The sequence below is a fragment of the Rhizobium herbae genome (genome assembly GCF_017873135.1).
Lineage (GTDB): Bacteria > Pseudomonadota > Alphaproteobacteria > Rhizobiales > Rhizobiaceae > Pararhizobium > Pararhizobium herbae.
This window is the reverse complement of the sequence record NZ_JAGGJV010000001.1, coordinates 1,012,720-1,069,016: the sequence shown is the minus strand read 5'-3', so window position 1 is coordinate 1,069,016 and position 56,297 is coordinate 1,012,720. Positions and strand designations below refer to the sequence as shown.

The 56,297-nt window shown below is 61.3% G+C and carries 50 protein-coding genes, 1 pseudogene and 1 riboswitch (2 of these 52 only partly in view); of the genes and pseudogenes, 19 read left to right on the top strand and 32 right to left on the bottom strand.

Translation table 11 applies throughout. The features are described from left to right. From J2Z75_RS05185 to J2Z75_RS05170, 4 genes are all read right to left on the bottom strand, one after another. Positions 1-186, bottom strand: partial view of an ABC transporter ATP-binding protein gene (locus J2Z75_RS05185; protein ID WP_209848571.1) — the beginning only. It extends 543 nt beyond the left edge of the window; 186 of the gene's 729 nt are visible here — the first part of the coding sequence; it begins with the start codon at positions 184-186; its stop codon lies beyond the left edge, outside the window. Continuing rightward, positions 183-935 (bottom strand): ABC transporter ATP-binding protein, encoded by a 753-nt coding sequence (locus J2Z75_RS05180; protein WP_268842041.1) that lies wholly within the window; start codon positions 933-935, stop codon positions 183-185. Before J2Z75_RS05180 ends, J2Z75_RS05185 begins: the two co-directional genes overlap by 4 nt. A 10-nt stretch (positions 936-945) precedes the next feature. Continuing rightward, positions 946-2,265 (bottom strand): ABC transporter substrate-binding protein, encoded by a 1,320-nt coding sequence (locus tag J2Z75_RS05175; RefSeq protein WP_209848565.1) that lies wholly within the window; start codon positions 2,263-2,265, stop codon positions 946-948. Between the two features lie 82 nt (positions 2,266-2,347). Further along, complete coding sequence (locus J2Z75_RS05170) at positions 2,348-3,811, bottom strand: aldehyde dehydrogenase (RefSeq protein WP_209848562.1); 1,464 nt, start codon at positions 3,809-3,811, stop codon at positions 2,348-2,350. Positions 3,812-4,034: 223 nt separating this feature from the next. Between J2Z75_RS05170 and J2Z75_RS05165 the strand changes: the two genes are divergently transcribed. Next, the gene (locus J2Z75_RS05165; protein WP_209848559.1) at positions 4,035-4,934 is read left to right on the top strand and encodes a helix-turn-helix transcriptional regulator; all 900 of its coding nucleotides are present in this window, start codon (positions 4,035-4,037) and stop codon (positions 4,932-4,934) included. Positions 4,935-4,993: 59 nt separating this feature from the next. On the opposite strand, the gene J2Z75_RS05160 is transcribed toward J2Z75_RS05165, so the two are convergent. Next, positions 4,994-6,781, bottom strand: a complete 1,788-nt coding sequence (locus J2Z75_RS05160; RefSeq protein ID WP_209848556.1) for an APC family permease — start codon at positions 6,779-6,781, stop codon at positions 4,994-4,996. Between the two features lie 293 nt (positions 6,782-7,074). On the opposite strand from J2Z75_RS05160, the gene J2Z75_RS05155 reads away from it, so the two are divergent. Next, the gene (locus J2Z75_RS05155; protein ID WP_209848552.1) at positions 7,075-9,444 is read left to right on the top strand and encodes a DUF1989 domain-containing protein; all 2,370 of its coding nucleotides are present in this window, start codon (positions 7,075-7,077) and stop codon (positions 9,442-9,444) included. A 27-nt stretch (positions 9,445-9,471) separates the two neighbouring features. Here the strand turns inward: J2Z75_RS05155 and J2Z75_RS29600 are convergent, their stop codons facing one another. The 7 genes from J2Z75_RS29600 to J2Z75_RS05120 form a co-directional block, all read right to left on the bottom strand. Then, the gene (locus tag J2Z75_RS29600) at positions 9,472-10,071 is read right to left on the bottom strand and encodes a methyl-accepting chemotaxis protein (RefSeq protein WP_209848549.1); all 600 of its coding nucleotides are present in this window, start codon (positions 10,069-10,071) and stop codon (positions 9,472-9,474) included. Between the two features lie 129 nt (positions 10,072-10,200). Next, positions 10,201-11,538: an NAD(P)-binding domain-containing protein gene (locus J2Z75_RS05145; protein WP_209848546.1), complete on the bottom strand. Its 1,338-nt coding sequence runs from the start codon at positions 11,536-11,538 to the stop codon at positions 10,201-10,203. Between the two features lie 219 nt (positions 11,539-11,757). After that, entirely contained in the window at positions 11,758-12,798 is a 1,041-nt protein-coding gene (locus tag J2Z75_RS05140) for a heme-dependent oxidative N-demethylase family protein (RefSeq protein ID WP_209848543.1), read from the bottom strand. A gap of 18 nt (positions 12,799-12,816) precedes the next feature. Then, positions 12,817-13,782, bottom strand: a complete 966-nt coding sequence (locus J2Z75_RS05135) for a PDR/VanB family oxidoreductase (protein ID WP_209848540.1) — start codon at positions 13,780-13,782, stop codon at positions 12,817-12,819. Continuing rightward, positions 13,779-14,384 carry a dimethylamine monooxygenase subunit DmmA family protein gene (locus J2Z75_RS05130; protein ID WP_209848537.1) on the bottom strand — a complete coding sequence of 202 codons (606 nt, stop codon included), beginning with the start codon at positions 14,382-14,384 and terminating at the stop codon, positions 13,779-13,781. The genes J2Z75_RS05135 and J2Z75_RS05130 overlap by 4 nt, the downstream gene beginning before the upstream one ends. Positions 14,385-14,388: 4 nt before the next feature. Next, positions 14,389-15,522 (bottom strand): aminomethyltransferase family protein, encoded by a 1,134-nt coding sequence (locus tag J2Z75_RS05125; RefSeq protein WP_209848534.1) that lies wholly within the window; start codon positions 15,520-15,522, stop codon positions 14,389-14,391. A 275-nt stretch (positions 15,523-15,797) separates the two neighbouring features. Then, entirely contained in the window at positions 15,798-16,046 is a 249-nt protein-coding gene (locus J2Z75_RS05120) for a DUF982 domain-containing protein (protein ID WP_209848530.1), read from the bottom strand. 198 nt (positions 16,047-16,244) lie between these two features. Between J2Z75_RS05120 and J2Z75_RS05115 the strand changes: the two genes are divergently transcribed. Next, positions 16,245-16,481, top strand: a complete 237-nt coding sequence (locus tag J2Z75_RS05115; RefSeq protein WP_209848527.1) for a hypothetical protein — start codon at positions 16,245-16,247, stop codon at positions 16,479-16,481. Positions 16,482-16,491: 10 nt separating this feature from the next. On the opposite strand, the gene J2Z75_RS05110 is transcribed toward J2Z75_RS05115, so the two are convergent. Next, entirely contained in the window at positions 16,492-17,196 is a 705-nt protein-coding gene (locus tag J2Z75_RS05110) for a GntR family transcriptional regulator (RefSeq protein WP_209848524.1), read from the bottom strand. A gap of 268 nt (positions 17,197-17,464) precedes the next feature. Between J2Z75_RS05110 and J2Z75_RS05105 the strand changes: the two genes are divergently transcribed. From J2Z75_RS05105 to J2Z75_RS05085, 5 genes and pseudogenes are all read left to right on the top strand, one after another. Beyond that, positions 17,465-18,553: an ABC transporter ATP-binding protein gene (locus tag J2Z75_RS05105; RefSeq protein WP_209848521.1), complete on the top strand. Its 1,089-nt coding sequence runs from the start codon at positions 17,465-17,467 to the stop codon at positions 18,551-18,553. A gap of 33 nt (positions 18,554-18,586) precedes the next feature. Next, positions 18,587-19,876, top strand: coding sequence for an ABC transporter substrate-binding protein (locus J2Z75_RS05100; RefSeq protein ID WP_209848517.1), 1,290 nt, complete (start codon positions 18,587-18,589; stop codon positions 19,874-19,876). 260 nt (positions 19,877-20,136) lie between these two features. Then, a pseudogene (locus tag J2Z75_RS05095) lies at positions 20,137-20,967 on the top strand (ABC transporter permease); the annotation flags it as partial. A 1-nt stretch (position 20,968) separates the two neighbouring features. Continuing rightward, positions 20,969-21,790 (top strand): ABC transporter permease, encoded by an 822-nt coding sequence (locus J2Z75_RS05090; protein WP_209848513.1) that lies wholly within the window; start codon positions 20,969-20,971, stop codon positions 21,788-21,790. A 6-nt stretch (positions 21,791-21,796) separates the two neighbouring features. Next, a complete protein-coding gene (locus tag J2Z75_RS05085) occupies positions 21,797-22,534 on the top strand; it encodes an aspartate/glutamate racemase family protein (RefSeq protein WP_209848510.1) in 738 nt (245 codons plus the stop codon). Positions 22,535-22,556: 22 nt separating this feature from the next. Here J2Z75_RS05085 and J2Z75_RS05080 read toward each other — a convergent pair whose 3' ends face one another. After that, positions 22,557-22,808 (bottom strand): hypothetical protein, encoded by a 252-nt coding sequence (locus J2Z75_RS05080; RefSeq protein WP_209848508.1) that lies wholly within the window; start codon positions 22,806-22,808, stop codon positions 22,557-22,559. Between the two features lie 121 nt (positions 22,809-22,929). Here J2Z75_RS05080 and J2Z75_RS05075 point away from each other — a divergent pair, with 121 nt between their 5' ends. Beyond that, positions 22,930-24,342 (top strand): flavin monoamine oxidase family protein, encoded by a 1,413-nt coding sequence (locus J2Z75_RS05075; protein ID WP_234937122.1) that lies wholly within the window; start codon positions 22,930-22,932, stop codon positions 24,340-24,342. 100 nt (positions 24,343-24,442) lie between these two features. On the opposite strand, the gene J2Z75_RS05070 is transcribed toward J2Z75_RS05075, so the two are convergent. Continuing rightward, on the bottom strand, positions 24,443-25,240 hold the full coding sequence (locus J2Z75_RS05070) for a DUF1194 domain-containing protein (RefSeq protein WP_209848506.1): 798 nt from the start codon (positions 25,238-25,240) through the stop codon (positions 24,443-24,445). A 160-nt stretch (positions 25,241-25,400) separates the two neighbouring features. Between J2Z75_RS05070 and J2Z75_RS05065 the strand changes: the two genes are divergently transcribed. Both J2Z75_RS05065 and J2Z75_RS05060 read left to right on the top strand, forming a co-directional pair. Beyond that, positions 25,401-26,690, top strand: coding sequence for a glucoamylase family protein (locus J2Z75_RS05065; protein WP_209848504.1), 1,290 nt, complete (start codon positions 25,401-25,403; stop codon positions 26,688-26,690). A 36-nt stretch (positions 26,691-26,726) separates the two neighbouring features. Continuing rightward, on the top strand, positions 26,727-27,584 hold the full coding sequence (locus tag J2Z75_RS05060; protein ID WP_234937121.1) for a (2Fe-2S)-binding protein: 858 nt from the start codon (positions 26,727-26,729) through the stop codon (positions 27,582-27,584). Between the two features lie 45 nt (positions 27,585-27,629). Here the strand turns inward: J2Z75_RS05060 and J2Z75_RS05055 are convergent, their stop codons facing one another. Both J2Z75_RS05055 and J2Z75_RS05050 read right to left on the bottom strand, forming a co-directional pair. Further along, entirely contained in the window at positions 27,630-28,403 is a 774-nt protein-coding gene (locus J2Z75_RS05055; RefSeq protein WP_209848502.1) for a CbtA family protein, read from the bottom strand. 194 nt (positions 28,404-28,597) lie between these two features. Further along, a complete protein-coding gene (locus tag J2Z75_RS05050; protein WP_209848500.1) occupies positions 28,598-28,774 on the bottom strand; it encodes a CbtB domain-containing protein in 177 nt (58 codons plus the stop codon). 47 nt (positions 28,775-28,821) lie between these two features. Further along, positions 28,822-29,091: riboswitch (cobalamin riboswitch) on the bottom strand. Positions 29,092-29,357: 266 nt separating this feature from the next. On the opposite strand from J2Z75_RS05050, the gene J2Z75_RS05045 reads away from it, so the two are divergent. Further along, positions 29,358-31,124 carry a putative bifunctional diguanylate cyclase/phosphodiesterase gene (locus J2Z75_RS05045; protein WP_209848498.1) on the top strand — a complete coding sequence of 589 codons (1,767 nt, stop codon included), beginning with the start codon at positions 29,358-29,360 and terminating at the stop codon, positions 31,122-31,124. Positions 31,125-31,155: 31 nt separating this feature from the next. Here the strand turns inward: J2Z75_RS05045 and J2Z75_RS05040 are convergent, their stop codons facing one another. Beyond that, positions 31,156-32,004, bottom strand: coding sequence for a LysR family transcriptional regulator (locus tag J2Z75_RS05040; RefSeq protein WP_209848495.1), 849 nt, complete (start codon positions 32,002-32,004; stop codon positions 31,156-31,158). A gap of 265 nt (positions 32,005-32,269) precedes the next feature. On the opposite strand from J2Z75_RS05040, the gene J2Z75_RS05035 reads away from it, so the two are divergent. From J2Z75_RS05035 to J2Z75_RS05025, 3 genes are all read left to right on the top strand, one after another. Then, on the top strand, positions 32,270-34,717 hold the full coding sequence (locus tag J2Z75_RS05035) for a GcvT family protein (protein WP_209848492.1): 2,448 nt from the start codon (positions 32,270-32,272) through the stop codon (positions 34,715-34,717). After that, the gene (locus tag J2Z75_RS05030; RefSeq protein WP_209848490.1) at positions 34,714-37,161 is read left to right on the top strand and encodes a GcvT family protein; all 2,448 of its coding nucleotides are present in this window, start codon (positions 34,714-34,716) and stop codon (positions 37,159-37,161) included. The genes J2Z75_RS05035 and J2Z75_RS05030 overlap by 4 nt, the downstream gene beginning before the upstream one ends. Positions 37,162-37,371: 210 nt before the next feature. After that, on the top strand, positions 37,372-38,604 hold the full coding sequence (locus J2Z75_RS05025; RefSeq protein WP_209848488.1) for an aromatic ring-hydroxylating oxygenase subunit alpha: 1,233 nt from the start codon (positions 37,372-37,374) through the stop codon (positions 38,602-38,604). A gap of 13 nt (positions 38,605-38,617) precedes the next feature. On the opposite strand, the gene J2Z75_RS05020 is transcribed toward J2Z75_RS05025, so the two are convergent. Beyond that, positions 38,618-39,145: a hypothetical protein gene (locus J2Z75_RS05020; protein ID WP_209848486.1), complete on the bottom strand. Its 528-nt coding sequence runs from the start codon at positions 39,143-39,145 to the stop codon at positions 38,618-38,620. 159 nt (positions 39,146-39,304) lie between these two features. On the opposite strand from J2Z75_RS05020, the gene J2Z75_RS05015 reads away from it, so the two are divergent. Beyond that, positions 39,305-39,805 (top strand): YciE/YciF ferroxidase family protein, encoded by a 501-nt coding sequence (locus J2Z75_RS05015; RefSeq protein WP_209848484.1) that lies wholly within the window; start codon positions 39,305-39,307, stop codon positions 39,803-39,805. 44 nt (positions 39,806-39,849) lie between these two features. On the opposite strand, the gene J2Z75_RS05010 is transcribed toward J2Z75_RS05015, so the two are convergent. From J2Z75_RS05010 to lepB, 10 genes are all read right to left on the bottom strand, one after another. After that, positions 39,850-40,956 (bottom strand): ABC transporter substrate-binding protein, encoded by a 1,107-nt coding sequence (locus J2Z75_RS05010; protein ID WP_209848482.1) that lies wholly within the window; start codon positions 40,954-40,956, stop codon positions 39,850-39,852. A gap of 1 nt (position 40,957) precedes the next feature. Beyond that, a complete protein-coding gene (fhuF, locus tag J2Z75_RS05005; protein ID WP_407692733.1) occupies positions 40,958-41,722 on the bottom strand; it encodes a siderophore-iron reductase FhuF in 765 nt (254 codons plus the stop codon). A gap of 4 nt (positions 41,723-41,726) precedes the next feature. Continuing rightward, the gene (locus J2Z75_RS05000; protein ID WP_209848480.1) at positions 41,727-43,910 is read right to left on the bottom strand and encodes a TonB-dependent siderophore receptor; all 2,184 of its coding nucleotides are present in this window, start codon (positions 43,908-43,910) and stop codon (positions 41,727-41,729) included. 257 nt (positions 43,911-44,167) lie between these two features. Then, on the bottom strand, positions 44,168-45,595 hold the full coding sequence (locus J2Z75_RS04995; RefSeq protein ID WP_209848476.1) for a gamma-aminobutyraldehyde dehydrogenase: 1,428 nt from the start codon (positions 45,593-45,595) through the stop codon (positions 44,168-44,170). 25 nt (positions 45,596-45,620) lie between these two features. Beyond that, positions 45,621-46,436: an ABC transporter permease gene (locus J2Z75_RS04990; protein WP_209848473.1), complete on the bottom strand. Its 816-nt coding sequence runs from the start codon at positions 46,434-46,436 to the stop codon at positions 45,621-45,623. Continuing rightward, a complete protein-coding gene (locus J2Z75_RS04985; RefSeq protein ID WP_209848470.1) occupies positions 46,426-47,379 on the bottom strand; it encodes an ABC transporter permease in 954 nt (317 codons plus the stop codon). Before J2Z75_RS04985 ends, J2Z75_RS04990 begins: the two co-directional genes overlap by 11 nt. Next, on the bottom strand, positions 47,376-48,374 hold the full coding sequence (locus J2Z75_RS04980; protein ID WP_209848467.1) for an ABC transporter ATP-binding protein: 999 nt from the start codon (positions 48,372-48,374) through the stop codon (positions 47,376-47,378). Before J2Z75_RS04980 ends, J2Z75_RS04985 begins: the two co-directional genes overlap by 4 nt. Positions 48,375-48,562: 188 nt before the next feature. Continuing rightward, on the bottom strand, positions 48,563-49,723 hold the full coding sequence (locus J2Z75_RS04975) for an ABC transporter substrate-binding protein (protein ID WP_209848464.1): 1,161 nt from the start codon (positions 49,721-49,723) through the stop codon (positions 48,563-48,565). 129 nt (positions 49,724-49,852) lie between these two features. Then, positions 49,853-50,764, bottom strand: coding sequence for a LysR family transcriptional regulator (locus J2Z75_RS04970; RefSeq protein ID WP_209848461.1), 912 nt, complete (start codon positions 50,762-50,764; stop codon positions 49,853-49,855). Between the two features lie 32 nt (positions 50,765-50,796). After that, on the bottom strand, positions 50,797-51,612 hold the full coding sequence (gene lepB / locus J2Z75_RS04965; RefSeq protein WP_234937120.1) for a signal peptidase I: 816 nt from the start codon (positions 51,610-51,612) through the stop codon (positions 50,797-50,799). Here lepB and J2Z75_RS04960 point away from each other — a divergent pair. Then, complete coding sequence (locus J2Z75_RS04960; protein WP_209848848.1) at positions 51,569-52,492, top strand: alpha/beta hydrolase; 924 nt, start codon at positions 51,569-51,571, stop codon at positions 52,490-52,492. The two genes, lepB and J2Z75_RS04960, sit on opposite strands and share 44 nt — an antisense overlap. Here J2Z75_RS04960 and msrA read toward each other — a convergent pair whose 3' ends face one another. Next, entirely contained in the window at positions 52,493-53,137 is a 645-nt protein-coding gene (gene msrA / locus J2Z75_RS04955) for a peptide-methionine (S)-S-oxide reductase MsrA (RefSeq protein WP_234937184.1), read from the bottom strand. It lies immediately after the preceding gene. Positions 53,138-53,437: 300 nt separating this feature from the next. Here msrA and J2Z75_RS04950 point away from each other — a divergent pair, with 300 nt between their 5' ends. Continuing rightward, on the top strand, positions 53,438-53,836 hold the full coding sequence (locus tag J2Z75_RS04950; protein ID WP_209848453.1) for an ACT domain-containing protein: 399 nt from the start codon (positions 53,438-53,440) through the stop codon (positions 53,834-53,836). 4 nt (positions 53,837-53,840) lie between these two features. On the opposite strand, the gene J2Z75_RS04945 is transcribed toward J2Z75_RS04950, so the two are convergent. Then, on the bottom strand, positions 53,841-55,841 hold the full coding sequence (locus J2Z75_RS04945) for a CocE/NonD family hydrolase (RefSeq protein ID WP_209848450.1): 2,001 nt from the start codon (positions 55,839-55,841) through the stop codon (positions 53,841-53,843). Positions 55,842-55,901: 60 nt separating this feature from the next. Here J2Z75_RS04945 and J2Z75_RS04940 point away from each other — a divergent pair, with 60 nt between their 5' ends. After that, a complete protein-coding gene (locus tag J2Z75_RS04940; RefSeq protein WP_209848447.1) occupies positions 55,902-56,237 on the top strand; it encodes a PAAR domain-containing protein in 336 nt (111 codons plus the stop codon). Positions 56,238-56,284: 47 nt separating this feature from the next. Here J2Z75_RS04940 and J2Z75_RS04935 read toward each other — a convergent pair whose 3' ends face one another. Next, positions 56,285-56,297 carry the 3' end of an ABC transporter ATP-binding protein gene (locus J2Z75_RS04935; RefSeq protein WP_209848444.1) on the bottom strand. The gene runs 1,619 nt beyond the window's last position, so 13 of the gene's 1,632 nt are visible here — the last part of the coding sequence; its start codon lies off the right edge, out of view — the gene reads right to left on this strand; its stop codon occupies positions 56,285-56,287.

Below are 56,297 nucleotides of genomic sequence, written 5' to 3'. Positions count from 1 at the left end.
GAGAAGAATGCGGCCGGCGGCGGGAAGGTGAGCGCCGGCAAGCGAACGCAGCAGGGTGGTCTTGCCGGCGCCGTTGGCACCGACCAGCGCCAGCACGTCGCCCTTGGCAAGGTCGAAGCTGACATCGCGTACCGCCTGCAGAAGGCCGTGGCGGACATCGAGATTCTGAACGGAGAGAATGGTCATGCGGGCGTTCCTCCGAGATAGGCCTTGACGACGCCGGCATCGCCCATGACTGCGCGCGGCTCGCCATCGGCGATGATCCGGCCGGCATCCATGCAGATCAGCCGTTCCGCTACCTGCAACAGGATATGGACGATATGCTCGATCCAGACGATGCCGATGCCGCGGCGGCGCAGTTCGAGAATGGTGGTGACCAGTTCGCTCGCCTCTCCATCTGTCAGCCCGCCGCCGATCTCATCGAGCAGCATCAGCTTCGGTTTGGTCGCCAGCGCCCGGGCGAGCTCAAGCCGCTTGCGGTCGAGAAGGCCGAGCGTATCGGCCTGCCGGTTGGCGACGCCGAGCATGCCGCAGAGCGTCAGGCTGTCGATGACGCGCTCATAGGCTTCGTCGCGACTGATGGCATCGCCATGGGACGCGGCGACGAAGACGTTTTCGAAGGTGGTCATGCCGCTGAAGGGTTTTGGTACCTGATGGGTACGCACCAAGCCAGAGCGGCAGCGCTCTGCGGCTGACAGCGCGGTGACGTTGCGCCCGTCGAAGGTGATGGTGCCGGCGTTCGGCGGAAAAGCGCCGGCGAGAACGCTGAGCAGCGTCGTCTTGCCAGCACCATTCGGTCCGACGATGCCGATCGCGTCGCTTTGGCCCATGGCAAAATCGACATTGTCGAGAACCACAAGCGCTCCGAAGCGCTTGTGGATCCCTTCCGCCGAGAGAAAGGGTTCTCCCGGCTTCTTCTTTTCGGTGATGCTCAACACTGTGCTGTTATCCGTTATAGGCAACGAGCTTGCCGCCGACCGGGACGTTCGGATCGGTGGCATTCTCGGTGACGACGTAGTCGAGCGGGAATTTCGAGCCTTCTGGCGCCTTCACCCATTGTGTCCCGATGATTGGGCCCGGCGAGACGTTGGCGACCGGACCACTGGTAAAGTCCACCTTGCCTGATATCGTCGTTGTCTTCAGCGTCGAGAGCGCCTTGGCGACCGCTTCCTTGCTCTTGGTGTCGGTCGCTGCCTTCAGGGCCTCAAAGCCGGCGTCGAGCAGCGACAGGCTGGCGCCGAGCTGCTGGGTCCACTGCTTGCCACTCTCGGCCTCGTAACCATCGGCGAGTTCAGTGCCGGAAACACCGGTGAGCGACGACTTGTAGGGGAAGGCCTTGTGCCAGTAGGCGGCGCTGGAGATGTTGACGCCGAGATCGCCGAGCGCCTCGATGTCGGAGGGGAACAGGCCGGTCTTCGCTACCTGGGCAATCTTGATCTGGCGGGTCAACCCCTGCTGCGCTGCCTGGCGCCAGAAGGCGGCGAAATCCGGGGGGATCGGGAATGAGGAGAAGATTTCGACGCCTTCGCTCTTGAACAGGGCGATCTGGGCGGAGAAGTCGGTCGTGCCGGTTTCATAGGCGCCGGGATCCACGATGGTGAAGCCTTCCTTGGCAAGCAGCGGCGCCAGATTGGCACGGATGGCGTTGCCGTCGGCATCGTTCGGATACATCACGCCGACCTTCTTGTTGGTCTCGATCAGGTTCCACTGCGACACATAGGTCTTGAAGAATTCGCCGACGCCGAAGCCGAAATGATAGGTCCATTTGAATGGCGATGGCGCGCCGGGCTTGGCGCCGCGGCCGAAATACCAGGCTTCCCAGGGCATGACGGTGGAAAGGCAGGGTACGCCCGCCGCCTCGCAGGCGTCCGCCACCGGGTTGATGGTTTCCGGCGTCGAGACCGCCAGCATCAGGTCAATGCCCTGGTTGTTGATCAGGTCCTTGGCCAATTGTCCGGCGCGGGACGGATCGGACTGGGTGTCCCGATCGAGGATTTCGACCTGGAATGTCTTGCCACCGGCCTGGAAGCCCGATGCCAGGGCCTTGCGGGCGAGGTCCAGCACGTAACCGTCGGTCTGGCCGAAGCCGGCCAGCGGGCCGGTCCGCGGGCTGATGAAGCCGACCTTCAGCGTGTCGCCGCTCTGGGCGAAGGCTCCGCGGCCGGAGACCGCGAGAGCTGCCCCGCCTGCCGCCGTCGCGGCTATGAAGGTGCGGCGGGTCAGCGCCGAGGGGTCGAATTTTCCATTGCGGAAACTGCCGTTCATGAAGTTTTTCCTCCCTGTGTGCGGGCCTCCCAGCCCGGCTTTGATGTTCATTTCCGCCCGTCCGGCACCGTCCTCCGGGTACTCAGATCGGGTAATCGCGTTTGCCGGACGCCAAGGTGATCCAGCGCAGTTCGGTGAATTCGTCGATCGCCGCCTTGCCGCCGAACCGCCCGTAGCCGCTCGACTTGACGCCGCCGAAGGGCATTTGCGGTTCGTCAGAGACCGTTGCCTCGTTGATGTGGCAGATGCCGGATTCGAGCCGCTTGGCGACGGCAAGGGCCGCATTGATGTCGCGGCTGAAAACCGCCGATGACAGGCCGTATTCGTTGTCGTTGGCGACTGTTATGGCTTCCTCGGTGCTGCCGACGCGGATGATTGCTGCGACCGGCCCGAAACTTTCCTCGCGGTAGATGCGCATGGCGGGTGTCACGTGATCGACGACGGTCGCATCCATCAGCGTGCCGTGGGCATGGCCGCCGCAGAGGACGACCGCGCCCTTTTGCTGGGCGTCGTCGATCAGCGATCTTACCCGCCGGATTGCCTCGGCGTTGATCAGCGTGCCGAGCGGCGTGTTGCCGTCCTGCGGGTTGCCGGCAACAAGCGTTGTTGCCTTCGCCCGGAACTTGCCGACAAATTCGTCGGCGACCGCGTCAAGCAGGATGATGCGCTCCGTCGACATGCAGATCTGGCCCTGGTTCATGAAGGCGCCGAAGGCTGCGGCCCGCACGGCCTCGTCGATATCGGCATCGGCGAGTACGATGAACGGCGCCTTGCCGCCCAGTTCCAGCAGACAGCGTTTCAGGTGCCGGGCCGAGGATTCGGCGATGATGCGGCCCACACGGGTGGAGCCGGTGAAATTGATGCGGCGCACGGCCGGATGGGCAATCAGCGCCTCGACGACCGCTGCCGCATCCTTCGGCGCATTGGTGACGACATTGACGACGCCACGCGGAAAGCCTGCCTCGCGCATGACGTCACCGATCAGGCTATGGGTCTTGGGGCAGAGTTCGGAGGCTTTCAGGATGACGGTGTTGCCGCAGGCAAGCGGCATTGCGATGGCACGGGTGCCGAGAATGATCGGCGCATTCCAGGGGGCGATGCCGACGCAGACGCCGGCCGGCTGGCGGATGGCCATAGCAAGATTGCCGGGAATGCCGGACGGGACGATTTCGCCGGTGACTTGCGTGGTCATCGCAGCGGCTTCCCGCAGGATGTCAGTGCCGAGGCCACAATTGATCGCCGCCCACTGCGCCGTGGCACCCGTTTCGCTTGTCATTGCAGCGACGAAATCGGCCGTGCGGGCGGTGAGAATGTCTGCTGCTGCATTCAGCAATCTGCGACGTTCGCCGGGACCTGTTTCGGACCAGGCCGGGAAGGCGGCGGCGGCAGCGTTGGCCGCCTTGGACATATCGGCAATGGAACCGGCAGGCGCGACCGTCGCGACATCGCCGGTCAGCGGATCGACGCGCTCGAAGGTGGATGCATCGGATGCGTCCATCGCCTCGTCGTTGATCATCAGCTTGGCTACAAACACCGTCTCACCCATTTTTCGGCAGGCCGCGCCTGCGATTTCCCGATGGGAGACAGGCGCACGCAAGGGCCGGGCGACAAGGCCGCGTGTCCTGCTTGGGTCTGTTGAGATGCCTCCTCCCAAAGGCTGATGATCGAAGACTACGCCGATCTTTGATGGATGGAATGCGATTTATTGGGTTAATATTGTCATTATCCGGCGATCAGGGCATGTTGGGTGCTGATTGAGGGAGAAAACGATGGCGACAGACGGAGGCATCCATCATCATGCGCGCGGCGAGTGGCGGGAGCCGTCGCTGTCGCATCGCCGCATCCGCTTCCAGAAGGGGCTCTATGCCGATTTCCATCATTTCTTTCTTCTGACGGACGGAGAAGGTGAACTGCATTTCGATGATGGCGAGCATCGGGCCCTGCATGGTCCGGCGCTTGCCTTCCTGCCGCCGCAGGCGCGCTGCGAGGTGTCGATCGCGGCGGGAGCGCAAGCGTATCTCATCGGGGTATCGCCGCAGATCATGGTCGATGCGATCGGCGACAAGGTGGAATCCTATTCGCTGCGCATCTTCATCGAGCAGATGAAGCTGATCGAGGAGCCGGATACGGCGGCGGTCGGCGAGATCAATCCGCTGATTTCAGGTTTCGTTCGCGAGCTCGGCGACCCCGCCCGAGCATCGTGGATGGTGGTGTCGGCCTATATGCGGCTGATCCTGATGGCGGTCTGGCGGTCATCCGGAGGCGAAAAGGCCGAGCAGCGCGGACGGGGGGAAAGCGGATCGATCCTGCAGAGATACCGGCAGCTGGTTGAGGTGTGGCTTCGCCAGCATCGCCCGATCAGCGATTATGCCAAGGAGTTGGGCGTGACGGCCGATCGTCTGCATTCGATCTGCCAAAGAGCCCTTGGCCGGTCACCGATCCAGCTGCTGCACGAGCGGGTCGTGCAGGAGGCGAAGCTGCGGCTGGAACGCTCGACCCGCAATATCCAGGAAATTTCCGACAGTCTCGGCTTTCGCGATCCGACCTATTTCAGTCATTTCTTCAAACGCAAGACCGGGCTTTCGCCGGCGGGGTACCGCGCGGTCGCCCGTGCCTCGGCGGGCTCGGAAAACAGCGTGCTGTCCTCGGGCTATGCCGACTGGCCATGAAACGGACAAAGCCGCGCACCAGTCGATGCGCGGCCTTGCGGTGTATCGCTCAGGTCCAATCAGGCAGGCAACTGGAAATACCAGTTTGCCGCCAGCACCACGGCAAGGCCGCCGGCCAGCGCCACATAGGGCAGGATGCCGGCCTTCTTGATGCCGAGATCCTGTCCGACCAAGCCCAAGTCTTCCATGGCGCCTGCCGGGAACTTGCCGCCGTCACGCACATAATGGCGATAGGCAAAGACCGGCAGGATGAGGGCGGCGAAGATGAAGCCGACCCAGAGTGCGTTGGAATAACCCCAGACCTTGGCGCCGGCACCGAGGAACAGCGCGTTGACGAAGGCGAGAACGGTGTTGAGGCCGATCAGCCAGGTCGGTGCCTTCCAGGGGCGCTGGATGTGGCTGGAATCCATGCGGTGGATCCAGCCGGCATTGAGGTTGAGGAAATTGAAGATGATGTAGCCGACATTGGAGACGGCCAGCACGAAGAAGTAGCCGGCCACGTCGGATGCGATGGCAAGCAGGATGAGGTTGAAGGCGAAGTCGGTCCACATGGCGCGGGTCGGAGCGCCGTGTTCGTTGACGTGGTCGAGATATTTCGGCAGCCAGCCGTCCTTGGCACCCTGGTAGAGCGTGCGCGAGGAGCCGGCCATCGCCGTCATGATGGCGAGGAACAACGCCATGATCATCAGGATCACAAGAATCTGGGTGACGATGCGGCCGCCGTGGACGAGGCTTGCGAGCGCTTCTGCAACGCCTGTGCCATCGACGACACCGGGTGCCAGCATGCCCGCCTGGCCGAGAACGCCCTGGAAGGTGAACGGAATGAGGAAGAAGAACAGGCAGCACAGCAGGCCGGAATAGAAGATCGCCTTGAAGGTATCCGTCTTCGGGTTCTTCAGTTCGCGGGTATAGCAGACGGCCGTCTCAAACCCGTAGGTCGACCAGGCGGCGATATAGAGGCCGCCGAGGAACAACGTCCAGCCGCCATTGCTCCACAGGCCGTCGATACCGGAATAGGCAGCTGTCGGCGGCACGAGGTTGGTGATGTTGACGCTGTCGATCTGGCCGGAGAAGATCGGGTAGAGGCCGATGATCAAAAGCGGCAGGAGAACGATGATGGCGAGCCATTTCTGGACGCTCGCCGTTCCCTGAATGCCGCGATGCTGGATCGCGAAGATCACCAGCATCAGGAGGGCGCCGATGAAGAAGGTGGCGTTGAGGTTGGCATTTGCGAGGTACGGAATGTCGAAGCTGGTGAGCGACCAGCTGCGGATGGCCGGGGTGAGGGCCGCGATGCCGTCGGTGGACAGCAGCGCCGAAATGGCGTCCTGCGGCGTCTTGCCGGCATTGGCCGTCAGCCATTCGGCCACGCGCGGGCTATCGGCCGTCAGCGTTGCCATGTTGGCGTTGATCCATTCCATTACCGCCGGAGAATCGGCGCCGGGGATCGGGAACAGGGCGTTGAGGATATAGCCCGCCGCAATGGCGCAGCCGAGCGACAGCACCGGCGACCAGGCGAACCAGTTGCACCACACCGACAGCGGCGCGATGAATTTCGAATAACGCAGCCAAGCGGTAGCGCCGTAGATAGAGGCGCCGCCGGACTTGTTGCCGAACATGCCGGCGATTTCGGCGTAGGTGAAGGATTGCAAGAATCCCATCACCATCGAAATGATCCAGACGACGAAGGCGAGCTTGCCCGTCGTGCCTGCAATGCCGCCGATGGAGAAGAGTACCAGCGGCGGTACGCCGGCGGCGACCCAGAATGCCCCTTTCCAGTCCAGCGCGCGAATCAGCCCGGTGCCCGCGGCAGCGGCCGATCCCTCGGTCTCAACGATAGATGCCATGAACAGTCTCCTCGACCAGTTTTGTCTTAGCGCGTATGTCGCGCGTCCCCTTGAATTGATGGTTTTCGCTTCGGTCTTTGCTGTAGGGCGGAGCCTGCATTCTGCAGTGTCGCCACCCGGTTCCCGTCTTGTTTTCTCGACCAAGCTTATCCTCATAGTGAATTTTTTTTCCTCTGGGTCAAGTCTCTCTTTACTTTCCGAGGCCTCCCGTAGGATAGTTTGGCCATATTGCCGGTGCATAAAGCGGCGCTTTAAGGCCGCCGAGACGAGTGTGCCATCGGGTGGGAGCTGAGATGACCAATTCCGGACGATTTGCAGGCGTGCTGATGCCGCCCCGGCCGAGTACGATTCTGAGGCCCGGCATGCCGGTGCTGCCTGCCGGTGTCGAACGCTATCGCGTCAGGGGGCGCGGAACGACTGTGGTCAAGGTGGCCGCTGGCGATCGGATTACCCTCAAGGATGTCGAAGGCGGGCAGCTCTGCGAGGTCAGCTTCGTCGATATCGCGGGCCGGTTCAACGCGGCCGGGCTTGGCATCGGGTTTTCGCGGTCTGCAACAGGCCTTCAGGATATCCTTGCCGGGGACGATGACAGTGCCAGGCGAACCTTGGGCGCGTTGAAACGGCGGAATGTCGATCTTGCTTCAGCGCAAGCGCTTGTGCTGTTCGGCGAAAGCTCGTCGCCGGGTGCCTCGGCGGAATTGACCATCGCGCTCGACGGGGTGCTGATCGTCGCGGCACCGGCACCGCCCATGGACGCGGAACTGCAGAACACCGCGACGGCGCTCGAACTGCGCGTCGTCCGTGCGAATGTCGAGCGGAGCTATGAGGAACTGTTGCCCGAGCCGATGGCCGATCCGGTGCAGGATTTGCGTATCCAGGCGGCGAGGGCCTCGGCCTATTTTGTCCGGGCCGGCGAGTTCATCCAGGTCATCGACGTGAGCGGCCGTCAATGCACCGATTTCCAGGCCTTTTCCGCCCGCAAGGTCGACAAGGGGCTGGATCTGGCGTTGGACGCGACCGTGACGCGCACGCTGCTCGGGCGCAGCTACCCGACGCCGGGACTGCCGTCCAAAGCGTTCGACCGGGATTTCGAGCCGCTGGTCGAGATCGTTCAAGATACCGTCGGGCGGCACGATGCCTTCGCCACCGCCTGCAATTCGCGTTATTACGATGACATGGGCTATCCCGGCCATGTCAATTGCACCGACAATTTCAACCACGCCTTGGCGCCTTACGGCATTGCGCCGCGCAAAGGCTGGGAAGCGCTCAACTATTTCTACAACACCAATGTCGATCACCAGAACCAGCTCTATCTCGACGAGCCCTGGTCGCGGCCGGGCGATTATGTGCTGATGCGGGCGCTGACCGATCTGGTCTGCGTGTCCTCTTCCTGTCCCGACGATATCGATGCCGCCAACGCATGGAACCCGACCGACATCCACGTCCGCACCTATTCGGACAAAGAGAAATTCTCGCGCGCTGTCGCCATCCGAATGACCCCCGATGCAGAGCCAGAAATGACCCAGGAAACAGCCTTCCATCCGCGCCTCTCGGCGCTCACCCGCAATCACACGGAGTATCGCGGCTACTGGCTGCCGAACCGCTTCAACAATGAGGGGCCGATCGAGGAATACTGGGCCTGCCGCGAGAAGGCGGTGGTCATGGACCTGTCGCCGCTGCGGAAGTTCGAGGTGACCGGGCCGGATGCCGAGGCGTTGCTGCAATATTGCGTCACCCGCGATATCCGCAAACTGTCGCCGGGTCAGGTGGTCTATACCGCCATGTGCTACGAAAATGGCGGCATGATTGACGACGGCACGGTGTTCCGGCTTGCCGAAAACAATTTCCGCTGGATTGGCGGCGACGATGTCAGCGGCATCTGGCTGCGCGAGCAGGCCGAGAAGATGGGCTACAAGGCCTGGGTGCGCTCCTCCACCGACCAGATGCACAATCTGGCGGTCCAGGGGCCGGCGAGCCGCGACATCATCAAGGAGATCATCTGGACCGCGCCGTCGCAGCCGTCGATCGGCGAACTCGAATGGTTCCGCTTCGCCGTCGGCCGCATCGGCCATTTCGAAGGCGCACCTGTCGTCGTCTCAAGGACGGGCTATACCGGCGAACTCGGCTACGAAATCTTCTGTCATCCGAAGGATGCGCTGGCGGTATTCGATGCCGTCTGGGAGGCAGGCCAGAAACACGGGTTGAAACCGATGGGACTGGAAGCGCTCGACATGGTGCGTATCGAGGCGGGCCTCGTCTTTGCCCACTATGATTTTTCCGACCAGACCGACCCCTTCGAAGCAGGCATCGGCTTCACCGTGCCGCTGAAATCGAAGACCGAGGATTTCATTGGCCGCGAGGCGCTGATCAAGCGCAAGGAGAACCCGCGCTACAAGCTGGTCGGGCTCGATATCGACGCCAATGACGCTGTCGGTCATGGTGACACCGTGCATATCGGCCGGGCGCAGGTTGGCGTCGTCACCAGTGCCACCCGCTCGCCCCTGCTGAAGAAGACGATCGCGCTCGCCCGTATGGACGTGCTGCATTCGGAGATTGGTACCGACGTCGAGATCGGCAAGCTCGATGGCCAGCAGAAGCGCCTGCCGGCGAAGATCGTGCCGTTCGCGCATTATGATCCGCAGAAGCTGAAGCCGCGGTCTTGAGGCGCGACGTGGATATTCGCAAATAATTCAGCCCGACTTGCGCTGTGCGTTGGCGATCTGCCGGGCGACGGCTTCGGAATCGTTGGCAAGCGTTCGCATTTCCGAGGCGAGGACAGCGAAGCCGGCACCGGCGGTTCCTGCGCGCGCCGCTTCGATACCGGCGTTGACGGCAAGCAGTTTCAGGTAGCGCAGCGAATGCAGGATTTCGGCGGTGCGCGAGGCTGTGGCGCGCATGTCGGCGGTTTGCTCGTCGATACGCTGGTAGAGCGATTCGATGTTGACGATGCTGCCCTCGAGATAAAGCAGTTCGCCTTTCTCATCCCAGACGCCGCCGCCGGTTTCCGTGACCCAGAGATAGTGGCCCTTGTTGTGGCGGATGCGGTATTCGAGCGTCCAGTCGGTCCGGCCTTCCAGCGCCTTGCCGACCACTTCGTCCATCATCGGCACGTCGTCCTCGCACATGATCGAGGTGAAGGTGCGGACGCGATTGCCGACGATCTCGTCGGTGGGATAGCCGAAGATTCGCTGGATGCCATCGGTCATGTCGAGCATCGTGTAATGCTCGTCCGCCCGGCAGCGATAAAGAAAACCATTCATGCGACCGAGAACGCTGCTCAGAAAATCCATGGCAAATCCGGGAATGGCTGGAGGGCGGATGGGAAGAGTATTGATTGTCTTGGATAATATTCCGTTATTTTAGATCGTTGCGCCGAAGGCCGTTGATTGGCCTTCGGCTTTGTCATGCCGAAAACGCGATCAGTTCTTCAGGTAGACTTCCAGCGTGTCATCCATCGCCTCCAGCCACGGCGTATGGTGCTTGGGCGCCATGTTGCCGGTCATCAGCGATTTGTAGGCGTTGTCGCGGAAGCCCATGATGTTTTCGGCCTTATGGTGTTCCCATTCCATGAAGGTCTGGTTGGTGCCTTCGACATCAAACTTCGGATAGTCGGTGTCCTCAAGCAGTTCGATGACGTAGTCGCCCTGGAACCAGATCATCTGCTCGGCATCCTCGAGCGTTTCCTCACGGGCGCGCCACTTGTCGAAATGGGCTTTCATCCCATCCTTCGAGGGCAGCTTGATCCGGTCCATGATCACGTCGCGGGCAAACCAGGCCTGGGCGTCGAACATGTTGAAGGTGTAGAACTGGTCCTGCATGCCGATATACATCAGTTGCGGATTGTCCTCGTAGACGACACCCTTGTAGAGGCTGTCGGACCAGAGACGGTTGGCGGTCTTCAGACGGAGATCGTCAGGCAGGAACGGGAAGTGGTGGAGGTAACCGGTGCACAGGATTAGCGCATCGACTTCCTTGGTGGTTCCGTCGGCGAAATGGGCGGTCTTGTTGACGAGTTTCTGCAGCAGCGGCCGCTCCTCGAAGCGTTCCGGCCATTTGAAGCCCATCGGCTTGGAACGGTAGCTGGTCGTCACGGATTTCGCGCCGTATTTCCAGCATTGCGAGCCGATGTCCTCGGCCGAATAGCTGCGGCCGACGATCAGCACATCCTTGTCCTTGAACTCCAGCGCATCGCGGAAATCATGGGCGTGCAGCACGCGGCCGCCAAAAGTCTTGACGCCTTCGAAATAGGGGACGTTGGGGGTGGAGAAGTGGCCGGAGGCGACGACGACATAGTCGAAGATCTCGTCATACATGACGTCGTTGACCCGGTCGTGCGCCGTCACGGTGAAGGTTTTCGATTCCTCATCGAAGCGGACCATGCGCACCGGCGTCGAGAAGCGCACCCATTTGCGGACGTCTGCCTTTTCGACGCGGCCCTTGATGTAGTCCCAGAGCACGGCGCGGGGCGGATAGGAGCCGATCGGCTTGCCGAAATGTTCCTCGAAGGAATAGTCGGCAAATTCCAGGCATTCCTTGGGGCCGTTCGACCAGAGATAACGGTACATGCTGCCGTGCACGGGTTCACCGTATTCGTCGAGGCCTGTGCGCCAGGTATAGTTCCACAGGCCACCCCAGTCGGCCTGCTTTTCGAAGCAGACCACTTCGGGGATGTCGGCGCCCTTCTGGGCAGCGGACTGGAAGGCTCTCAGTTGGGCCAGGCCCGAGGGCCCCGCGCCGATCACGGCTACTCTGGTCATGTCTGTCAGTTCCCTTTGTTTCCAGGCGTGTTTTTGTCGCCCTTGTCTTGATGTTCATATGGCCGTTTTTCTCTCCGTCATCCTCGCCCTGGTGGTGGGGATCCAGCAGCGGCGCGTCTGCGCCGCTAGAGAATTCTTTTCACGCGACGGACGTCGCGTGGCTGGATTCCTGTGACAAGCACAGGAATGACGGAGTGGGAGGATTGCCCTCGCCATGTCTCAGTCCGGAAAAATGCCAGCACTCGTCGGCGCCCCATCATCGTACTTCGCCAGCCAGTCGATCATGATCGGCCGGTTGCGGGTCAGGCCCTTGTAGTCGATGATCTCCGGCGGCAGGCTTTGCAGCACGCGTGGCAGGCGGCGGCCCCATTTGGGGACGGTCACCAGTTCCTCAAGGCTGATCAGGTAGCAGCGGATGACGAAAAGGATGGCGTTGGAGCGCGGCAGGCGCCAGAGGCTCTGCAATTCGACGCGCAGATGCATCTTTTCACCGACATTCTCCGGCGTCACGGTCAGGCGATCCGGCCCCCATTTGTGGTAGTTTTCCGGCGAGGTATCGAGGCGCGGGTTGACGGTCATCGTCCAGTTCAGCCGGCGGGTCGGCTTGCCCTGCTGCAGGTTGAGCAGGAATTTCAGCGCGCGGTCGAACACTCCGATCTGATGGGCGAGCGGTACGGGGCCGTGCCATTCCATGAAGTTCATGCCGATGTCGAAATCGAGCGACCAGTCGGCCTGGGTGGTGACCATGCCGGCATCCATCCAGAGATTGTTGTCGCGCTGGTCGACGATGCAGAAATCGCCCTGGGCCTGGCGGGTGATGTATTCCATCGGCTGGTAGGGCAGGGTGGCGGGGTCGCCGAAGGTGAAGGTGTCGTCGATGCCCATCGGCCGGTTGATCCAGCGCCAGCGGTCGCCGTTCTTTGTGACCGTGAAATGCTCGGGATAATCCTGCGCCTGATGTTCCATCAGCAGTTCCAGCGTGTCCCATTGCGCCGCCATCATGTGCGGCAGGGCCTGGCAGCGCAGCGGATCTTCCTTCAGCACCAGCGCCCGGTCCTGCATCTCGGCGACATAGTGTTCGTCGACGTCAATCAGGTTTTCGAAAACGCTGTCCTTTTTCCCCCGGACATGTGGCTCCATGTTGACCGAATACATGTACTCGTCGCGATCAAATGGGAAGGGAAAGCGCCTGATGTTGTAGAGGCTGTTGCGGAAGGTGAAGTCGTCGCGGAACGTTTCGCTCCTGAACGTGATGGTCATCTGTCCGGTCCCCTTAAGCTAGAGTTGAAGAACGAGTTGCTGGCCTTTGAAACGCGAGACGCAGATCATGACCTTCCTGCCGGACGTCTTTTCCTCGTCCGACAGGTAGATGTCGTTGTGCTCCAGCGTCCCGTCGCAGGAGGAGACCTCGGTCTCGCACTGGCCGCAGGCGCCGCCGCGGCACATGTAGGGGGCGTCGCAACCATGGGCTTCGGCGGCTTCCAGAATGCTCTGGTGTTCGCCGACGGTCATGTGGATGTTGGATTTTTTGAGGAAGACCTGGAACGGCAGCCCGGCGGGCGGCGCAAGGAAGCGTTCCGAGTGCAGGTTTTCCTTCGGCCATCCGGCTTTGAGCGCCGTCATCAGCACGCCGTCGATCATGCCGGCCGGGCCGCAAACATACAGATGCGTGCCGAGCGGCTGGTTGTCAGTGATCTCGGCGACGGGGATGGTGGTTTTTTCCTCATCGACATAGACCTTTATCCGGCGCGGGCCGTAGCGGTCGAGCAGTTGCTGCCAGTAGGCGCCGTGCGAACGGGAGCGGATGGCGTAGTGCAGTTCGAAGGCGACGTTGTCGCGGCTGAACTGTTCCATCATGGCGATGAACGGGGTGATGCCGATACCGCCGGCAATCAGGATATGCTTGCGGCCGCGATGATCCGGCGCAAACAGATTGACCGGCTGGCTGACGGTCAGCTGGTCGCCGGGGCGGACCTGCTCATGCATGAACACGGAGCCGCCGCGTGAATTGGGAACCCTGAGTACGCTGATTTCGTAACCGCTGTTGTCATCGGGATTGGACATCAGCGAATATGGATTGCGGCGCAAGAGGCCATTGTCGTTCATCGAGACGACGACATGGGCGCCGCCGGAGAAGAACGGCATCGGATGGCCGTCGATCCGCTCGAAGCGGAAGCGCTTGACGAGGTCGGTCACCTCAGTCACATCAGCGACCCGCACGGGCATGTCGGTATTGAGGCTCACGGGAACATTTCCTCCGGTTGAGGGGCGGTGCCCGGTTCCTCGGCATCGATATTGACGCCCTGGAAGGCGCCGAGCCTACGTGAATAGTGATCGCGCACCAAGAGCGACAGGCCGCAGTGGGAACAGGCAAACGGGCTCGTCGTCACGTTGTCGGTAATGCCCTTGCAGTGCACGCATTGTACGCGCCGCGCGGTCGAGCCACGATGCTCGGTGTGGATCGAGTTGAAATCGATGCCGAATTCGAGCGCCACCTGCATGATCTGACCGATGAAGCCTTCGGTGCCGGCGATATAGAGCCGCGTTCCCATGCGGGCCTGATCGAGACAGGCGCGCAGGCGAAACAGCATGGGCTGAAGTGTCGGCGCCTGCCAGAAGACGTCCGGCGAAAGCGCCGCAAGCGCTACGTCGTAGGCCTTGGGCGCGGCACCTGCTGCCAGATAAAGGATTTCCGATTTCGCGAGGAAATCCTTTCCCCTGGCCTCGACCTGATCGGTCAAGGCTGCGGCCCCTTCGCCCTCGAGGACGAAGAGATGTCTTTTGGCGTGGGGATCGATGTCGAGCCCCTTATATTCCGGCCTGCTTTTGATCCCTTGAACGAGCATGCCGTCAGCCCTGCGCCGTCCGCTTCGTCTTCTTCGGATCGTCGAAGGTGATCGTGTGGGCGATCGCCGGCGCGTTGACGGTCTTGCCCTTCACTTCGAGCTTCGCGCCCTGAACCGCGTAGGGCACCTCGACGCGCATGATCGCCATGGAGCGGTTGGTGAGCTTGGAATAGGACGGGCAGGTGATGACGCCCACCTTCTTGTCGCCGGCCCAGACCTCGTCGCCGAGATCGGTCGGACCATCGGCCTCGACCAGCAGGCCGAAGATCTTGAAGCGCTCCTTGCCCTTGAGGCGGGCATGTTCCTCGGCACCGCGGAAGCCTGTCTTGCCGGGGCTGACGGTGAAATCGAGGCCGAGTTCCCACAGGCTGTCGCCGGGCTGCTCGTTGGCGAAGGGATACATCTGCGAATTGTCGTAGGGGTAGAACAGCAAGTAGCTTTCGACGCGCAACATGTCGAGAACGCTGAAGCAGACAGGGATGATGCCCATGTCCTTGCCTTCGTCGACGATCCGATCCCAGACCATGCCGGCATCCTGGCCGCGCACGAAGATTTCGTAGCCGCGTTCGCCGGTATAGCCGGTGCGCGAGATCATCACCGGTGCGCCGAACAAAGTCGTCTGCATGTGGTGGAAATATTTGAGATCGCGGATGCCCGGCACGTATTTTTCGAGATAGTCGACGGCAAGCGGACCCTGCAGCGAGAGATCGTGCAAGTCGTCGTCGAACAGCACGGCGCAATTGCGGCCCTGTGCCTGCTTGACGATTTCCTCGAAACCGGAACCAGAGCCGTGCACCAGCATCCAGGAATTCGGACCGGTGCGGTAGACGATGCAGTCGTCGGTGAAATGGCCGCGGTCGTTGAGCATGCAGGCATAGACCGACTTGCCGGGATAGACCTTCGTCATGTCGCGGGTGGTGATGTATTCGAGGACGGCGATCGCATGCGGGCCGACGAGATGGACCTTCTTCAGGCCGGACACATCCATGATGCCGGCCTTGGTGCGCACGGCGATGTGTTCCTCGTAGATGTCCTTGTCATAGGTCCAGGCGGTTCCCATGCCGCTCCAGTCTTCGAGGTTGGAGCCGAGTGCCCGGTGACGGTCCGCGAGGGCCGAAAAACGCCAGCTGAGTGCCATGATTTGTTCCCTTGATATTTCACTCTGTGGAAATAATTATTCCTGAGTATATTCGCGTTTTTTCGAACGGCAAGCCCGGCGATTGGATTTCTCATGGGAAATTACGGTGCAGCGAGCAGCGGACCCGGTGGCATTTTTCCGGGGGAACACGCTACGTTCAGGCAATTCAACGCCGTGCGGGCGGTCTTTTCAAGCAACAAACCGTTTGACGTGCCCGGAAAATAAAAATGCCCGGAGCGAGTGTCCGGGCATCGGGTCGAAAGAATGGGCGGGAATCAGGCGAGGAAGCCTTCCTCTTTCGCGGCTGCGGTGAACGAAGCCCAGGCCCTCTTCGGGCTAAGGATACCGTCGAGCGCATCAAGGCAGTGCTGCAGGGCGCGGCGATAGGCGATACCGCGCTTGCCGGGCCAGCGACGAAGAAATTCGACAGCGTCCCATGCGGTGGCGATGATGTTTTCCCGGCCCTGCTTGATGATCACTCTGATGGGGGTTGGAAAGCGTTTGTAACTCAACGTCGTCCTCATGCTGCTTCAAGAAATCGCAGCACCGCAACGCGCGGTTCGTCGGATGGTTCCAGCACCGAATTCATTTCGGAATCTGCTTGTAAAACGATATTCTGAATAATGGGCGCCAACGCCGCGTCATTATGGAAGGGATGCGGTTTCCGAACGAATGCAATCGAAAGAACCTGCATTTTGCCGGAGAGGCACAAGGAGGGGGAAATGAAGCAAAACAAGCTGTTCGGCTGGTTTATTGTCATCGTTGGCGGGTTTTACCTGCTGTCGGGCATTGTCGCCAACGACATGGGCGGGCTGACTTCGCTCGGCTATAATACCGACGTGCCGATGAGCATTCAGGCTGCGCCCATACGGTTCCTGCTCGGTGTCGGGCTCTATATCTGCGCGGTTTATGCCGGCGTCCAGATGTTGCGCGCCGCGCCGCCTGATAGCCGGGGTTGAGCGGGCGTCTCTAAAGCTTGAAGGCTTCCCTGAGGTCGCTGCCCTTGTTTTCGCGCATGTCGAGGTCGGCCTCGATATGATCGATGTGGTGCACCATCAGATGGCAGGCATGATCGAGATCCTTGCGCTCGATCGCGGTGACGATGTCCTGATGCTCCTGATGCCCGCAGCTGGATATTGCCGACTGGCCATAGAGCGCGATGACCAGCGACGAGCGCGCGACAAGTTCGTCCATGAACCGCTGCATGACGGCGTTGCCGGTCATCGAGGCGAGCATCAGATGAAAATCGCCCGATGCCTTGATCTCCGCGCGCCGGGCCGTCTGGCCGCGTTCGCCCATCAACCGGCCTTCTTCCATCAGCAGTTGCCGCAAATGCTGGAAATGCGACGGGCCCATGTGTTTTGCCGCCTCCCGCAGGATGCCCGGCTCGATCATCCGCCGCGTGGCGAAGATCTGGCGCGCTTCTTCCGGTGAGGGATAGGCGACGAAGGCGCCACGGTTCTTCTCGACATTGACAAGACCTTCATAGGAGAGCGCCTGCAGGGCGCCACGCACCAGCGTGCGGCTGACGTTGAACAGTGCGCCCACATCCGTCTCCGAGAGCTTCGTGCCGGGCGCAAGCCTTCGGTCGACGATCGCATCGCGGATGGAATCGCGTATGGATTGCGTGCTGACATCAATCGGGTCTTCGTCGGGAAGTGCTGCGGTTTTCATCAAGGCTCATTCCGGGTTCCTGGCGTTTATCCTAGCGTTCTTTTCAGGTTAAGTTAACCGGAATTTGTCGCCATCTGCGTGGTTAAATTGTATACGATCTGTTGGCTGCATTGCAGACAAACGCTTATATTTTAAGCAGCCCTTAAATTGTCCAAAATTGGAGCAGGGCTGGCGCGCGGAATTTTACTGATGAATTTCAGCTATTTATTGCGGCGCACACGGTTTGGCACGCTTGATGCATCGTAGTTCCCGTCACAGGGGAGACATGATGTCCAAAGCGGCTGAAATCGATATCGTATCCGTTTCCAAGGTTTATGGCAGCACCACCGCCGTCCATTCCATCAGCCTGAAAATACCCTCCGGCAGCTATTGCTGCTTCCTCGGCCCGTCCGGCTGCGGCAAGACCTCGACGCTCCGGATGATCGCCGGTCACGAAAGCATTTCGTCGGGCGACGTCCGGCTCGGCAATATCGTCGTCACCGATCTGCCGCCGGCCAAGCGCGGCACGGCGATGATGTTTCAGTCCTATGCGCTGTTTCCGCATCTCGATCTCATCGACAATGTCGCCTTCAGTCTGAAGATGAAGGGCGTGGAGAAGGAAGAGCGTCGGGCCAAGGCGCTCGAGATGCTCAAGCTGATGCAGATGGAGCCCTATGCCACCCGCCGTCCGGCCCAGCTTTCCGGTGGCCAGCAGCAGCGCGTGGCTCTGGCCCGCGCGCTGATCACCGATCCGGAAGCGCTGCTTCTCGACGAGCCGCTGTCGGCGCTCGATCCGTTCCTGAAGATCCGCATGCGGGCGGAACTGAAGAAGCTGCAGAAGAGCCTCGGCATCACTTTCGTCCACGTGACCCACAGCCAGGAAGAGGCGATGGCGCTGGCCGACATCATCGTCATCATGAATGACGGGCGGATCGAGCAGGCGGCGCATCCGCGCGAAGTGTTCGAGCGTCCGGCCACCGCCTTCGTCGCCCGCTTCATGGGCGATCACAACGTGCTGACTGGCCGCGTTGTCGAAAGCGGCGACGGCAAGGTGACGCTGGAAGTGCCCGAAGGGCAGACGTTTACCGTTGCAGGCCCCGATCAGGAGCCCGGTGCCCCGATCGATATCGGCGTGCGCACGGACCGCGTTCGCCTTGCCGCCGCATCCGACAAGACGCTGGGTTTCAACGGTGTCGTCTCCAACGTCGAGTATCGCGGCGCCTCCGTGAAGATCACCGTCATCGGTGCCGGCAGCGACGATTTCACCGTCATCGCCACCGACGCCGATTATTTTGAGAAACCCGTATCGGTTGGCGACGCGGTGTCGCTCAGTTGGGGCCTTGAGGACGCCGTCCTGCTTGGCCGCATTGCCGCCTAATCCTTAATCACCATCAAAAAAGAGGGAACTGACATGACCAATGAAACCAAAACGCCAAAGGGAATTTCCCGGCGCGGCCTGCTGAAGACCGGCGCGGCTGCGACCGGCGCCATCGTCGGCTCCGGCCTGATCACCGGCTTTCCGACGATCTGGGCGCAGAACCCGATCACGCTGCGCCAGTTCGGTACCGGCGTTTCGAACATCAACGCCATTGCCGAGAAGTGCAAGGCCGACCTCGGCATCACGCTCGAGATGACGGCGACCGATTCCGACGCCGCCGCCCAGCGCGCCGTCACCCAGCCGGATAGCTACGACATCGCGGATATCGAATACTGGATCCTGAAGAAGGTCTTCCCGGCCGGCGTCATCCAGCCGATGGATATCAAGAAGCTGAAATATTACGACAAGATCGTTCCGCTGTTCAAGACCGGCAAGCTGACGCCGGACAGCGTCATTGCGCAGGGTACCGCGCCGCATACGGTCGGCTATGTCGAAAAGGTTGGCGACAAGACGTTTGCCAAGGGTGAGACCCAGTTCTTCACCATGGTTCCGACCATCTACAACGCCGACACGCTCGGCATCCGTCCCGATCTCGTCGGCCGCGAAATCACCACCTGGGCCGACATCATGGACCCGGCGTTCAAGGGCAAGACCTCGATCCTCAACATCCCGTCAATCGGCATCATGGATGCCGCGATGATCATGGAAGCCATGGGCAACATAAAGTATGCCGACAAGGGCAACATGACCAAGGAGGAGATCGACGCAACGATCGACTTCCTGATCAAGGCGAAGCAGGCTGGCCAGTTCCGCGCCTTCTGGAAATCCTTCGACGAGTCCGTCAACCTGATGGCTTCGGGCGAAGTCGTCATCCAGTCGATGTGGTCGCCGGCCGTCGCCGCCGTCCGCTCGAAGGGCATCGCCTGCAAGTATCAGCCGCTCAAGGAAGGCTATCGCTCGTGGGGCGGTGGTCTGGGTCTGGCTGCCCATCTCGAGGGCGCGCAGCTCGATGCGGCCTATGAATACATCAACTGGTACACGTCCGGCTGGGTCGGCGGCTACCTCAACCGCCAAGGCTACTACTCCGCTGCCATGGATACCGCCAAGGAATTCATGTCGGCCGACGAGTGGGGCTACTGGATCGAAGGCAAGGCCGCGACGGGCGACATCATGTCCCCCGAAGGCAAGGTCATGGAGAAGGCCGGTGCTGTGCGCGACGGCGGTTCCTTCGAGGAACGCATGGGCAAGGTCGCCTGCTGGAACTCGGTCATGGACGAGGACCGCTACATGGTCAAGCGCTGGAACGAGTTCATCGCTGCTTGAGGAAACAGCCCCTCACCCTAGCCCTCTCCCCGCCCGCGGGGAGAGGGGACGAAGGAGGTTGCCGCTTTGGTCCTTCTCCCCGTCAGAACGGGAAGAAGGTGCCCGAAGGGCGGATGAGGGGCTCTCTGACAATGAAACTTATTCGACCGATCTGGAGACCAGACGTGACACCAGCGATGACCGACGACGAGACGCAAGGCATGGCTTATCCCAAGCCGCCCATCACCGCGCGCATCGGCAAGGTTGCGTCCCGCATCGCCTCCTATCTGCAGGCGGTGCCGCTGGCGCTGATTCTCGGCTTCTTCTTCCTGCTGCCGATCCTGATGATCGCGGTCGTCAGTTTCTGGGACTACGACTTCGCCGGTCTCTATCCCGATTTCCTCACCATGAACTATACCGATACACTCGGTTCCTGGGTCACCTGGAAGACCTATCTCAACACGCTGAAATACACGGCGCTGGTCTGGGGGCTGACGCTGCTGATCGGCTTCTGGGTCGCCTATTTCCTGGCGTTCCACATCCGCACCACGACCATGCAGATGGTTCTGTTTCTCGTCTGCACCGTGCCGTTTCTGACATCCAACATCATCCGGATGATCTCCTGGATACCGGTTCTCGGCCGCAACGGCCTCGTCAACACGACGTTGATCGAGATGGGCATCATTCCGAGCCCGATCGAATGGCTGCTCTATTCCGATTTCGCCGTCGTGCTGGCCATGGTGCACCTGAATACGCTGTTCATGGTGACGCCGATCTTCAACACGCTGATGCGCATCGACCGCTCGCTGATCGAGGCGGCGCGTGATGCCGGTGCCAATGGCTGGCAGATCCTCTGGAATGTCATCATCCCGCTTGCCAAGCCCGGCATTGCCATCGGTTCGATCTTCGTGGTGACGCTGGTCATGGCGGATTTCTCGACGGTTCAGGTGATGTCCGGCGGACAGAGCGCATCGGTGGCGCTGATGATGAAGAACCAGATGTCGCTGCTGCAATATCCGGCCGCCGCCGCCAATGCGGTGGTTCTGCTGATCGTCGTGCTTTTGATGGTCGCTGCCATCCTGCGCGTCGTCGATATCCGCAAGGAACTTTGAGATGAGCCACGAGAAACGCACCCTCGAATTCTACGTTCTGGCCGCCTTCTTCACGCTCTTCGTGCTGTTCCTCTACGGGCCGCTGTCGGCCGTCTTCATCCTCTCCTTCCAGGGGCCGGATGGCGGTTTGACCTTCCCGCTCAACGGCGTTTCGGTGCATTGGTTCTTCAACCTGTTCGAACAGCAGGCTGTCGGCGACTTCGGGGCGTCCTTCAAGCGGTCCTTCTCGCTTGGCCTGATGGTGATGATCGTCAATGTTGTCGTGTCGCTGCTGGCCGGTCTCGCCTTCCGCCGCAAGTTCAAGGGATCGACGGTGCTGTTCTACCTGACGGTCGCCAGCCTTGTCGTGCCATCGATCATCATCTCGCTCGGCATCGGCGTCGTCTTCCAGCAATTCGGCCTGAAGCCCGCCTGGTATTCCTCGGCTTTCGGAGCGCATCTGACCTGGACGCTGCCGTTCGGGGTGCTGATCATGTTCGCCGTCTTCAACCGGTTTTCGCCCGCCTATGAGGAAGCGGCGCGCGACCTTGGTGCCACCTCATGGCAGACGTTCGCCCACGTCGTCCTGCCGATGATCGCCCCCAGCCTGATCGGCGTCGGCCTGTTCGGCTTCACGCTCTCCTATGACGAATTCGCCCGCACGCTGATGACATCGGGCACCTACAACACCCTGCCGCTCGAAATCTACGGCATGACGACGAACGTGACGACGCCGGTGCTTTATGCGCTCGGCACCGTTACCACCCTGTTCTCCTTTTCCATCATCCTGCTTGCGCTGGCCATCATCCTGGTGATGCGCCGCCGGCAGGCGAAAGTGGTCTGATCCCGCATGCGCATCCTCGTCGTCAATCCGAACACCACCCAATCCATGACGGAAAAGGCGGCAGAGGCCGCGCGCGCCGTTGCCGCCGCAGGAACCGAAATCATAGCGGCCACGTCGCTGATGGGGCCTGCCTCGATCGAGGGGTATTATGACGGGGCGCTCGCCTTGCCCGGCCTGCTTGCCGAGATCAGGAAAGCGGAAGCCGCGGGTACTCAGGCTGCGGTGATCGCCTGTTTCGACGACACGGGGCTTGATGCAGCCCGTGCGCTCGCTGGCTTTCCCGTACTCGGGCTCTGCGAATCTGCTCTGGTGACAGCCGGCTTTCTCGCCCAGCGCTTTACCGTGGTGACCACGCTGGAGCGCTCGCGTGTCCTGCTTGAAAACCTGTCGCGCCATTATGGCTTTGGTGGGCGAGCAAAAGTTCGTGCAGCCGATATCCCCGTACTGGAACTGGAAGATCCGGCGTCCGGCGCACTCGGCAAGCTTCGTCGCCAGATCGAACTGGCGCTTGACGAGGATGGTGCCGAGGCGATCGTGCTCGGCTGCGCCGGCATGGCCGATCTCGCCTACGCACTACAAGAGGAATATGGAATTCCTGTCGTTGACGGCGTGTCGGCGGCGGTTAAACAGGCCGAAGCGTTGATCGCACAGCGGCTGACAACCAGCAAACGGGGGTCTTATGCGACACCACTGGCGAAGGTCTATACGGGGGGCATGGCGGCGTTTGCTCCAGACGCGGTTTGATCTCCTCACAAGGGGGTAGCGGTCAAAGGTTTGGCTGGGCTATTCGCCCGGGCGACTCCCGGAGCCTCACTACGTCCCGCGGATCGTCGGCATCCTGCGGCGACTGAGGAGGCGGACATCCAGCCGTCGTTGGCGGCAATATCGCTTTAATTTCAAGGCCGACGCCGACGTGTTTCAGAATTTGATTCCGCCGTGCTTCAACGATCACTTTACAATCGTTGACGTTGTCATTCTCGATACCAACGGCTTGGCCGATCCTGATTTCCTTTGGCATGCAACGGCCGCCGGCCGCCTGTGTCGCGGGATCTTCGCGCCTGGAAAGCCATGTGGAAGGTCTTGACAGTCGCTGGCATTTTCCACTCATCTGCGCCGTACAAAGCGGGCGAAAGCCCTCAATGACCGTGGTTCGCGGCCTGAAGGGCAGGAAGGTAATGGCGAACATGAAGTCAGTCGAGGACGCTGAAGCAAACCGTGCTGCGGCAGAAATGCCGTCGAGCCAATATCATGCGGATGTGATCGTCGTCGGAGCCGGTTTTACCGGACTTTCGGCGGCGGATGTGCTGGTTTCCGCGGGACTAGAGGTCATCGTGCTGGAAGCGCGGGATCGCGTCGGTGGACGGGTGGAGCCGGCGGCTTTTCCGGATGATGTGCGGGTCGACATGGGCGGCCAGTTCATCTGCGAGGAGATGCCGGAGGTCATGGCGCTGACGCGGCGGTTTGGCTTTCCTTTGATGGAAACGCCGATGGAGGGCGCCTTCCTCGTTCAGCCGGATACCGCCTTGTCGGAGGCCGGTTACCGTTTTGCGGAATCCGGCCGTATCCGGGCGCGCGCAAACAGGATCGACCCGCGCAATCCGGATATCGCCGGCCTGACGGCGGAAGCCTGGCTTGCCCGGCAGAGCGATGCTCCGGCTGCCAAGGCCGGCTATCAGGCGATGGTCGAGGGGCTTTGGTGCCGCCCGATCAACGAAATGCCGCTCTGGTACCTGATCGATACCGACCGGCGCACCACCAGCAATGGCAATGAACTGCAGTATTCTGTCGAAGGCACGATGCATGCCGTTGCAGACGTCCTGGCGGTGACGCTTGGCCCCCGCTTGCGGCTCGATACCCCTGTCACGCATATTGCGCGAACGAACGGGGTCGTAGTGGTGACCACCGGCAACGACGGCGTGTTCACGGCACGGCAGGTCATCGTTGCCGTGCCGCCGGTGATGGCGTCGCGGATAACCCATGAACCTGATCTGCCGGCTCCGCTGATCGATGCATTTGGTGTCTGGAAGAGCGGTGCTGTCATCAAGGTGCTGGTGCGGTACGAGCGGCCTTTCTGGCGTGATCATGGATTGAGCGGCATGGTCATGTGGCGCGATGTTCTCGGGCTTTTCGCCTGCGACGTCAGCAGCGAGCGGGCGGCGGCGCTGGTGGTGTTTGCGGGAGGTTCGCTGGCTGCTGAGTGGAGCGGCAAAGGTGCCGAATTCATTCAGTCTGAAATCGTCCGCCGGCTTGCTGCGGCGTTTGGCAAAGAGGCTCACGCTTACACGGATTTCTTGATGCGCGACTGGGTCGATGATGCCTGGAGTGGCGGAGGCTATAGCGACGTCATCATCGGCATCTCGGCCTATGACGCGGAAACAATCATCCGTGCCGGTGCGCCGCCCGTGCATTTTGCCGCATCGGAACTGGCTTCGTCATTCCCGGCCTATATCGAAGGCGCGATCGTTGCCGGTCGCGAAGCCGCCGCGCGGGTGATGGCATCGCTACCCGCGTCGCACCAGCCGGCAGACGCCGCCAGCGCGCCCGGATCGTAGGCCAGCCGGATCGGCACGCGGTGTCCGCGACGCCGAAATTGTTCGTCTTCAAGACCGGGAAAGGTTTGTCGGCGCGGGCGCGTCGCTCATCGCCGCAGGCCTATTTTTCCAGCTCCGGATAGACCCGGTCGAGAAAGCCGGGGCGCAGCTTCTCGCCGATCATGCAGTCGGTGGGCGGGGCGGTCTGAACCGGAACGATCCGCTCGGCCGGGCCACCGCGGCTGACTTCCATGACCAGCTTCTGGCGGATGGCGACGGCAAAATCTTCCGGCTGATGGACCGGTAGGACGAACGAACCGGGGCCGCCGATGACGCAGTCGGCATAGTAGCGGTCAAGCGAGCCGGCACTGCCGGAGGGACGGATGAGAATGGCAAGGCCATTGATGACGATGCCGCTGGTAACTGCCGCGTCGCGGGCAGGGTCGACCGGGGGACCGAGATTGTTGGGGCCGTCGCCGGATACGTCGATCACCCGGCGCATCGCATCGAAAGGGCTGGTGGCGATGAGTTTCGAGGCAAAGGAGATTGCGTTGGAAATGGATGTGCCCCGGCGGGTATAGACCGGCCTGGAGGCGAGCTGGTCGGCCAGCGCGGCGGCATCCTGTGCGTCGTCAATCAGCAGCCAGCCGACCACCGAGGTTTCGTTGACGCTGCCCGCCCATTCGAAATAAGCGATGGCGATACGGCCGTTGAGGCCTGCCGTCACCGCGTTGATGAAATCCGGATGGCGCAGGGCCTCGACATAGCCCATGCGCTGTACCCGCGCTTCATCGAGGTCCATCGAGCCCGACATGTCGACGGCAAGCACCAGCGCGACATCGACCTGCGCCGCGCCAGGCGCCGGAGTCACAGCGGCGGCGCTCGAGAGACTTAAAAGCATCGCAAGTGTTGTGAACATCATGTCATCCAATCACTGCTGCCGGTCGTAAGAAGCAAAAAGTGTAGCACAGGTCTTTCGTCAGGCGATGGTTTCGGGTGCCGGCGAGTTCAACAATCGGTGATTTGCCGATGTGCTGGCCATGTGGTGAAACTTGCGGTTGACCGGAGTACTCGATGCAATGCTTCTGAAAAATGACACCGACACGGTCCTGCTTGACCGGATCCAGCGAGCGGCATTCAGCTATTTCCTTGAGTTCGCCAATCCGGACAACGGATTGATTGCCGATACCTCGCTTGCGGGTGCGCCTTCGAGCATCGCGGCGACGGGATTCGGGCTTTCCGTCTATCCCGTGGGTGTCGAGAGAGGCTGGATGAGCAGGCAGGACGCGGCAGCAAGGACGCGGGCAACGCTGCGCTTTTTTGCCGAAAGCCCGCAGAACCGCGACAAGGACGCGACCGGATATAAAGGGCTCTACTACCACTTCCTCGACATGAAGACGGGAAAGCGTACATGGCGCAGCGAACTGTCGCTGATCGACAGTGCGCTTCTGATCGCCGGCATGCTGACGGCGGCCGCCTACTTCAATCAGGAAAACGAAGTGGAGGCGGAGATACGTTGCTTCGTCGCCATGCTTTATGCGCGGGCCAATTGGGCCTGGGCGCTTGACGGCAAGGAGGCCCTGTGGCTCGGCTGGAAACCGCGGACGGGGTTTCTGCCCTATCGCTGGGAATCCTATAGCGAAGCGATCATCCTCTACGTGCTTGCGCTGGCCTCGCCATCCTATCCGATCGGCAAGGAGAGCTATGACGCCTTTGCCGCCAAGTTCGACTGGATGATGGTGAAGGACAAGCCGTTCCTCTATGCAGGCCCGCTGTTCATCCACCTGTTTTCGCACGCCTGGATCGATTTTCGCGACATCCGCGATACGGCCGTTGCCGAGTACGATACCGATTATTTTGAAAACACCTGCCGCGCCATCGCCGTGCAGCGCGACTATGCCGTCAGCAATCCCGGGGGGTTTGCCGGCTATGCCGCCGATATGTGGGGGCTGACATCCTGTGACGGTCCGCAGCGGCCCCGCCGTTTGCACGATGGGCGGCGGCAGCTGTTTTCCGGCTATGCCGCGCGTGGCGCCCCGTTGGGGCCGGACGACGGCACGATTGCACCATGGGCGCCGCTCGCCTGCCTGCCGTTCGAGCCGAACGCCGCCATGTCGGCGACGCGGCACATTCTTTCGAGTTACCCAGGCGTGATCGACGAGGGACGCTTTGTCGGCAGCTTCAACCCGAGTGTTCCCGGCAAGACGCCGGAGGGCTGGCTCAACAATCGCAGCGTCGGCCTTGACCAGGGACTTCTGGTGATGATGATCGAGAACCATCGCAGTGGCCTGTTCTGGGACGTGCTGCGCGAATCGCCGGTCATTCGGCGTGGCCTGATGCGAGCAGGCTTTTCCGGCGGTTGGCTATGAGATAGGCGAGCTGCCAAAAGACGATGGGCGGAGCCTTTGGACGACAACCTAGACATCGGCAGTTCGCCAGTTTCCGACCACAAGCAAGCCGAAGATGCCATCGCCTGGCAGGCGGAGCGTTTTCCGCAGGTCGCTGTGTCGCTGGACCCTGGAGCGGCTGATTTTCTGTCCGTCACTGACGCATGGTCTCGGGGCGGCAGCGTGATCGACGGTTTGTTGGACTACCAGACCCGCTTTGCCACCGGAATGGACGACCGCACGAAGGGCGCACACCTCATTTCCTTCTATAGCCACCATCTCGGCATTGCCGCCGGGGCTATCTATCTGAGGACGGGCCTCGTTGCCGATCTCGGTCCGGACAGTCTGGCAATGCGGTTCGAGCCTTGCGAAGGGAATGAAGCACACCGATCCGGCAAAGCTCCTCCAGCAGATGCCCGCCGCTTTCATTTCCGCCTCAGTCGATGTTTTCACAGCAACAACGGCGCATTGCTCTTTCACGATCTCCTCGTTGAAAGTTTCACACCCGTGATCGAAACGCTGCAAGCCCGCACGGGCCTTTCGCCCGTCGCGCAATGGCGGCTGGCCGCCGACGGCCTTGCCGGGGCCTTTCTGGAGATCGGCATGGCCTTGGGCGAGGAGGAGCGGGCGATGGCCGCCGCACTCGCGATCGTCAAGAAGGACGGCTCGCCGCTGTCGTCCAGCGCATTGCGCTATGAGCGGGTTGATGCCGTTTGCAAGGGCGCTCCGGTCGAGCGCATCTTTCGCCTCAGAAGCGGCTGCTGTCTTTACTACCGGACGGAGGGCGGAGACTTCTGCGATGTCTGCGTTCTGCTGGATCCGGATACGCAAAAAGGCCGCCTGCGCGCCCATATCGAGCGCACCGGCGGCCTCTGATATCGGTTGCGGCCCGGGATATGCCCGTGCCGCAAAAATGCCGGTTCAGGCCGGTTTCAGAAACCGGTCGTTCAGGTAGCCAGAGATCACGCCGAGCACGATCCAGAACGCCAGCGTCGTTGCCAGCGCCGCGACCGCGAATTCCGCGCCGAGAACGGCGGGAACCGGGCTTGAAATGTCGGACGGCTGCGGCGCGCCATAGACATGCGGCGCGGCGATCAGCACGAGGCCGATGATCTTGGCGGCGATTTCACCGCGCAGGACGATCAGATAGAGGCCTGCGACGGAGAGAACAATCGTTGCGATCCACCAGATCTGCCGGTCGTGAAGATCGGCGGCAGGGAAGCCGGGCAGTTCCGGCGGCAGGCCGATGGCGGGCAGAAGGTGAACGGCAAGCCAGCCGCAGGCCCCCCAGAGCGCACCGTTGCGCAGGGTGATCGGGTGGTTGAAGACAAGGCTCGCTCCGGCGAGAAGCAGGCCGAAACCGGCGCCTGCCACGAGATTGGCAAGCAGCGTGCCGGAAAACCGGCTCATTCCGAACATGATGCCGCCTTCTTCGTGCTCGCCTTCGTGGGCGTAGGCTGGCGTAATCGGTGAGATTGCCGACAGAATCTCGCCGATCAACGAGGATCCTTGGAGCGATGAGTGCTGTTGTTGGCCTTCTGTGGCGCCAGCCGGCGGCTCGGCCCCGGGTTCCTTGCCTTCATATTCCTCGGCATGCAGGATCAGCGGAACCACGCGCAGTTCCTGCGCGGCGGTCATGAAGACGCCGGCGATCAATCCAGCCACCAGCGCGGCCAGAAGTGTTTTGACAATCATTTTGATACCCCCAGTTCAAGCGGAGCCGGTCTGTTGTCAGGGCTCGCACGCTTGTCGTGTTTCAATTCCCCACGGTAAACGCCGCCCGATGCCGAGGCATGGGCGCAACTTACCTCCGCGCGGCTTCCCATGGAAACGCGCGATCCTGTTTGCTGATAGGCCGTGAAAAGCGCGAGGCTTTCCACATTGCCGCATCAATGGCAGGGGAAGCCGTAGGAATGGCGAACGTCGTGCGCGGTGTCGTGCAGCACTGCTGAATTGGCAAGACCGGCGCCGAAAACCAGGAAACCGCCGATCAGAAGGGCGAGAATACCGGCGGTGATGCGGTCGTTGATGGAAAGCGGGACGCTCGAAACTGTAGTCGTAGCCATGACAACCTCCGTGATGGCGCGTGGGATTTCTCCCACCAATTGGGCACCATGCCCTTCATCAACCGGCAGGTTTCCTGGCTCGCGGCGTCAGGTGCTTTCGCACCAAGGAGCTTGTCTCACCTTCCCAAGGCACAAGCCGAAGCCCGCCGCCGCAGTGGCTTTTACCGGCTGAACATACCGGTATAACAAAACTCTGACCGCTCTACAGTCGCGGGGTCGGCCGTGATTGAGATGCCCAGAATGGGTCCATCCGTCACGTTCCCATTTACTCCCCGAAAGCGCCTCGCTCCCAGGGAACCAATTGATCCAACGATGATTATGCCGTCGCTCCGGTCATGTCAATTCGGGGCTGCGACGTGCCATGCCGCATTGCCGCCGCTGTTTTCCGACGTTTGCTGGCAACCCCGCTTCCGGAATGCGCGTATAAATCGCGCCGGGTGCAACTATTTGTCTTGAAATAACACTGAATGGTTGCTTGTATTGCCGAATACATTTCGCGCTCGACGAAACAATAGTTCTTTAGGAACCTTTGTGCAGAATAACGCACACGCTGACGCGCTAAGAATCATTCGCAGAGAAAACAATGAAGGCGGCGAGGTCCGAACAGGAATTCCAGAATATTCTTCGTCGTCTGGGTCTTGCGCTTGACGCGTCCCGGATTGGCGTGTGGGAACACGACACACAAAGCGAAGAGGTCATCTGGGATTTGCAGATGCACCGTCTCTACGGCACCGGCAGAAAGCAAAAGCGCGTCGCGGCGAAAGTCTGGATGAACGCGATCCATCCCGATGATCTCGATCAGGCCCTGGCTGATTTCGATGAGGCCATTGCGCGCAAGGGTGCCTATTCCTCCGAATACCGGATCGTTTTGCCGGGGGGCGAAATCCGCTATTTGCGCTCGCGCGCCGATTGTTTCGAGGAAGACGGCAATCTGACGTTCATCGGTGCTGAATGGGACGTGACGGCAGATGTGTTGCTCAATCGCGAACTGCAGCGACAGAAAGCGATCGCGGAGGCACGGGCGGTTGCCCTTGAAGCGAGTACGCGGCGGATCGAGTATGCCGCCGAACACGACTATCTGACCGGACTCCCCAATCGCCGCTTCTTCGACCGGCATTTGGCGGAGCTTGCCGAACATGCCGGCCTCGAAAAACTGGCGATCCTTCATATCGGCCTCGATCGGTTCAAGCAGGTCAACGACGCGGCCGGCCATGCGGTTGGCGATGACGTGTTGAAGTCGTCCGCCAAGCGGATTGCAGCGGCTGTGCCGAGGAACTCCTTCATTGCCCGCGTCAGCGGCGATGAGTTCGCCGTGCTGATCGCAGACTTTTCCTCGCTGGAGGATATGAAAACGCGCGCCGAACGGCTGGCGCAGCAATTGAAACAATCCGTCTGGCACAATGACGAAGTCCTGCGCATCGGTGCGTCGATCGGACTTGCCGCCGCCAGCGGCCGAAATGTCGCAAACCTTCTGGCGGAGTCCGATATTGCCCTGCACCGCGCCAAAAAACTCGGCCGCGGCAGGGTGGAGGTGTTTTCGGCGCAGATGAAAGCGCAGCTCAACAATGAGAGGCGCGTTGGAAAGCAGCTTGCGCGCGGCCTGGAGAAGGGCGAATTCATTCCCTACTATCAGGCACAGGTCGACGCGCGGACCCGCCGGATCGTCGGCATGGAAGTTCTGGCGCGCTGGCGCCATCCGAAACGGGGATTGCTGCTGCCGGCTGAATTCATCGAGATCGCCGGAAATCTCGGCATGCTGGATGACCTCGATGCTGCAATCCTGAAGGCCGCGCTGAAAGATCGGCGAGGCTGGATGCAGCGGGGTGCGCATGTTCCGCGGATCGCGGTGAACGTATCGGCGGCCCGGCTGTCCGATCCGCTCCTGATCGATGAACTCCAGCAGTTGGATATCGAGCCGGATACGCTCTCATTCGAATTGCTGGAAACCATCTTTCTCGATGACAGCGAGGATGGCGTGCTGTCCAATGTTGCCGGGCTGAAAGCGATGGGGATCGACATCGAGATCGACGATTTCGGCTCCGGTCACGCTTCGATCATCGGGCTGATGAAGCTGAAGCCGCGGCGGATGAAGATCGACAGGCAACTGGTGCTGCCGATCACGACGTCGCGCGAACAGAAGCGCCTGCTACGCTCGATCGTCGATATCGCCAAGGCGCTCGACATCGAGGTGATTGCCGAAGGCGTCGAGACGCTGGAGCATGCAAAACTCCTGACTCGCCTTGGCTGCGATATTTTGCAGGGTTATGCGATCGCCTATCCGGTTTCCGCCGACGACATGCTGGCGCGGCTGATGGAAAAGCAGGACCTGGAGTTGGTCGGGGAGCATTGAGGGCGGCACCGTCCTTGCCTACAGTTCTTACCTAAGGGGCGAGCAGTTCCTGCATGACGCCGATGATGCGGCGGTGCTGGTGTGCGTGACGCGTGCGGATGCTGGTGGCGGCATAGACTGCCTGCGCAATGGGCGGGGCATCGGTCACCGGAACCGCGAGGCCTTCTTCTGCCAGCCGCAACGCCGTTTGGCTTGTGACATAGGCCGCTCCGCCGAGCGTCTTGAGCAAGCCGGTGATGGCGATGTTCTGTCCTGAAGCAAGCGGTGCCGCCGACAGTTGCGGCAGCGCCAGGCGGTGGGCTCTGTCGAAGGCCGGGGAATAGACAGCCTGGATATAGGTTTCGGGCCGTATCTCGGCGACCGTCCGCGCGGAGGTGCTGACCAGCGTATAGGTCAGCTCGCCGATACGCTCATAATGCAGGTCGGGCAGGTAGTGCGGCGTATAGAGGATGGCGAGATCGAGGTCGCCGGCGGCGAGGTCGCGGTTCATCTGGCTGGAGTAATCGGCCTCCATATAGATCGACGTTGCCGGCAGATCCGTCCGGATGGCGGAGAGCCAGCGACCGGCGAAGGCTTCGGCCAGATCGTGCTGGATGCCGAGCCGCATGGAACGCTCATAGGCACCGGCATTTTCCACCGCCCGCGTCGCCTCATGCCACTGGTGCTGCAAGGCCTTTGCGTGATCGAGGAAGCGCAGGCCGGATGCCGTCGGCGCCGTGCCGCCCTTGTTGCGAGTGAAGAGCTTGCGGTTGAACTGCGCTTCCAGCGCCTTGACGCGGTGGGAGACGGTCGACTGGGTGATGTTCAACCGCTCCGCCGTGCGGTTGAAGCTGCGGGTTTCCATCAGGTCGAGGAAGGTTTCGATGAGATCAATCTGCATTGGTGAGTCCGGTGTCGTTGGCGAAGACCCCACCCCAACCCTCCCCACAAGGGGGAGGGAGCTGACCGAGTAAGCCTTGCTTCCTGTACCTTCGTGCAAAGGACGGCGGCATCCTGGGTAAACTCCCTCCCCCTTGTGGGGAGGGTTGGGGAGGGGTCTTATTCATTGCCAATCTAATCGAATTCTTCGATCAATAAAGCGAAATCCAACCGCTTGATGCAAGCGCGCTTCGTTGCCAAAACTGATCCCAAACAAGGGAACAGACATGTCGAATTTGCCGTCTCATGCTCGCGTCGTGATCATCGGGGGAGGTGCGGTGGGGGCCTCGGCGCTCTACCATCTGGCCAAGGCCGGATGGACCGATTGCGTGCTTCTGGAAAAGAACGAACTGACGGCCGGTTCGACATGGCATGCGGCCGGCAATGTGCCGACATTTTCGTCGTCCTGGTCGATCATGAACATGCAACGCTATTCGGCCTCGCTCTACCGCGAGCTGGGCGCGCTGGTCGATTATCCGATGAACTATCACGTCACCGGCTCGATCCGGCTTGGCCATTCGAAGGAGCGGCTGCAGGAGTTCAAGCGCGTTGTCGGGATGGGCCGCTATCAGGGCATGGACCTCGATATCCTGTCGCCCGACCAGATCAAATCGAAATACCCCTTCGTCGAAACCCATGACCTGACCGGCGCACTCTACGATCCTTATGACGGCGATATCGATCCGGCGCAGCTGACGCAGGCGCTGGCCAAGGGCGCGCGCGACATGGGTGCGAAAATCTTCCGCTTCTGTCCCGCCACGGGCGCGCGCCGGGAAAACGACGAGTGGGTGATCTCGACGCCGCAGGGCGAAATACGCTGCGACTATGTCGTCAACGCCGCCGGTTATTATGCCCGCGAGGTCGGAAAATGGTTTGGCCGCGACGTGCCGATGATGGTGATGAGCCATCAGTACATGCTGTTCGAGGAAATTCCGGAACTGGCGGCCTGGTCGAAGGAAGCCGGCCACAAGCTGCCGCTTTTGCGCGACGTCGACAGCTCCTATTACCTGCGGCAGGAAAAGACCGGGATGAACCTCGGTCCCTACGAGAAGAACTGCAAGGCGCACTGGATCACGCCTGACGATCCGATGCCGGAAGACTTTTCCTTCCAGCTGTTCCCCGACGATCTCGAGCGGCTGGAATGGTATCTGAACGATGCCGTCGAGCGCGTGCCGATCCTCGGCACGGCTGGCCTGTCGCGGATGATCAACGGGCCGATCCCCTATGCGCCGGATGGCAACCCGCTGATCGGGCCGATGCCGGGCGTGCCGAATGCGTTTGAGGCCTGCGTCTTTACCTTCGGCATCTGCCAGGCTGGCGGGGCCGGCAAGGTGCTGGCCGAATGGGTGACCGAGGGGCAGACCGAGTGGGACATGTGGTCGTGTGATCCGCGCCGCTTCACCAGCTTTACCGATCAGCACTATTGCATCGCCAAGGGCATGGAAATCTATGGCCATGAATATGCCATGCATTTTCCGAAACATGCCTGGCCTGCCGGCCGCAACAAGAAGCTGTCGCCAATCCACGACCGGATCGCCGCCCTCGGCGCGCAGTTCAAGCCCTACAATGGCTGGGAGCGTGCCAACTGGTACGCAAAGCCGGGTGACGACACGTCCGAGGAATCCACCCAGACCTGGAACCGGGCGGGGCCATGGCAAAAGCGTATCGAGGAAGAATGTCTTGCGGTGCGCGATACCGCCGGTATTCTCGATCTTCCGGGCTTCTCCCGTTACCGCCTGAAGGGCGAGGGCGCCCGCGAATGGCTGCTCGGCCTCACCACCGGCAAGGTGCCGAAGCCCGGCCGTATCGGTCTTGCCTATTTCTCCGACGATAAGGGCCGCATCGTCACCGAAATGTCGGTCATGGCGCTGGAGGAGGACTTCTTCTTCCTGATCACGGCGGCGACCGCGCAGTGGCACGATTTCGAATGGCTGCAGAAGCACCTGCTTGATGATGCCGCCTTTACGCTGGACGACGTCACGGAAAACTTCACCTGCCAGATCCTCTCCGGTCCGAAATCACGCGATATTCTCGCCGAAGTGTCCGATGCCGATCTTTCCAAGGGCTGGCTGACACATCAGTCGGTGCAGATCGCCGGGCGCTGGTGCCAATTGGTGCGGGTATCCTTTGCCGGCGAACTCGGCTGGGAAATCCACACCAAGATCGATGATACGGCCGCGATCTTCGACGCTGTCTGGGCGGCCGGGCAGAAGCATGGCCTGAAACCCTTCGGCATGGAGGCGCTGGATTCGCTGCGGATCGAGAAGGGCTATCGCGCCTGGAAGGGTGACCTGTCGACGGACTACACCATCCTTCAGGGCGGACTAGAGCGCTTTGTCGATTGGGCCAAGCCTGATTTCAAGGGCAAGGCGGCGCTGGAGCGCGAGAAGCAGCGGGGCGTGACCAAGCGGTTCGTTACGCTGGTGGTGGACGCCGGTGATTGCGATGCACCTTACATGTCGACGCTCTGGCACGGCGGCAAAGTGGTCGGCGAAACGACCTCGGGCAACTGGGGTTACCGTATCGGCAAATCCGTGGCGCTCGGCATGCTGCGCGCCGATCTGGCCGAGCCCGGAACAGAAGTCGAAGTCGAAATCTACGGCGACCGCTTCAAGGCAATCGTGCAGGCCGACGAGCCTCTTTTCGATCCCAAGAATGAAAGACTGCGCGCATGAGCAAGCCGATCCCCACAAAGGCGAGAGCCGTGATCATCGGCGGTGGCGTCTCCGGCTGTTCGGTTGCCTATCACCTGGCGAAGCTCGGTTGGACCGATGTCGTTCTTCTGGAGCGCAAGCAGCTGACGTCGGGCACGACCTGGCACGCAGCCGGCCTTATCGGCCAGCTGCGCGCCTCGCAGAACATGACCCGTCTCGCCAAATATTCGGCCGATCTCTACACCAAGCTCGAGGCCGAAACCGGCATCGGCACGGGCATGCGGCAGTGCGGCTCGATCACCGTGGCACTGACCGAGGAGCGTAAGCAGGAAATCTACCGGCAGGCCTCGCTGGCACGGGCTTTCGACGTCGATGTGCGCGAGATTTCACCGGATGAAGTCAAGGCGATGTATCCGCATCTGAACGTTTCGGATGTGGTCGCCGCCGTACACTTGCCGCTCGATGGCCAGTGCGATCCCGCCAATATCGCCATGGCGCTGGCCAAGGGCGCGCGACAGAACGGCGCGACTATCCTCGAAGGCGTCAAGGTGACGGCGGTCCACAAGAAGGACGGCCGGGTATCGGGCGTGACCTGCGAGCAGAACGGCGAGGCGTTCACGATCGAGACCGAAAACGTCGTCAACGCGGCCGGCATGTGGGGCAGGGAGCTTGGCCTGATGTCGGGCGTGACCGTGCCGCTGCATGCCTGCGAGCATTTCTACATCGTCACGGAGCCTGTTGCGGGCTTGCAGCGCCTGCCGGTGCTGCGGGTGCCGGACGAGTGCACCTACTACAAGGAGGATGCCGGCAAGATGCTGGTCGGCGCCTTCGAGCTGAAGGCCAAGCCCTGGGGCATGGACGGTATCCGCGAGGATTTCTGTTTCGACCAGCTGCCGGAGGATTTCGACCATTTCGCGCCGATCCTCGAAAAGGCGGTTGGCCGCATGCCAATGCTGGAAACGGCTGGTATCCACACCTTCTTCAACGGCCCGGAGAGCTTCACGCCCGACGACCGCTACTATCTTGGCGAGGCGCCGGAGCTGAAAGGCTATTGGGTCGCGGCCGGGTACAATTCCATCGGCATCGTCTCCTCCGGTGGCGCCGGCATGGCGCTGGCACAGTGGATGAACGATGGCGAACCGCCTTTCGATCTCTGGGAAGTCGATATCCGCCGGGCGCAGCCGTTCCAGAAAAACCGCACCTATCTCAAGGAGCGCGTCACCGAGACGCTTGGCCTGCTCTACGCCGACCATTTCCCCTATCGGCAGATGGCGACGGCGCGCGGTGTCCGCCGCACGCCCCTGCACGAACACCTGAAGGCACGCGGCGCGGTGTTCGGCGAAGTGGCGGGCTGGGAGCGGGCCAACTGGTTTGCCAAAGAGGGCCAGGAGCGGGAATACAGATACAGCTGGAAGCGGCAGAACTGGTTCGACAACCAGCGCAACGAACATCTGGCGATCCGGGGTGGTGTCGGCCTGATCGACATGACCTCCTTCGGCAAGATCCGCGTCGAGGGCCGCGATGCGCTGGTCTTCCTGCAAAAGCTCTGTGCCAACCAGCTGGATGTCGCAACGGGCCGCATCGTTTATACCCAGATGCTCAATGCCCGCGGCGGCATCGAGAGCGACCTGACGGTCACCCGTCTCTCGGAAACCGCCTTCCTGTTGGTCGTTCCCGGTGCCACGCTGCAACGCGATCTCGCCTGGCTGCGCAAGCATCTTGCCGATGAATTCGTCGTCATCACCGATATGACCGCATCGGAATCCGTGCTTTGCGTCATGGGGCCGAAGGCGCGCGATCTGATGAGACAAGTCAGCCCCAACGATTTTTCGAATGCCGCCCATCCGTTCGGGATGGCCCGCGAAATCGAAGTCGGCATGGGGCTCGCCCGGGCTCACCGCGTCACCTATGTCGGCGAACTCGGCTGGGAGCTTTATGTCTCCACCGACCAGACTGCCCATGTGTTCGAGGCGCTGGAGGAAGCGGGCGCGGATATCGGCCTGAAGCTCTGCGGCATCCACACGCTCGATAGCTGCCGCATTGAAAAGGCCTTCCGCCATTTCGGCCATGACATTACCGACGAAGACCACGTGCTGGAAGCCGGTCTCGGTTTTGCGGTGAAGACCGGCAAGGGCGATTTCATCGGCCGGGATGCCGTGTTGAAAAGGCAGGACAAGGGGCTATCGCGCCGACTGGTGCAGTTCCGCCTCACCGATCCGGAGCCGTTGCTGTTCCACAACGAGGCGGTGGTGCGCGACGGCCGGATCGTCGGCACGATCACCTCGGGCAATTACGGCCACCATCTCGGCGGTGCGGTCGGGCTTGGCTATGTGCCCTGCAAGGAGGAGAGCGAGGCGGATGTGCTGGGCTCGGCTTACGAGATCGAGATTGCCGGGACGCGGGTGAAGGCGGAGGCGTCGCTTGCGCCGATGTACGATCCGAAGGCGGAGCGGGTGCGGGCATGATGCGGGACACATCAGCGTTTGCCGGCTTTACCCCCCTCTGTCCCTATCGGGACATCTCCCCCACAAGCGGGGAGATCAGCCGAGAGCATTTTGCGCTCCTAACAGTTGAAAGCCGGCGACGGACAAGAATGATCTCCCCCCTTGAGGGGGAGATGTCACGCAGTGACAGAGGGGGGTGCGCCACGCGCTCTTCAGCCTGGAGGAATTCCCATGCTCGCACCTGACACCAAGACCACCACGGCGCCATCGCCCGACCGCATCGACCTACTCGTCGCCGCCCACAAGCCGGGCCATGGCCTGACGCGTCCGTTCTACATGGACGCCGAGATCTACGAGCGTGATCTCGATCGCGTCTTCCGCCGCCACTGGCACTGCGTCGCCCATGAAAGCGTCATCCCCAAGCCGAACGATTTTGAAGTCTTTCGAATGGCATCCGAGCAGGTGATCCTGACGCGTCATGCGGATGGGACGATCCATGCCATCCTCAACGTCTGCCGCCATCGCGGCGCCGAGGTCTGCACCAAGGACAAGGGCAATGCCCGCGTTTTCGTCTGTCCCTACCATGCCTGGACCTATGGCAATGATGGAGCGCTCAAGGCTGCCCGGCTGATGCCGAAGGATTTCAGGCGCGAGGACCATGGGCTGAAGAAGCTGCATGTCCGCGTCGTCGAAGGCCTGGTGTTCATTTCCTTCGCCGAACACCCGCTGGATTTTTCCGAGGTCGAGAACCTGCTGCATGCCACCTGCGGTCAATATGGCTGGGGGCAGGCGAAGGTTGCCTATCGGCAAAGCTATCCGGTTGATGCCAACTGGAAGCTGGCGGTCGAGAACTATGTCGAGTGTTACCATTGCGGCCCGGCGCATCCGGAATATTCGCAGACCCATGCGCTGGAACAGCCGCTGCATATGATCGAGGCGCTGAACGCCGCTATGGAGGAGCGCACCTGCGCGCTCGGCATCCAGGTCGGTTCCGGCGATCACTGGCAGACCTCGGAAGGCGGCAAGGAAACCATCCATGCCTTTCGCTATGCGCTCTATGACGGTGTGAAAACCGGCAGTCAGGACGGTTCGCCGCTCGCCCCACTGATGGGGAGATTTACCGAGTTCGACGGCGGCGTCACCTCCGTCCATCTCGGCGGCACGTCGTTCCTTGTCTGCTATCCCGACCATGGAATGATCTATCGTTTCATTCCGAAAGGGCCCGAGGCCTGCGAGATGGAACTGATCTGGCTGGTCAATGGCGAGGCGGAAGAGGGCATCGACTACGACCTCGAAAAGCTGAAATGGCTCTGGACTGTCACCACGGACGAGGACAAGTCGATCATCGAGCACACCTCGCGCGGCGTGCGCTCGCACTATTTCGTGCCCGGCCCGATCGCGCCGATGGAGCAGAACGAGCTGCGCTATATCAACTGGTATCTGGACGAGATAAGCCGGGCCTGACGGTCGGCGACGCTTACTGCGCCGCGACGCCCCGGATGTTTGAAATGCGCGTCGACCATTTCGGCGCGGTGGGTTCGATACCGAATCGGTTGGGAAAGGTGAAGAAGGTCTCGAAGGTCTGGCTGCGACCGGCGGCTACGCGAGCGACAATCAGGGCGGTGTCTTCGCCGACCGTCTTGCACGCATTGTCGGGGCAATCTTCCAGCGTCGCCGTCAGGTTGAAATTGGTGAGATTGGCCGTGCTTTTGTTCAGGATCGTCCCGGTGACGCGATAACTCGTATCCGGCCGGTTGCGGGTGAACTGCAGGCCTTCCAGCGCAATTTCCTCCGGCTGAATAACCGGACGGCTCTGGGCGAATGGCGGTGGCTCGTTGTCGTTGCTCTGAGACCCTCCGTCTCTCAGCCAGACCACGAAGGCGGATATGAGCCCCAGTGCCACGAGGATGCTCAGTACCGGTTCGGCAAACCGCCGGAAGCGCGACGAGCGCATGGCGAAATACACGATCAACAGGCCTGCAAGCGCAGGGAATATCCAGATCATCAAAGTCCTCCGGTCTTCTATATAGGCGGGGCGCCGCCGGGATGGAAGCGGTCTGCCGCACGATCCAGAGATTGTCGCGCCCGGTGGAACAAAGCGTCCGGTCTCTCGTTTCCCGCTCGTCGCCCCCGACATATTCCAATGCGGAAAAGGAAGAAACCAATGGCAGAAAAAGCCCTGGAAGACCTGTTTCACGACATGCTCAAGGATGTCTACTACGCCGAACGCAAGATTCTGAAGACCCTGCCGAAAATGGCCAAGGGTGCGCAGAGCCCGAAGCTGAAGGCGGCTTTCGAAAAACATCGCGACGAAACGGAAGGCCAGATCGAGCGCCTGCAGCAGGTGTTTGAAATCTTCGGCAAGCGCGCGGTCGGGAAGACCTGCCCGGCCATCGACGGGATCATCGAGGAAGGCGAGGAAATCCTCGACGAATTCAAGGGCTCTCCCGCGCTGGACGCCGGCCTCCTGGCAACGGCGCAGGCCGTCGAACACTACGAAATGGCGCGCTATGGCACGTTGAAGACCTGGGCGGGAATGCTTGGCCTCAAGGATGCCGTCAAGCTGCTCGACGAGACGCTGCAGCAGGAAGGCGCGACCGATCACGCGCTGACGGCGCTGGCCGAGGCTTCGGTCAATGCAACGGCCCTGAAGAAGGCCGCGTAATGTAACGTCATCAAAATGGCCGGATATCGCATCCGGCCATTTTGTTATTTCAGGCTGATCCAATAGGCGCCTCTGAATGGAACCGCGGCAAATCGCTCGTTGATTTCCTTGAGCGACTGATCCGGATCGACATCGGCAAACAGCTCCGGCCGCAGCCAGTGCGCGAAGGCCTCCGCCGCGAGAATGTTCAGCGGCACGGCGTTGAAGAAATTCCACAATCCATGCACGCGACCCTTCTGCACGCCGGACAGGTTGGCGAGTACCGGGCTTTTCACCGCCTCGCCCAGCGTCCTGCGAGCTTCCTCGGCAGGAACGCCCGGGCCGACCGAGAAGACACTGTAGGTGCCGCCTGGTGAAGCTGTCGCGATATAGACGTCCGGATCGGCCTCGATCAAATACTCGCTACTGACGATGCCGCCCTGGCGCGGCAGGTTCTTGCTGGCGATGTTGCGGCTGCCGGTGATGCCGATGAACTCACCGAGACCGCCGATGCCGTAGGCGTAGCAGCAGCGATCCGGATTGGGGAAGGCATCCATCAGCACGGTCGGGCCGGGCTCGGGATGGGCCGCGACGCGGTCGGTGATGCGTTTCAGGTGTTCCGCGTAGAAATCCGCGAAGGCGTTTGCCTGCTCCTCGCGATCGAGGATCTTGCCGAGCAGGCGCATGTTGCCGGGCGTGTTCTTCATGGGGTCGCTGTTGAAATCGACCACGAAGACCGGCACGCCGGTGGTTTCCAGATAGTCGATCGCCCGCTTGCCGAGTTCCGTATCGGCCTGCCAGTTCGCCATGATCGCGAGATCGGCCTTCAGCGACAGGATGGTCTCGAAGGACAGGCCGTCGCCGGTGCCGTTGCCGATGATCGGCACGTCGGCAAGCTTTGGAAACTTTTCGACGAAATCCTTGTAGATTTCCGGATTGTCGCCCTTCATGTCGCCCGACCAGCCGGCAAGCAGGCCGACGGGGTCAGGGTGGATCAGCGACAGCGCCACGAGATTGAAACCGCTGCCGAGCAGGATCGCCTTGGGTTTCGCCTTGATCGTCACCTGCCGGCCAACCGCGTCGGTGAGCGTCATCGGCCAGCGCTCCTGCGCATTGGCCAGTGGTGCAAAGGCCAGAAGCAGGCCGAGCGTCAAAAGAAAAAGGCGCTTCACATCATTGCTTTCTTTGGGCGGGCAGGGCGCAGAGATTGCCGCAGCTGGGAACCCCCGGCAGCAGATAGCGCAGGCAGCAGATCTTGCGGCGGCAGACCGTCTCTTCGCCGTCGAGTTCGTGGCGCAGGCAGCCGTGGAAGGGGTTGGTCGAGCCATCGGGCAGATGCGGCTCAGCAAACAACGAACGTGAGGCCCACGCATCGCCGTCAGCCGGGCGTTCCCGTTCGGTGGCGTTAAAGGCGTAGTCGATATAGACGGCGGCGTTGTTCCAGGCGAGTTTCGGGGCGATGCCGCCTTGTGCCTTCAACTGCGCGACGATCTCGGCGAGATGCTGGCTGATCAGAGGCGTCACGAAGGACAGGAGGTCCGCGTCCTTGCCCTCGCTCCAGTCGCCTTCGGCGGCAAGACCCATGGCGCGCGGCAGCCCGTCCTCGGCAAGCGCGATCGTCATGTTTTCGGTCGCGACCGGCAGCACGTGATCGGCACGGCGGGCGACGATATAGGGGATCGTCAGGATCGAGAAATAGTAGAGCGACCACATGGAGGCGACCGCGCGCCGGTCTGTGCCGCCATGGGTGGCGGCATAGGTATCAAGGGCCGCGGAAAAGCCGCCGGAGCCGAAGAAATCCGAAATCGGAACGGCGCCTTCCAGTTCCGAAGACAGCATCATCTTTTCGCCGCACCAGGCATGCTCTCCAGCAAAGACCGTCTTCAGGCTCGATGGCCCGAACCCGGTCTTTCCGTCGTGGTTGGCGGTTGCGGTCAAGGTCTCACCAGCTGTATTTCAGCGCACCGATAACGGCGCGGCCCTGGTCTCTGTAGCAGAAGCCAGCGGAGCAAACGGATTCGCGCCGGTCGAAGACGTTGGTGGCGTTCACCTGGAGGCGCAGGCCCTCGTATTTCTTGTCGATGGCCGCGAAGTCGTAGTGGGCGGCGGCATCGAACAGCACGCGGGAAGAATTGCGCGTCGTATTCTGGTCATTGCCGTAGCTGGACCCAAGGAAGCGCGCGCCGGCGCCAAAACCGAGACCTGCACCCGGACCGTCCTCCGGCAGGGTGTAATCCGCCCAAAGCGATGCCATGTGGCGCGGCACGGAGGAGACATAATTGCCCACCGTATCCGCAGGGCCTTCAGTGATCTTGATATCGGTATAGGTGTAGGATGCCACCAGCGACAGGCCGTTGTCGAGGCTGGTGTTCGCTTCGATCTCGAAGCCGCGGGAGCGCACCTTGCCGCGCTGTACCTGGATGTTCTCAGGCCCGGTCGGCAAGTCGACAACTTCGTAATAGAGGCTGTTCTTCTGGTCGATGTTGAAGAGCGCAGCGGTGATCATCGTGTTGCTGTTGGGTAGCAGATATTTGACGCCGATTTCTTCCTGCTGGCTCTCGGTCGGCTTGAACGGCTGGCTCGTTTCCTTGTTGACGCCGGCATTGGGCGAGAAAGCAGTGGAGTAACTGATATAAGGCGCGAGGCCGAAATCGGTCTCATAGGTCAGGCCGATGCGGCCGGAAAATGCCTTGTCCTTCTGCGACACCGAGTCCACCGCATGGGTGGTCAGATCGGTCGTGTCTGTATCGGTCGATACCCAGTCATAGCGTCCGCCGGCGGTCAGCGTCCAGGCGTCGTAGCGGACCTGGTCCTGAAGGTAGGTTCCAAGCTGCCATTGGTCTTGGACCACGCGTTCGCTGAAGTCGATCGGATCGGTCGGGCGGCCCTGTGTCGGATTGTCCGTATCGAGAGGGTCCGTAGTGCCGTATCCGTTCAACGAGCGGAAATGCAGCTTGGTGTAGTCGATGCCCGCGAGAAGCGTATGATCCAGTGCGCCAGTGTCGAACTTGGCTTCCAGCTGGTTGTCGATCACGACGGACGTCAGGCGCTCGTCGAACGTGCCGGCGCTGCTGTCCAGAAACTTCGGATCGATGGCATTGGGTGCATACGCAAACGCCCAGTCGGCATCGGTATTCAAAGTCGAGACACGCATGTTCTGGCGGAAGGTAAAGACATCGTTCAGCCGGTGCTCGAATTCGTAGCCGATGCGTGCCTGCGTCTGAACGGAATCGTTGAAATCAGGGTTGCCGCCGAAGATATCGGTGACCTTGCCGGTCACGGGGTCGTTGTAATAGGCAGCCGTGCCGCCGGTTTTGGTGCGCGAATACTCGCCAAGGATGGTCAGTTTCGTGTCTTCGTCCGGCTTCCAGGTGAAAGCGGGCGCAATGTAGGCGCGGTCGTCGGGAACGCTGACCTGCTCGGTGTCGCTATCACGCAAAAGCCCGGTCATGCGGTAATAGAGCGGATCGGTGTCGTTGACCGGGCCGGAGAAATCGAACTGCCCCTGATAGCGATTGTCCGTGCCGTATTGCAATTGCAACTCGTTGAGCGGCTCTTCGGTCGGCCGTTTGGTGATCAGGTTGAAGAGACCGCCGGCGCCGGAAGCGCCGTAGAGCGCCGAGGAAGGGCCGCGCAGAATCGAGACGCCTTCGAGGCCATAGGGTTCGTTCTTGAACAGCGAGGAACTGGCGCCCGGCTGGCGTAGGTTGTCGCGGAAGACGCCGGTATAGGTGACGTCGAAGCCGCGCACCGTGAACGAATCGAAGCGCGGATCGAAACCATAACCGCCGACGCGTGAGCCCGGTGTATAGGCAAACGTGTCGAGCAAGGTCTGCGGGTTGCGGTCCTTCAACTGCTGTTCGGTGACCGACGAGATCGACTGCGGTGTCTGCAGGAACGGCGTGTCGACCTTGGCGCCGGTGGCACTGCTGGTGCCGACATATCCATCAGCGGTGATCACACCGCCGCTGCCGCCGGTGACGATCAGGGTTTCGAGAACGGTCGCGCCATCGGTGGTGGGCTGCGCTGCGTCCTGCGCAAACGCTGTCAGCGATAATGCAAGCAGCGAGGTGCCGGCAAGGGCAAAGCGGACGGTGGAGCGGGTGGCGCGGCGAAGATGGGGCATGGCATGCACTTTCCGGATAGGCGAGGGCTATAAGATGACTCGTTTTATCAAGATTATATTTTTGGAGAAGCGGAATGTATGACTTAAATACTCATGTTTTATGAGGTGTGGGATTTGCGCAACATTTCAGCAAATCCTGTAGGGTATTCCGCTGGTTAGTGCGAAACATGAAAAGACCGCGCTTTTGAGGCGCGGCCTTGCTTAGAAATCAGCAGAAGCAGGAAATCACCGATTGGCGAGGCCTGCGAGGTTGGCCGTTACCCGTGATTGATCATCACATGGCGGACGGCCGTATAATCCTCCAGCGCGTAGATCGACATGTCCTTGCCGTATCCCGATTGCTTGACGCCGCCATGCGGCATCTCGTTGGTCAGCATGAAATGCGTGTTGATCCAGGTGCAGCCGTATTGCAGGCGGGAGGCGGCCTTCATCGCTTTCGAGATATCCTTGGTCCAGACGGAGGAGGCGAGGCCGTAATCGCTGTCATTGGCCCATGTCACGGCCTGATCGTTGTCCGAGAAGCGGGTGACCGACACCACAGGGCCAAACACTTCGCGGCGGACGATCTCGTCTTCCTGGGTCGCGCCGGCAACGACGGTCGGCTGGAAGAAGAACCCATCCTTGCTGCCAAGTGCGCCGCCGGTGGTGATTTCGATATGCTTCTGTTCCGTCGCGCGCTCGACGAAGCTCGCCACCCGGTCCCGCTGGCGCTTGGAGATCAGCGGGCCGATCTCGTTTTCGGTGTCATCAGTGAGATTGTACCTGATCGTGGAGACGGCGGAAGTCAGGTCGGAGACCAGCTTTTCGTAGATGCCGTCCTGCGCATAGATGCGGCAGGCGGCGGTGCAGTCCTGCCCGGCATTGTAATAGCCAAAGGTGCGGATGCCGGCGACGACGGCGTCGAGGTCGGCGTCGTCATAGACGATGACGGGCGCCTTGCCGCCGAGTTCGAGATGGGTGCGCTTGACGGTCTTGGCGGCAGCCTGCAGCACCTTCTTGCCGGTGGCGATATCGCCGGTGATCGAGACCATGCCGATCTTCGGATGGTTGATCAGCGTGTTGCCCACCGTTTCGCCGCGGCCAAGGATGACGTTGACGACGCCTTCCGGCAGGATATCGGCCAACAGCCGCGCCATCTTGAGCGCTGTCAGCGGCGTTTGTTCGGACGGTTTGAAGACGACGGTATTGCCGCCGGCAATCGCCGGCGCCAGCTTCCATGCCATCATCATCAACGGATAGTTCCAGGGCGCGATCGAGCCGATGATGCCGACGGGATCGCGGCGGATCATCGAGGTGTGACCGGGCAGGTATTCGCCGGCGACTGTGGCATGCAGCGAGCGGATGGCACCGGCAAAGAAACGCCAGCAGTCGACGATAGCAGGCAGTTCATCATTACGCACGGCATTGATCGGCTTGCCACAGTTGAGCGCCTCGAGTGCTGCAAAGGCGTCGGCGTCCTTCTCGATTGCATCGGCAATCTTCAGGAGATAACCGGAGCGCTCGCCGGGTGTCGTCATCGACCACGTGACGAAAGCCTTTTCGGCTGCATCGACGGCGCGCTCGATTTGCGCCTGCGAGGCTTCCGGCAGGTCGATGATTTTTGCGCCGGTCCGCGGGTTCAGGATCAGCTCCTCGGCCTCTGTTCCGGCTTCGAATGTCGATCCGATCAGCAATTGCGTGTCCATGTCCGTTCTCCCTTGATGTCCGGATTTATTTGCCGGCACCGGCGATCTGGTCGCCGTCGCGTGTGAGGTAATAGGCCGCCAGGATCGGCAGGAAGGTGACCAGCATCACCACCATGGCGACGACGTTGGTGACCGGCCGCTGGCGCGGGCGGATGAGTTCTTCGAGCATCCAGATCGGCAGCGTCGACTGCTGGCCGCCGGTAAAGGTGGTGACGATGACCTCGTCGAAGGACAGCGCGAAGGCGAGCATGCCGCCGGCCAGAAGTGCCGTGCCGATATTGGGCAGGATGACGTGGCGGAAGGTCTGGAACCCATCGGCGCCGAGATCCATTGACGCTTCGATCAGAGAACCGGAAACGCGGCGGAAGCGGGCAACCGCGTTGTTGTAGACGACGACGATGCAGAAGGTGGCGTGGCCGAGCACGATGGTCCAGAACGAAAAGGGGATGTCCGCCATCGAGAAGGCCGAGCGCAGCGCGATGCCGGTGATGATACCGGGCAGGGCGATCGGCAGGATGACCAGCAGCGAGATGGTTTCTCGACCGAAGAAGCGCGTCTGGCTGACGGCGGCGGCACAGAGCGTGCCCAGCACCAGCGCAATGGCCGTGGCAATGGTTGCGACTTTCACCGACAGGGTGAGGGCCGCCCAGACATCCGGCCGGTTCCAGGTGACGGCGAACCATTGCAGCGTCAGGCCCGGCGGCGGGAACTGATAGCTCTTTTCCTCCGTCGTGAAGGCGTAGAGGAAGATCAGGAGGATCGGGATGTGCAGGAAGGCGAGGCCGCCGATGGCGGCGATCTTCAGGCCAAGCGGCGCGGATGTGGAGCGGTCAGAGCGCATCGAAGGCTCCCAAGCGTTTGGCCATCCAGAGATAGAGGCCCATGATGACGATCGGCACGACGGTGAAGGCGGCCGCAAGCGGGATGTTGCCGGCCGTACCCTGCTGGGCATAGACGGCCTGGCCGATGAACAGCCGCGACGAGCCGATGATCTGCGGGATGATGTAATCGCCGAGCGTCAAGGAAAACGTGAAGATCGAGCCGGCGACGATGCCGGGAAGGGCGAGCGGAAACAGCACGTGGCGGAAGGTCTGCTGCGGCGTGCCGCCGAGATCGGACGAGGCTTCGATCAGGTTGCCGGGCACGCGCTCCAAGGCTGCCTGGATTGGCAGGATCATGAAGGGCATCCAGACATAGACGAAGACGAGGAAGGTGCCGGTATAGCTGACCGAGAGAGAATTGCCGCCGATGACGGGCAGCGACAGCCAGGCATCGAGCAGCCAGAGCAGGTGGAGCTTGGCGAAGGCCCAGGTGAGGATGCCTTCCTTGGCGAGGATCAGCTTCCAGGCGTAGATCTTGACGAGATAGCTCGACCAGAGCGGCAGCATGATGCCGAGATAGAACACGGCCTTCCATTTCCCCTTGGCGTAGCGCGCCGCGTAATAGGCGATCGGGAAGGCGATCAGCGCGGAGAAGAGCGTGACAACGGCCGCCATTGTCACGGTGCGGACGATGATGTCGAAATTGGCGTCCGACAGCAGCTGCCTGTAGGTCGCAAGCGTGAACTCGTAATTGATCAGCCCCGAGAAATCGTCGATCGAAAAGAAGCTCTGCAAAAGCAGGGCAAACAGCGAACCGAGATAAATGATGCCGAGCCAGAGCACCGGCGGGCCGAGCAGCACGGCAAGCAGCACATGCGGGTGCTTCCACAGGAAGTCCGACAGCCGTCCCGTCAGGCCGGGCCGGTTCGGCAGGATGGTTGCCTCGGTGACGAGCGCGCTCATGCGTCCTCCATCAAGTGAAGGTCGTTGCGCGAAAAGGCGAGCTGCACCTCGGCGCCGATCTCGGGAACCGGCATGGCGGCGGGGCTGGCGACGATGATCTTTTCGCCGCCGCAATCGACGCTGACACGGTTGGTCGCACCCAGGAAGCTGCGGGCGGTAACTGTGCCGGGCAGGCTCAGCTGTTCGGCCCAGGACGTGCCGATGGCGATCGATTCCGGGCGCAGGCTGGCGGCTTTCGCCGGCACGCCGAGCCTGGCGCAGGTGGCGCTGGAGAGCACATTGGACGAGCCGACGAAATCGGCGACGAAACGGGTCTGCGGCCGCTTGTAGATATCCTCCGGCGTGCCGAGTTGCTGGATCTTGCCGTCATTGAAGACGGCGATACGGTCGGCCATCGACAGGGCCTCGCCCTGATCGTGGGTGACGAAGACGAAGGTGATGCCGAGCGATTTCTGCAGGGTCTTCAGCTCCTCCTGCATTTGCTCGCGCAGTTTCAGGTCCAGCGCGCCGAGCGGTTCGTCGAGCAGCAGTACCTTGGGCTTGTTGACGAGCGCGCGGGCGAGCGCGACGCGCTGGCGCTGGCCGCCGGACAGCTGGCCCGGCCGCCGCTGGCCGTACCCCGGCAGCTTGACCATGGCGAGTGCATCTTCCGCCGCCCTGTGCCGCTCTTGCCTGCCGATGCCCTTGACCATCAGGCCATAGGCGACGTTGTCGAGAATGGAGAGATGCGGGAAGAGCGCATAGTCCTGGAACACCGTATTGACGCTACGGCGATAGGGCGGAACACCTTCAGCCGTTTCTCCGAAAATCTCGATATGGCCGCCGGTCGGCTGCTCGAAGCCGGCCATCAGGCGAAGGCAGGTGGTCTTGCCGGAACCCGACGGGCCGAGCATCGCGAAGAACTCGCCGGCGGCGATTTCAAGGTCGACCGCATCGACGGCTTTGACCGTGCCGAAATGGCGCGAGACGTTTTGAAACAGGACGGCGGCGGTCATTGGGTACTCCGTGGGTAACGGCGATCATTCCTCATCAACGATGAAGAGCGACTAGTAGATGGTGGTTGATGCGGATAACTCCCTCCCCCTTGTGGGGAGGGTTGGGGAGGGGACTTTCTGTCCGGGGTAAGAACCCCTCCCGGCCCTTTGGGCCACCCTCCCCACAAGGGGGAGGGAAAGATCGCGTCTCAACGTCCGCCGATGACGCCGATATAGTCGGACACCCAGCGGTGATAGGGCACGCACTCAGTCTGGCTTGCGCATTTCGACACCGGTGTCTTCCAGAACTTGATCTTGTCGAAGTCGTTGTAGCCGTTGGCAGCGCAGCCTTCGTCCGTCAGGAGTTCGTTGCCCTTGCAGGCTGCCGGAACCGAGGGAACGGTGCCGAACCAGGCAGACACGTCGCCCTGAACCTTGGGCGACAGCGAGTGTTCCATCCACATATAGGCGCAATTCGGGTGGGTGCTCTCGGCATGCAGCATGGTGGTATCCGCCCAGCCGGTTGCCCCTTCTTCCGGGAAGACCGAGGCGATCGGCAGTTTTTCCGCTTTCAGCAGGTTGACCTGGAAGGGCCAGGAGCCGGACGCGACGACGCCCTCGTTCTTGAAGTCGTCGATCTGGATCATGGCGTCATGCCAGTAGCGGCTGGCGAGCGTGCGCTGGACGCGCAGCACGTCAAGCGCTGCCTTGTACTGGTCTTCGTTCAGCTCGTAGGGGTCCTTGATGCCCAGTTCCGGCTTGTGGAACATCAGGTAGTTGGCGGCGTCCGCGACATGGATGGGGCCGTCATAGGCCTGGATGCGGCCCTTGTTGGACTTGCCGTCCGGCAGGGTCATTTCTTCAAAGACGACCTTCCAGCTCTTTGGTGCTTCGCCCTTGAAGGCTTCGGTATTGTACATCAGAACGTTCGGCCCCCAGACATAGGGCGTGCCGTAATGCGTACCGTTGACCGTATTCCACGGCGCGTTCTGCAGGCGCTCGTCGATGGTCGACCAGCTCGGAATCAGCGCGGTGTTGATCGGCTGCACCCGCTTGCCGGCAACCAGGCGCAGCGATGCATCGCCGGAGGCGGTGACGAGGTCGAAGCCGCCTTCGTTCATCAGGGCGACCATTTCGTCGGACGTCGCGGCGGTCTTGACACTGACCTTGCAGCCGGTGTCCTTTTCGAAGCCGGTGACCCAGTCATAGGCCTTGTCGGTCTCGCCGCGCTCGATATAGCCGGCCCAGGCGACGATCGACAGTTCGCCTTCGCCCTTGCCGAGTTCCTTCAGCGGTTCGGCGGCGAAAGCATGGGTGGCGAATGCGAGCGAAAGGGTGAGCGCGGTGCAGGATTTCAGAATCTGCTTCATCTTCAGTCTCCCGGTTTGGTGTCCGAATTTTTCGGTCTTGTTCCCAGGATAGAAGGTGCCTCGATTTCGCCGCTTTCGCAAATTCATTAATCAGAATGGTTCTATCGATTTTTCCGATATCGAAGGACGTTATCGTGTCCGCCCACTCCTCAGCGCCTCTGCAACCCCGATGAAGTCTTTTGCCGATTGCGGCAGGCCGGAGCCCTTGCGCCAGACCATGCCGACCTGGACGACGGGCAGGGCGCCGGAGACGTCGCGGCTTTCGATGCGGTCGCCTTCCAGCGACCAGGGGCGATAGACGAGATCGGGTAGTAGCGCGATGCCGGCGCCGGTGGCGACGAGGCTGCGCACGGCTTCGACGGAGCGGGTGCGGAAGGCGACATGCGGGCGGGCGCCGAGCGCGGTTAGCAGCTTGCCGGTATTTTCCTCGATTTCGTCCACCGTCAGCATGATCAGCGGTTCCTTGGCGATATCGGCAACCGAGATGATATCGGCCGATACCAGCGGATGGCCGAGCGGCAGCCACAGGCGGTAGGGCGAGGTCTCGATGATTTCGGCCTGCAGCGCCATGCGGTCGCGCAGGTTGGAAATGACCATGACGGCGACGTCGAGTTCGCCGCCAACAAGCAGATGCTCGAGATAGGAGCCGTTGTCCTCGATGGCGCTGACCTCGACGCCGGGGCAGGCGCGGCGGTAGCGCGCAAGCAGGTCGGAGAGTACGTAGCCGGCGACCAGCGAGGTGACGCCGAGATTGAGCTTGCCGCCGGTGCGGGATTCCCGCTCCTGCGAAAACGAACGGCGCGCATCCGACACGCCGGCGAGAATCTTGGTGGCGTGGCGCAGAAACTGGTGGCCGTTATGGGTGATGTGCAGCCCGCGCGGATGCCGCTCGAACAGTTCGACGCCGAGATCGCTCTCCAGCTCCTTGACGGCCTCGGTGATCGAGGATTGCGAGATCGACAGGTTCTGCGCAGCACGTGTCACTGAGCCCTGTTCGGCGACGGCGATGAAATACTGGAGCTGACGGAGCGTGAAAGCCATGACCTAGCTAACACGGCGGGAGGAGAGAATTCTCATTCGATCCACCGCCTGCGCATCCAAGCGGTTTTATTGAAAAGCACGAGACTGGCTTTTCCGATGATGTAATCTTCGGGAACGAAGCCCAGATCAAATCGGCTGTCCGAACTTCTGTCACGGTTGTCGCCCATCAGGAAATAGCTTTCCTGGGGTACGACGACTTCTTCCATATTGTCTCCTCTCTCATCATCGGAAAACTCGAGAATTCCGTGGGTGAGGCCCCCGGGAAGCGTTTCGATGTAGGCTGGGAACTGTCCGTCGAACTCGCCGAGCATCTGAAATGGTTCCTGGGCAGTACGCGGTACGATCTCACCATTCAGATAAAGCCGTCCGTCTGTCATGCGGACACGATCACCGGGCATGCCTATGATGCGGCTGGTCATGATGAAATTGTCATGGGGGTGAAGAAGCACGACAACATCCCCCTGCAGAGGCTTTATTTGCAGTCGAGCCCTCCCGTCACTTCCGGCAGAGAAGGGGCTTCTGTCCCCATACGCGGAATTGTCGGAAATCATGTAATCTCCAACCCACAGGGTTGGAGACATCGCGCCGGTTGGCAATGAGAACCCCTGAAAACCAAACGGGCGCGCTAGATAAGAAATGCCTCCGGTGACCGCTATTGCACCGAGCAGAATAGGAAGAACGACCAGAACGGCGGCAAGAGAAAGCACAACTTTGCGCCACTGCTTCCAAATTTTTTTCACAGATAACCCCTTGCATACAAACGTGAAGCCGGCGCTTATAATGTTGACCGACAGCTTGCCATTTATGGTGGTTATAGTGACACGTGCAATCCCCACCGAACCCGGCATACTCGCCTTCCACAAGCGCTGCGAAGATTTCTATCCCGCCGATGCCATCGATGCGTCGATTGCGCAGCAACGCCAATGGTATGACGCCCTCTGTGCCGAATTCGACGCGCCGTCGCCGGAAGGGCTGACGCGGCAGGATGAGATCGTCGGCGGGCGGATTCCTTTGCGCCGGTACCGGCCTGCCGCAATCGCGACGCAGACCCGCGTCTTCTACATCCACGGCGGCGGTTTCGTCGTGGGCTCGCTGCAAAGCCATGATGCGATCTGCGCCGAGCTTGCCCATGCGGCAAAAGCCGAGCTGGTGTCGGTGGATTACCGGCTGGCGCCGGAGCATGTCTGGCCGGCAGCCTTCGACGATTGTTTCGAGGTGCTTAAATCGTTGCTTGCCGACGGCCGGCCGCTGGTGATCGCGGGGGACAGCGCCGGCGGCAATCTGGCGGCGGGTGTGGTTTTGAAAGCTCGTGCAGAGGCAATCGGCGGCATTGCCGGACAGGTGCTGATCTATCCGGGGCTCGGCGGCGATCTGGTGTCAGGTTCCTATTCCGAGATGGCGCAGGCGCCGGGATTGTCGACGGCCGACGTCTCCTATTATCGCGATATGCTGAAAGCCCCCGCCGACAATGCCTTCGCCCATCCTCTGAAAGCCGATGAGCTTTCCGGCCTGCCGCCGGCCTATATCACGTCGGCGCATTTCGATCCTCTGCGCGACGACGCTGCGCACTATGCCCAGCGGCTGATCGCGGCGGGCGTCAACGTCACCTATCGCGACGAGGCGCAGATGATCCATGCATGGCTGCGCGCCCGTCATATGAGCGAGGGCGCGCGCGAAGGTTTCCTGAATCTTTGCCGTGGCGTCAGCGGCCTTGTCGGAACGCTCTGATCAGCCCTTGGCTTTCAGGACGAGTACCGGATCGGCACTGAATTTCGCCGGGAAGAGTGCCTTGAGGTTCTCGATCTTAGGCATGTCGTTGTAGACGATGTAGGGATAGGTCGGATTGAGCGTCAGGAAATCCTGATGATATTCCTCGGCCGGGTAGAAGGCAGTCATGTCGGACACCTTGGTGACAACCGGCTCGCCATAAACCTTCGCCTTGTCGAGCTGGGCGATGTAGCTCTCGGCGATCTTTTTCTGCTCGCTGTTGGTCGTGAAAATCTCGGAACGGTATTGCGTGCCGTGATCAGGCCCCTGGTAGTTCAATTGCGTCGGATTGTGCGCCACCGAGAAGTAGATCTGCAGCAGTTGACCATAGGTGACCATCTTCGGGTTGTAGGTCACTTCGACCGCCTCGGCATGCCCGGTGTCGCCGCCGCTGACGGTTTCATAGACAGCGGTTTCCTTGGTGCCGCCGGAATAACCGGAAACCGCGTTCTTCACGCCCTTCACATGCTGAAAGACGCCTTGCACGCCCCAGAAGCAGCCGCCGGCGAAGACAGCCTTTTCCGTGGTGGCGGTCGCGGCTTCATCGATCGCCGGCGGTGGGATGACGAACGCATCCTCGGCAGCGTTGCTGAATGTCGAGGACATCGCAAACAGTGCGGCGGCGATTGCCGTCACCCCGGCAAGTCCGAAAACGAGAGGGCGTTTTGTCGAATGCGAAAGCTTGCCTTTTCCGAGCTGCGGCATGGTATTCCTCCAGGATGATCTTCCGGAAACAGGGCGATCCACTGCCGATTGCAGCGACATGCGACCTTGCTTTATGAGCAAACTGTGACCAAACACGCCAGCGGGTCAAATCGCAAATGCGTGCGTCACGCCAAAGTGAGGCGCCGGAGGCTGCGGTACACGCTTGTGTGATGATGACGGGGTCGACAGAGGGAAATGGAAATGAGCGGTATCACCGATCTCGGCGTGCTCTTGCGCGAGATGCGCCCGGGTCTGCGTCCTGGGGAGTATGTCTATTGTAGCGTCCCCGTGAATGATGCCGGCTGGCTGTCACTGCAGCCTCTCGGCTTCTTTCGCGAAGATGAGGGACTAACTCTGATTCTCGCAAAAGAGACTGCCGACAAGGCAGGCCTGACCTATGGCCCGGTGATGCGCTGCATCACGCTGACCGTTCATTCGGCGCTTGAAGCCGTCGGGTTGACGGCGGCGGTGGCCGTGGCGCTGACACGACATGGCATCAGCGCCAATGTGGTCGCGGCCTATCACCACGACCACATCTTCGTGCCCGCGCAGGATGCGGAACGGGCGCTTGCGGCCCTGGCCGAGGCAACGCCCGTCTGATCGTCTACATGAAATCGCGGGGGACGCGCTTCTCGAATGTCTTTTCGAAGACCTGACTGTCGTCTTCGAAGGCCGTGACCGAGGCAGAGGTCAGCCACTCCGTTGCCGTGCAGCCGATCCGCGAGACCGAAACGGTTTTGACGGACCAGCCTTCCCGCCTAGCAATGCAGGTCCAGGTCGAGACACCGGTCATCGACAGAGGATCGTCGGCAGCAATGGTCCAGGTTTCGTCGCGAATGTCCCGCGTCGCAAAGCCGGTTCCCGGATGTTCGAAAAGGCCGCCATCCTCGTAGATATGATAGTGGGTCTTGCCCGTCGTCATGTCGCGTTCTACCCGGCGGCTGGTCTTGCCCGCCGCAAGCTCCGTGTATTTCGGCAGCGGATCGGGATTTGAAGGCTCCGGCATGGTGATCCGTTGATGCTCGCCGAGTTTCGGCAGGGCAAGGCCGATCGAGGCAAGATCCAGTGTCAGGCCGGGATCGGTTGGCGAGGGCAGCACCATTGGCCAGTAAGCGGTCGACAGCGACAGCCGGATGCGGTGACCGGCGTCGAAGCGGTAGCCACAGGCATCGAGGACCAGGCGGATCTGCGTCTTTTCTCCCTTTGGCATCGGCTTCGGTTCGGTATTGCCGTCGCGATGCGCGAGATTAAGGACGCCGAACGTGACGCGGGTGACGCTGCCGTCCGGGTGGATATCGACGAGGCGGGCGACGAGATTGGCCCAGTCGCCATCGCAGGCAAGCTCGACCGTCAGCACCGGCTGGCCGAGATAGTCGACGGCATGCGTCAGCGGTGCCGTCTCGAAGGTCAGCGAACCGGCATCGTCGACACGCTGGTCGCCGGCCATCTCGGCGTCGGGCTTCAGGGTGAACCATTCGCCGGAAGCGGTGCCGGTGTCCAGCGGCGATTTCAGGAAGGCGTTGTGATCATGGGCGCCGGCGATCGGCATGCCCTCCTGCAGGCTGCCGAACTGATCGACATAGAAGCACTGCATTTCCGGCGGCTGCCATTGGTCCTTGGCAATCCAGAATCCCGGCTCGACATTGCGGCGCACGGCCGGCTTCGGACCGTCGAGAATGAAGGCGCGCATCTGCGGCAGGTTTTCGACGCCGGTGTCTTCGTCACGCAGCCAGCGGTTCCACCAGGCGATCGCCTCGCCATGGAAATCGGTGCGCGGTTTCGGCCAGGCGAAATGCGGATATTTGTGCACCCAGGGGCCGATCAGGGCCTTCACCTTGTCGCCGAGACCTTCGGCTGCCTTCATCGGCGTGTTGCGGTAGCCGTCCGCCCAGCCGGCGATGACCATCGCGGGCACGGGGAAGCCGTCGAAATCCTCGCAGATCGAGCCGTGTTCCCAGAAGGCGTCACGGCGCTGGTGCTCCAGCCATTCCTCCATGAAGAACGGTTCGTTCTCCAGCCGTTCCAGCCACATGTCCTTCCATCTGTCGCCGACCAGAGCCGGATCGGGCGAGCGGGACTGGTAGGCAAGCATGGTCGCGGCCCAGGAGAGTTGCGCCGAAAGATGGGTGCCGTTCTTGTAGTGGATATCGTCGTTGTAGCGATCGACCGTGGAGGCAATCGAGATCACGGCCTTCAGCGCCGGAGGCTTGAGGGCTGCTACCTGCAGGCAGTTGAAGCCGCCCCAGGAAATGCCCATCATGCCGACCTTGCCGTTCGACCAGGGTTGCGCTGCGATCCAGGCGATCAGTTCGCAGCCATCTGCGAGTTCGCGCGGCGTGTATTCCCCATCGATGACGCCGTCGGATTCGCCCGAGCCGCGGATGTCGACTCGTACGCCGGCAATGCCGGCCGCGGCAAAGACCGGATAGGTGGATTCGTCGCGCGGGCTGGTGCCGTCACGCTTGCGGTAGGGCAGGTATTCGAACACGGCTGGAACCGGATTGCTGTCCGCGCCTTCCGGCATCCAGATGCGCGCGGCCATCCGCGTTCCATCCTTGAGGACGATCCATTGGTTTTCGATGACGGTGAAATTGCCTGTGGTCATGTCTTCGTCTTTTCTGCATGCTGGGTGACGGCTGTTTCAGCGACGTCTGGGAGGATGGTGATGTCAGGAAGAAATGTTTCGGCGGCTGTTTTGATCCTTGGATTTGCCGGCATTGCCGTTGCGGATGATCTTGTGCCTCTGCCGGCCTGCGCATTGTCCGGCGCCACCAGCGTGATGATCGGCGGGCAGCCGGCGCTCAGAATGTCCGATGTCGTCAATTGCCCGCCGGAACTCTACGAGATCGTGCCGAGCATTTTCATTGAAGGGCAACCCGTCGTGCATTTCCGCTCCGGGACCGGTGCGAAGGGCGACTGTTCCGCAAAGGGTGATCCGTCGGTCCTGCTTGAAGGCGAGGCTGCACAGCGCACCGGCGATGTGGACTGCACCGCCAAGTAAGATCGCAGCCCGAGTTCGGCTTCGGGCTGCCTTTGGATCGCCGATGCTCAATTCCCGGCA

What these genes read in the sequence shown, in the direction of transcription:
- J2Z75_RS04970 (WP_209848461.1), bottom strand. Translation starts at nt 50,764, where the DNA reads ATGGCTTTCACGCTCCGTCAGCTCCAGTATTTCATCGCCGTCGCCGAA.
- J2Z75_RS04980 (WP_209848467.1), bottom strand. Translation starts at nt 48,374, where the DNA reads ATGACCGCCGCCGTCCTGTTTCAAAACGTCTCGCGCCATTTCGGCACG.
- J2Z75_RS05040 (WP_209848495.1), bottom strand. Translation starts at nt 32,004, where the DNA reads ATGCAGATTGATCTCATCGAAACCTTCCTCGACCTGATGGAAACCCGC.
- J2Z75_RS05000 (WP_209848480.1), bottom strand. Translation starts at nt 43,910, where the DNA reads ATGCCCCATCTTCGCCGCGCCACCCGCTCCACCGTCCGCTTTGCCCTT.
- J2Z75_RS05050 (WP_209848500.1), bottom strand. Translation starts at nt 28,774, where the DNA reads ATGGCTACGACTACAGTTTCGAGCGTCCCGCTTTCCATCAACGACCGC.
- J2Z75_RS05115 (WP_209848527.1), top strand. Translation starts at nt 16,245, where the DNA reads ATGAAGCAAAACAAGCTGTTCGGCTGGTTTATTGTCATCGTTGGCGGG.
- J2Z75_RS29600 (WP_209848549.1), bottom strand. Translation starts at nt 10,071, where the DNA reads ATGGATTTTCTGAGCAGCGTTCTCGGTCGCATGAATGGTTTTCTTTAT.
- J2Z75_RS04975 (WP_209848464.1), bottom strand. Translation starts at nt 49,723, where the DNA reads ATGAAGCAGATTCTGAAATCCTGCACCGCGCTCACCCTTTCGCTCGCA.
- J2Z75_RS05140 (WP_209848543.1), bottom strand. Translation starts at nt 12,798, where the DNA reads ATGACCATCACGTTCAGGAGCGAAACGTTCCGCGACGACTTCACCTTC.
- lepB (WP_234937120.1), bottom strand. Translation starts at nt 51,612, where the DNA reads ATGCCGGGTTCGGTGGGGATTGCACGTGTCACTATAACCACCATAAAT.
- J2Z75_RS04960 (WP_209848848.1), top strand. Translation starts at nt 51,569, where the DNA reads ATGGTGGTTATAGTGACACGTGCAATCCCCACCGAACCCGGCATACTC.
- J2Z75_RS05070 (WP_209848506.1), bottom strand. Translation starts at nt 25,240, where the DNA reads ATGTTCACAACACTTGCGATGCTTTTAAGTCTCTCGAGCGCCGCCGCT.
- J2Z75_RS05100 (WP_209848517.1), top strand. Translation starts at nt 18,587, where the DNA reads ATGACCAATGAAACCAAAACGCCAAAGGGAATTTCCCGGCGCGGCCTG.
- J2Z75_RS05085 (WP_209848510.1), top strand. Translation starts at nt 21,797, where the DNA reads ATGCGCATCCTCGTCGTCAATCCGAACACCACCCAATCCATGACGGAA.
- J2Z75_RS04950 (WP_209848453.1), top strand. Translation starts at nt 53,438, where the DNA reads ATGAGCGGTATCACCGATCTCGGCGTGCTCTTGCGCGAGATGCGCCCG.
- J2Z75_RS05025 (WP_209848488.1), top strand. Translation starts at nt 37,372, where the DNA reads ATGCTCGCACCTGACACCAAGACCACCACGGCGCCATCGCCCGACCGC.
- J2Z75_RS05020 (WP_209848486.1), bottom strand. Translation starts at nt 39,145, where the DNA reads ATGATCTGGATATTCCCTGCGCTTGCAGGCCTGTTGATCGTGTATTTC.
- J2Z75_RS05090 (WP_209848513.1), top strand. Translation starts at nt 20,969, where the DNA reads ATGAGCCACGAGAAACGCACCCTCGAATTCTACGTTCTGGCCGCCTTC.
- msrA (WP_234937184.1), bottom strand. Translation starts at nt 53,137, where the DNA reads ATGTCCTCGACATTCAGCAACGCTGCCGAGGATGCGTTCGTCATCCCA.
- J2Z75_RS05110 (WP_209848524.1), bottom strand. Translation starts at nt 17,196, where the DNA reads ATGAAAACCGCAGCACTTCCCGACGAAGACCCGATTGATGTCAGCACG.
- J2Z75_RS04940 (WP_209848447.1), top strand. Translation starts at nt 55,902, where the DNA reads ATGTCAGGAAGAAATGTTTCGGCGGCTGTTTTGATCCTTGGATTTGCC.
- J2Z75_RS05065 (WP_209848504.1), top strand. Translation starts at nt 25,401, where the DNA reads ATGCTTCTGAAAAATGACACCGACACGGTCCTGCTTGACCGGATCCAG.
- J2Z75_RS05125 (WP_209848534.1), bottom strand. Translation starts at nt 15,522, where the DNA reads ATGGCACTCAGCTGGCGTTTTTCGGCCCTCGCGGACCGTCACCGGGCA.
- J2Z75_RS05055 (WP_209848502.1), bottom strand. Translation starts at nt 28,403, where the DNA reads ATGATTGTCAAAACACTTCTGGCCGCGCTGGTGGCTGGATTGATCGCC.
- J2Z75_RS05160 (WP_209848556.1), bottom strand. Translation starts at nt 6,781, where the DNA reads ATGGCATCTATCGTTGAGACCGAGGGATCGGCCGCTGCCGCGGGCACC.
- J2Z75_RS05175 (WP_209848565.1), bottom strand. Translation starts at nt 2,265, where the DNA reads ATGAACGGCAGTTTCCGCAATGGAAAATTCGACCCCTCGGCGCTGACC.
- J2Z75_RS05015 (WP_209848484.1), top strand. Translation starts at nt 39,305, where the DNA reads ATGGCAGAAAAAGCCCTGGAAGACCTGTTTCACGACATGCTCAAGGAT.
- J2Z75_RS04985 (WP_209848470.1), bottom strand. Translation starts at nt 47,379, where the DNA reads ATGAGCGCGCTCGTCACCGAGGCAACCATCCTGCCGAACCGGCCCGGC.
- J2Z75_RS05080 (WP_209848508.1), bottom strand. Translation starts at nt 22,808, where the DNA reads ATGCCAAAGGAAATCAGGATCGGCCAAGCCGTTGGTATCGAGAATGAC.
- J2Z75_RS05105 (WP_209848521.1), top strand. Translation starts at nt 17,465, where the DNA reads ATGTCCAAAGCGGCTGAAATCGATATCGTATCCGTTTCCAAGGTTTAT.
- J2Z75_RS04945 (WP_209848450.1), bottom strand. Translation starts at nt 55,841, where the DNA reads ATGACCACAGGCAATTTCACCGTCATCGAAAACCAATGGATCGTCCTC.
- J2Z75_RS05075 (WP_234937122.1), top strand. Translation starts at nt 22,930, where the DNA reads ATGACCGTGGTTCGCGGCCTGAAGGGCAGGAAGGTAATGGCGAACATG.
- J2Z75_RS04990 (WP_209848473.1), bottom strand. Translation starts at nt 46,436, where the DNA reads ATGCGCTCTGACCGCTCCACATCCGCGCCGCTTGGCCTGAAGATCGCC.
- J2Z75_RS04995 (WP_209848476.1), bottom strand. Translation starts at nt 45,595, where the DNA reads ATGGACACGCAATTGCTGATCGGATCGACATTCGAAGCCGGAACAGAG.
- J2Z75_RS05145 (WP_209848546.1), bottom strand. Translation starts at nt 11,538, where the DNA reads ATGACCAGAGTAGCCGTGATCGGCGCGGGGCCCTCGGGCCTGGCCCAA.
- J2Z75_RS05130 (WP_209848537.1), bottom strand. Translation starts at nt 14,384, where the DNA reads ATGCTCGTTCAAGGGATCAAAAGCAGGCCGGAATATAAGGGGCTCGAC.
- J2Z75_RS05030 (WP_209848490.1), top strand. Translation starts at nt 34,714, where the DNA reads ATGAGCAAGCCGATCCCCACAAAGGCGAGAGCCGTGATCATCGGCGGT.
- J2Z75_RS05155 (WP_209848552.1), top strand. Translation starts at nt 7,075, where the DNA reads ATGACCAATTCCGGACGATTTGCAGGCGTGCTGATGCCGCCCCGGCCG.
- J2Z75_RS05120 (WP_209848530.1), bottom strand. Translation starts at nt 16,046, where the DNA reads ATGAGGACGACGTTGAGTTACAAACGCTTTCCAACCCCCATCAGAGTG.
- J2Z75_RS05165 (WP_209848559.1), top strand. Translation starts at nt 4,035, where the DNA reads ATGGCGACAGACGGAGGCATCCATCATCATGCGCGCGGCGAGTGGCGG.
- J2Z75_RS05035 (WP_209848492.1), top strand. Translation starts at nt 32,270, where the DNA reads ATGTCGAATTTGCCGTCTCATGCTCGCGTCGTGATCATCGGGGGAGGT.
- J2Z75_RS05170 (WP_209848562.1), bottom strand. Translation starts at nt 3,811, where the DNA reads ATGGGTGAGACGGTGTTTGTAGCCAAGCTGATGATCAACGACGAGGCG.
- J2Z75_RS05045 (WP_209848498.1), top strand. Translation starts at nt 29,358, where the DNA reads ATGAAGGCGGCGAGGTCCGAACAGGAATTCCAGAATATTCTTCGTCGT.